This is a genomic window from Ruegeria sp. CL7, assembly GCF_056536445.1.
Map to the genome: position 1 here is coordinate 840,256 of NZ_JBQFPQ010000001.1, position 55,659 is coordinate 895,914.

Annotated in this window: 58 protein-coding genes (2 of these 58 cut by a window edge); 30 read left to right on the forward strand and 28 right to left on the reverse strand. The window is 59.6% G+C overall.

The features are described 5' to 3' along the window. Together ACR0LI_RS04255 and ACR0LI_RS04260 are read left to right on the forward strand one after the other, a co-directional pair. Nucleotides 1–694 carry the 3' portion of a fatty acid desaturase gene (locus ACR0LI_RS04255; protein ID WP_480718059.1) on the forward strand. 209 nt of this gene lie to the left of the window's left edge, so only the last 694 of its 903 coding nucleotides appear in the window; its start codon lies off the left edge, out of view; it ends in the stop codon at nt 692–694. A gap of 21 nt (nt 695–715) precedes the next feature. Continuing rightward, nucleotides 716–1,618, forward strand: a complete 903-nt coding sequence (locus ACR0LI_RS04260) for an EamA family transporter (protein WP_171328171.1) — start codon at nt 716–718, stop codon at nt 1,616–1,618. On the opposite strand, the gene ACR0LI_RS04265 is transcribed toward ACR0LI_RS04260, so the two are convergent. The 4 genes from ACR0LI_RS04265 to ACR0LI_RS04280 form a co-directional block, all read right to left on the reverse strand. Continuing rightward, nucleotides 1,615–2,961, reverse strand: a complete 1,347-nt coding sequence (locus ACR0LI_RS04265; RefSeq protein WP_171632019.1) for a DEAD/DEAH box helicase — start codon at nt 2,959–2,961, stop codon at nt 1,615–1,617. The two genes, ACR0LI_RS04260 and ACR0LI_RS04265, sit on opposite strands and share 4 nt — an antisense overlap. 185 nt (nt 2,962–3,146) lie before the next feature. Continuing rightward, nucleotides 3,147–4,076 carry a glycosyltransferase family 2 protein gene (locus ACR0LI_RS04270; RefSeq protein WP_245223405.1) on the reverse strand — a complete coding sequence of 310 codons (930 nt, stop codon included), beginning with the start codon at nt 4,074–4,076 and terminating at the stop codon, nt 3,147–3,149. Continuing rightward, the gene (locus tag ACR0LI_RS04275) at nt 4,073–4,816 is read right to left on the reverse strand and encodes a hypothetical protein (protein ID WP_480718060.1); all 744 of its coding nucleotides are present in this window, start codon (nt 4,814–4,816) and stop codon (nt 4,073–4,075) included. The genes ACR0LI_RS04270 and ACR0LI_RS04275 overlap by 4 nt, the downstream gene beginning before the upstream one ends. Nucleotides 4,817–4,865: 49 nt before the next feature. After that, entirely contained in the window at nt 4,866–6,470 is a 1,605-nt protein-coding gene (locus ACR0LI_RS04280; RefSeq protein ID WP_210092799.1) for a peptide chain release factor 3, read from the reverse strand. Between the two features lie 109 nt (nt 6,471–6,579). Here ACR0LI_RS04280 and ACR0LI_RS04285 point away from each other — a divergent pair, with 109 nt between their 5' ends. The 8 genes from ACR0LI_RS04285 (at nt 6,580) to ACR0LI_RS04320 (ending at nt 14,015) form a co-directional block, all read left to right on the forward strand. Further along, on the forward strand, nt 6,580–6,942 hold the full coding sequence (locus ACR0LI_RS04285; RefSeq protein ID WP_171362741.1) for a nuclear transport factor 2 family protein: 363 nt from the start codon (nt 6,580–6,582) through the stop codon (nt 6,940–6,942). A gap of 73 nt (nt 6,943–7,015) precedes the next feature. Continuing rightward, nucleotides 7,016–7,795 carry an SDR family oxidoreductase gene (locus ACR0LI_RS04290; protein ID WP_171723639.1) on the forward strand — a complete coding sequence of 260 codons (780 nt, stop codon included), beginning with the start codon at nt 7,016–7,018 and terminating at the stop codon, nt 7,793–7,795. 2 nt (nt 7,796–7,797) lie between these two features. After that, complete coding sequence (locus tag ACR0LI_RS04295; RefSeq protein WP_480718061.1) at nt 7,798–8,910, forward strand: hypothetical protein; 1,113 nt, start codon at nt 7,798–7,800, stop codon at nt 8,908–8,910. Nucleotides 8,911–9,016: 106 nt separating this feature from the next. Continuing rightward, a complete protein-coding gene (locus ACR0LI_RS04300) occupies nt 9,017–10,066 on the forward strand; it encodes a methyltransferase domain-containing protein (RefSeq protein ID WP_480487756.1) in 1,050 nt (349 codons plus the stop codon). 80 nt (nt 10,067–10,146) lie between these two features. Continuing rightward, nucleotides 10,147–11,241 carry an ABC transporter ATP-binding protein gene (locus ACR0LI_RS04305; RefSeq protein ID WP_480718062.1) on the forward strand — a complete coding sequence of 365 codons (1,095 nt, stop codon included), beginning with the start codon at nt 10,147–10,149 and terminating at the stop codon, nt 11,239–11,241. Nucleotides 11,242–11,355: 114 nt separating this feature from the next. Beyond that, complete coding sequence (gene surE, locus ACR0LI_RS04310; RefSeq protein ID WP_480718063.1) at nt 11,356–12,138, forward strand: 5'/3'-nucleotidase SurE; 783 nt, start codon at nt 11,356–11,358, stop codon at nt 12,136–12,138. Beyond that, nucleotides 12,135–12,785: a protein-L-isoaspartate(D-aspartate) O-methyltransferase gene (locus ACR0LI_RS04315; protein WP_152458180.1), complete on the forward strand. Its 651-nt coding sequence runs from the start codon at nt 12,135–12,137 to the stop codon at nt 12,783–12,785. Before surE ends, ACR0LI_RS04315 begins: the two co-directional genes overlap by 4 nt. Before the next feature lie 63 nt (nt 12,786–12,848). Next, nucleotides 12,849–14,015 (forward strand): LysM peptidoglycan-binding domain-containing protein, encoded by a 1,167-nt coding sequence (locus ACR0LI_RS04320; protein ID WP_480718064.1) that lies wholly within the window; start codon nt 12,849–12,851, stop codon nt 14,013–14,015. Between the two features lie 104 nt (nt 14,016–14,119). Here ACR0LI_RS04320 and ACR0LI_RS04325 read toward each other — a convergent pair whose 3' ends face one another. Then, complete coding sequence (locus ACR0LI_RS04325) at nt 14,120–14,791, reverse strand: helix-turn-helix transcriptional regulator (protein ID WP_480490336.1); 672 nt, start codon at nt 14,789–14,791, stop codon at nt 14,120–14,122. Nucleotides 14,792–14,812: 21 nt separating this feature from the next. Continuing rightward, a complete protein-coding gene (locus tag ACR0LI_RS04330) occupies nt 14,813–15,118 on the reverse strand; it encodes a hypothetical protein (protein WP_171231525.1) in 306 nt (101 codons plus the stop codon). Nucleotides 15,119–15,340: 222 nt separating this feature from the next. Between ACR0LI_RS04330 and ACR0LI_RS04335 the strand changes: the two genes are divergently transcribed. From ACR0LI_RS04335 to ACR0LI_RS04350, 4 genes are all read left to right on the forward strand, one after another. Further along, nucleotides 15,341–15,556 carry a twin-arginine translocase TatA/TatE family subunit gene (locus ACR0LI_RS04335; protein ID WP_152458176.1) on the forward strand — a complete coding sequence of 72 codons (216 nt, stop codon included), beginning with the start codon at nt 15,341–15,343 and terminating at the stop codon, nt 15,554–15,556. Nucleotides 15,557–15,562: 6 nt separating this feature from the next. Beyond that, complete coding sequence (gene tatB / locus ACR0LI_RS04340) at nt 15,563–16,021, forward strand: Sec-independent protein translocase protein TatB (protein ID WP_152458175.1); 459 nt, start codon at nt 15,563–15,565, stop codon at nt 16,019–16,021. After that, the gene (tatC, locus tag ACR0LI_RS04345) at nt 16,018–16,899 is read left to right on the forward strand and encodes a twin-arginine translocase subunit TatC (RefSeq protein WP_209832913.1); all 882 of its coding nucleotides are present in this window, start codon (nt 16,018–16,020) and stop codon (nt 16,897–16,899) included. Before tatB ends, tatC begins: the two co-directional genes overlap by 4 nt. A gap of 116 nt (nt 16,900–17,015) precedes the next feature. Continuing rightward, nucleotides 17,016–17,858, forward strand: coding sequence for an ATP-binding protein (locus tag ACR0LI_RS04350; protein WP_480718065.1), 843 nt, complete (start codon nt 17,016–17,018; stop codon nt 17,856–17,858). A gap of 60 nt (nt 17,859–17,918) precedes the next feature. Here the strand turns inward: ACR0LI_RS04350 and ACR0LI_RS04355 are convergent, their stop codons facing one another. After that, entirely contained in the window at nt 17,919–18,563 is a 645-nt protein-coding gene (locus ACR0LI_RS04355) for an SDR family NAD(P)-dependent oxidoreductase (RefSeq protein WP_171632046.1), read from the reverse strand. A 42-nt stretch (nt 18,564–18,605) separates the two neighbouring features. Then, nucleotides 18,606–18,854: a hypothetical protein gene (locus tag ACR0LI_RS04360; protein ID WP_152458171.1), complete on the reverse strand. Its 249-nt coding sequence runs from the start codon at nt 18,852–18,854 to the stop codon at nt 18,606–18,608. Between ACR0LI_RS04360 and ACR0LI_RS04365 the strand changes: the two genes are divergently transcribed. Further along, a complete protein-coding gene (locus tag ACR0LI_RS04365) occupies nt 18,853–19,128 on the forward strand; it encodes a hypothetical protein (protein ID WP_209832917.1) in 276 nt (91 codons plus the stop codon). The two genes, ACR0LI_RS04360 and ACR0LI_RS04365, sit on opposite strands and share 2 nt — an antisense overlap. Before the next feature lie 24 nt (nt 19,129–19,152). On the opposite strand, the gene purF is transcribed toward ACR0LI_RS04365, so the two are convergent. The 5 genes from purF to ACR0LI_RS04390 all read right to left on the reverse strand — a co-directional run bounded on the left by purF (nt 19,153) and on the right by ACR0LI_RS04390 (nt 24,824). Further along, nucleotides 19,153–20,676 carry an amidophosphoribosyltransferase gene (gene purF / locus ACR0LI_RS04370; RefSeq protein WP_171723152.1) on the reverse strand — a complete coding sequence of 508 codons (1,524 nt, stop codon included), beginning with the start codon at nt 20,674–20,676 and terminating at the stop codon, nt 19,153–19,155. Nucleotides 20,677–21,318: 642 nt separating this feature from the next. Beyond that, nucleotides 21,319–21,912, reverse strand: coding sequence for a CvpA family protein (locus tag ACR0LI_RS04375; RefSeq protein ID WP_171632054.1), 594 nt, complete (start codon nt 21,910–21,912; stop codon nt 21,319–21,321). Between the two features lie 40 nt (nt 21,913–21,952). Then, on the reverse strand, nt 21,953–23,317 hold the full coding sequence (gene radA, locus ACR0LI_RS04380; RefSeq protein ID WP_480490332.1) for a DNA repair protein RadA: 1,365 nt from the start codon (nt 23,315–23,317) through the stop codon (nt 21,953–21,955). Nucleotides 23,318–23,438: 121 nt separating this feature from the next. Then, nucleotides 23,439–24,221, reverse strand: a complete 783-nt coding sequence (locus ACR0LI_RS04385) for a DNA repair protein (protein ID WP_480718066.1) — start codon at nt 24,219–24,221, stop codon at nt 23,439–23,441. A 150-nt stretch (nt 24,222–24,371) separates the two neighbouring features. Further along, a complete protein-coding gene (locus ACR0LI_RS04390) occupies nt 24,372–24,824 on the reverse strand; it encodes a paraquat-inducible protein A (protein WP_209832921.1) in 453 nt (150 codons plus the stop codon). Between the two features lie 102 nt (nt 24,825–24,926). Between ACR0LI_RS04390 and ACR0LI_RS04395 the strand changes: the two genes are divergently transcribed. Beyond that, nucleotides 24,927–25,355: an acyl-CoA thioesterase gene (locus ACR0LI_RS04395; protein ID WP_480718067.1), complete on the forward strand. Its 429-nt coding sequence runs from the start codon at nt 24,927–24,929 to the stop codon at nt 25,353–25,355. Here ACR0LI_RS04395 and ACR0LI_RS04400 read toward each other — a convergent pair. From ACR0LI_RS04400 to alr, 3 genes are read right to left on the reverse strand one after another with little or no spacing between them, the layout of a single operon-like run. Further along, nucleotides 25,352–26,098, reverse strand: coding sequence for an ABC transporter ATP-binding protein (locus ACR0LI_RS04400; RefSeq protein WP_480490326.1), 747 nt, complete (start codon nt 26,096–26,098; stop codon nt 25,352–25,354). The genes ACR0LI_RS04395 and ACR0LI_RS04400 overlap by 4 nt on opposite strands. Next, entirely contained in the window at nt 26,095–26,877 is a 783-nt protein-coding gene (locus tag ACR0LI_RS04405; protein ID WP_152458163.1) for an MlaE family ABC transporter permease, read from the reverse strand. Before ACR0LI_RS04405 ends, ACR0LI_RS04400 begins: the two co-directional genes overlap by 4 nt. After that, entirely contained in the window at nt 26,874–27,908 is a 1,035-nt protein-coding gene (alr, locus tag ACR0LI_RS04410; RefSeq protein ID WP_480718068.1) for an alanine racemase, read from the reverse strand. The genes ACR0LI_RS04405 and alr overlap by 4 nt, the downstream gene beginning before the upstream one ends. On the opposite strand from alr, the gene ACR0LI_RS04415 reads away from it, so the two are divergent. Both ACR0LI_RS04415 and ACR0LI_RS04420 read left to right on the forward strand, forming a co-directional pair. Beyond that, nucleotides 27,907–28,170 carry a hypothetical protein gene (locus ACR0LI_RS04415; protein WP_209832927.1) on the forward strand — a complete coding sequence of 88 codons (264 nt, stop codon included), beginning with the start codon at nt 27,907–27,909 and terminating at the stop codon, nt 28,168–28,170. The two genes, alr and ACR0LI_RS04415, sit on opposite strands and share 2 nt — an antisense overlap. Continuing rightward, nucleotides 28,149–28,688 carry a GNAT family N-acetyltransferase gene (locus tag ACR0LI_RS04420; RefSeq protein ID WP_210092440.1) on the forward strand — a complete coding sequence of 180 codons (540 nt, stop codon included), beginning with the start codon at nt 28,149–28,151 and terminating at the stop codon, nt 28,686–28,688. The genes ACR0LI_RS04415 and ACR0LI_RS04420 overlap by 22 nt, the downstream gene beginning before the upstream one ends. A gap of 46 nt (nt 28,689–28,734) precedes the next feature. Here the strand turns inward: ACR0LI_RS04420 and ACR0LI_RS04425 are convergent, their stop codons facing one another. The 7 genes from ACR0LI_RS04425 to ACR0LI_RS04455 form a co-directional block, all read right to left on the reverse strand. After that, entirely contained in the window at nt 28,735–29,781 is a 1,047-nt protein-coding gene (locus ACR0LI_RS04425) for a Hint domain-containing protein (protein ID WP_480718069.1), read from the reverse strand. A 122-nt stretch (nt 29,782–29,903) separates the two neighbouring features. Further along, on the reverse strand, nt 29,904–31,394 hold the full coding sequence (locus tag ACR0LI_RS04430) for a replicative DNA helicase (protein WP_152458159.1): 1,491 nt from the start codon (nt 31,392–31,394) through the stop codon (nt 29,904–29,906). A 225-nt stretch (nt 31,395–31,619) separates the two neighbouring features. Further along, the gene (locus ACR0LI_RS04435) at nt 31,620–32,300 is read right to left on the reverse strand and encodes an orotate phosphoribosyltransferase (protein WP_209832930.1); all 681 of its coding nucleotides are present in this window, start codon (nt 32,298–32,300) and stop codon (nt 31,620–31,622) included. A gap of 142 nt (nt 32,301–32,442) precedes the next feature. Further along, entirely contained in the window at nt 32,443–33,624 is a 1,182-nt protein-coding gene (locus ACR0LI_RS04440; protein ID WP_171632079.1) for an ammonium transporter, read from the reverse strand. Between the two features lie 197 nt (nt 33,625–33,821). Then, a complete protein-coding gene (locus ACR0LI_RS04445; RefSeq protein ID WP_171723161.1) occupies nt 33,822–34,298 on the reverse strand; it encodes a CinA family protein in 477 nt (158 codons plus the stop codon). Beyond that, nucleotides 34,295–34,792: a phosphatidylglycerophosphatase A family protein gene (locus ACR0LI_RS04450; RefSeq protein WP_171205028.1), complete on the reverse strand. Its 498-nt coding sequence runs from the start codon at nt 34,790–34,792 to the stop codon at nt 34,295–34,297. Before ACR0LI_RS04450 ends, ACR0LI_RS04445 begins: the two co-directional genes overlap by 4 nt. Beyond that, nucleotides 34,789–35,919, reverse strand: coding sequence for a bifunctional 2-C-methyl-D-erythritol 4-phosphate cytidylyltransferase/2-C-methyl-D-erythritol 2,4-cyclodiphosphate synthase (locus ACR0LI_RS04455; RefSeq protein ID WP_480718070.1), 1,131 nt, complete (start codon nt 35,917–35,919; stop codon nt 34,789–34,791). The genes ACR0LI_RS04450 and ACR0LI_RS04455 overlap by 4 nt, the downstream gene beginning before the upstream one ends. A 182-nt stretch (nt 35,920–36,101) precedes the next feature. Here ACR0LI_RS04455 and dusB point away from each other — a divergent pair, with 182 nt between their 5' ends. The 5 genes from dusB (at nt 36,102) to ntrX (ending at nt 43,331) form a co-directional block, all read left to right on the forward strand. Then, on the forward strand, nt 36,102–37,085 hold the full coding sequence (dusB, locus tag ACR0LI_RS04460) for a tRNA dihydrouridine synthase DusB (RefSeq protein WP_480718071.1): 984 nt from the start codon (nt 36,102–36,104) through the stop codon (nt 37,083–37,085). Then, on the forward strand, nt 37,082–38,170 hold the full coding sequence (locus ACR0LI_RS04465; protein WP_171723165.1) for a two-component system sensor histidine kinase NtrB: 1,089 nt from the start codon (nt 37,082–37,084) through the stop codon (nt 38,168–38,170). The genes dusB and ACR0LI_RS04465 overlap by 4 nt, the downstream gene beginning before the upstream one ends. Next, nucleotides 38,170–39,537 (forward strand): response regulator, encoded by a 1,368-nt coding sequence (locus ACR0LI_RS04470; RefSeq protein WP_171723166.1) that lies wholly within the window; start codon nt 38,170–38,172, stop codon nt 39,535–39,537. Before ACR0LI_RS04465 ends, ACR0LI_RS04470 begins: the two co-directional genes overlap by 1 nt. 123 nt (nt 39,538–39,660) lie before the next feature. Continuing rightward, on the forward strand, nt 39,661–41,925 hold the full coding sequence (locus ACR0LI_RS04475) for a sensor histidine kinase NtrY-like (RefSeq protein WP_480718341.1): 2,265 nt from the start codon (nt 39,661–39,663) through the stop codon (nt 41,923–41,925). Continuing rightward, the gene (ntrX, locus tag ACR0LI_RS04480) at nt 41,922–43,331 is read left to right on the forward strand and encodes a nitrogen assimilation response regulator NtrX (protein WP_171632094.1); all 1,410 of its coding nucleotides are present in this window, start codon (nt 41,922–41,924) and stop codon (nt 43,329–43,331) included. The genes ACR0LI_RS04475 and ntrX overlap by 4 nt, the downstream gene beginning before the upstream one ends. Nucleotides 43,332–43,349: 18 nt before the next feature. On the opposite strand, the gene ACR0LI_RS04485 is transcribed toward ntrX, so the two are convergent. Then, entirely contained in the window at nt 43,350–43,829 is a 480-nt protein-coding gene (locus ACR0LI_RS04485; RefSeq protein WP_171632096.1) for a hypothetical protein, read from the reverse strand. A gap of 96 nt (nt 43,830–43,925) precedes the next feature. On the opposite strand from ACR0LI_RS04485, the gene trkA reads away from it, so the two are divergent. The 5 genes from trkA (at nt 43,926) to ACR0LI_RS04510 (ending at nt 48,809) form a co-directional block, all read left to right on the forward strand. After that, the gene (trkA, locus tag ACR0LI_RS04490; RefSeq protein WP_152458149.1) at nt 43,926–45,302 is read left to right on the forward strand and encodes a Trk system potassium transporter TrkA; all 1,377 of its coding nucleotides are present in this window, start codon (nt 43,926–43,928) and stop codon (nt 45,300–45,302) included. After that, nucleotides 45,302–46,840: a TrkH family potassium uptake protein gene (locus ACR0LI_RS04495; RefSeq protein WP_480718072.1), complete on the forward strand. Its 1,539-nt coding sequence runs from the start codon at nt 45,302–45,304 to the stop codon at nt 46,838–46,840. The genes trkA and ACR0LI_RS04495 overlap by 1 nt, the downstream gene beginning before the upstream one ends. Before the next feature lie 132 nt (nt 46,841–46,972). Beyond that, nucleotides 46,973–47,212, forward strand: a complete 240-nt coding sequence (gene hfq, locus ACR0LI_RS04500) for an RNA chaperone Hfq (RefSeq protein WP_005982826.1) — start codon at nt 46,973–46,975, stop codon at nt 47,210–47,212. Continuing rightward, nucleotides 47,212–48,489 (forward strand): GTPase HflX, encoded by a 1,278-nt coding sequence (gene hflX / locus ACR0LI_RS04505; protein ID WP_480718073.1) that lies wholly within the window; start codon nt 47,212–47,214, stop codon nt 48,487–48,489. The genes hfq and hflX overlap by 1 nt, the downstream gene beginning before the upstream one ends. A gap of 14 nt (nt 48,490–48,503) precedes the next feature. Next, a complete protein-coding gene (locus ACR0LI_RS04510) occupies nt 48,504–48,809 on the forward strand; it encodes a putative quinol monooxygenase (RefSeq protein ID WP_480718074.1) in 306 nt (101 codons plus the stop codon). A gap of 1 nt (nt 48,810) precedes the next feature. Here ACR0LI_RS04510 and ACR0LI_RS04515 read toward each other — a convergent pair whose 3' ends face one another. The 4 genes from ACR0LI_RS04515 to hemB form a co-directional block, all read right to left on the reverse strand. Beyond that, the gene (locus tag ACR0LI_RS04515; protein WP_171632108.1) at nt 48,811–49,206 is read right to left on the reverse strand and encodes a nuclear transport factor 2 family protein; all 396 of its coding nucleotides are present in this window, start codon (nt 49,204–49,206) and stop codon (nt 48,811–48,813) included. Nucleotides 49,207–49,315: 109 nt separating this feature from the next. Beyond that, nucleotides 49,316–51,778 (reverse strand): penicillin acylase family protein, encoded by a 2,463-nt coding sequence (locus ACR0LI_RS04520; protein ID WP_480718075.1) that lies wholly within the window; start codon nt 51,776–51,778, stop codon nt 49,316–49,318. Nucleotides 51,779–51,947: 169 nt separating this feature from the next. After that, entirely contained in the window at nt 51,948–52,523 is a 576-nt protein-coding gene (locus ACR0LI_RS04525) for a lipid-binding SYLF domain-containing protein (protein WP_209832950.1), read from the reverse strand. A gap of 142 nt (nt 52,524–52,665) precedes the next feature. After that, nucleotides 52,666–53,664, reverse strand: a complete 999-nt coding sequence (hemB, locus tag ACR0LI_RS04530) for a porphobilinogen synthase (protein ID WP_171723173.1) — start codon at nt 53,662–53,664, stop codon at nt 52,666–52,668. 120 nt (nt 53,665–53,784) lie between these two features. Between hemB and ACR0LI_RS04535 the strand changes: the two genes are divergently transcribed. Together ACR0LI_RS04535 and mfd are read left to right on the forward strand one after the other, a co-directional pair. After that, nucleotides 53,785–54,309: a component of SufBCD complex gene (locus tag ACR0LI_RS04535; RefSeq protein ID WP_152458141.1), complete on the forward strand. Its 525-nt coding sequence runs from the start codon at nt 53,785–53,787 to the stop codon at nt 54,307–54,309. 21 nt (nt 54,310–54,330) lie between these two features. After that, nucleotides 54,331–55,659: the 5' end (the start) of a transcription-repair coupling factor gene (gene mfd / locus ACR0LI_RS04540; protein WP_480718076.1), read on the forward strand. The gene runs 2,130 nt beyond the window's last position; 1,329 of the gene's 3,459 nt are visible here — the first part of the coding sequence; its start codon is at nt 54,331–54,333; its stop codon lies beyond the right edge, outside the window.

The window sequence follows — 55,659 nt, forward strand, 5'->3', positions numbered from 1 at the left end:
TGAGGCGCTGATGGCGCTGCCGCTGACCTTGGCCATTCCGTATAACCGTTTTCGCGATCTGCATTTGGCGCATCATCAGGATGCCACTTTGACCGACCCGTATGACGACCCCGAATCCAACTATCTGGATCCCAAGGTTTGGGCGGACCTGCCGCGCGGCGTGCAGGCTGTGCTGGCCCTGAACAACACGCTTCTGGGGCGGATGGTTCTGGGTCCGGCCATTGGGCAGGTGCTGTTTCTGCGCGATGAATGGCGGGGGCTGCGGCGCGGCGACAGGGCGATCCTGCTGGCCTGGGCTTTGCATATCCCCGGCGCGGTTGCGGTGCTGTGGATCGTTGCACAATCGGCCATGCCGATCTGGGCCTATCTGATTTCGGCCTATATCGGGTTGGCGTTGCTGAAGATCCGCACGTTTCTGGAACACCGCGCGCACGAGAAGTCCCGCGCGCGGACCGTTATTATCGAAGACAGCGGGCCGTTGGCGTTTCTGTTTCTGAACAACAACCTGCATGTTGTACATCATATGAATCCCGCCGCGCCATGGTATCGGCTGCCGTCGTTGTATCGGGATGGCAAAAACAGGTATCTGGCCTGCAATGAGGCGTATGTTTACCGCTCTTATGCACAGATCTTCCGGCAGTACCTTCTACGCGCCAAGGACCCGGTGCCGCATCCGCTCTGGCCAAAGTCTTGATTTGACGACACAACAGGTGACATGAGTCTCTGGATCCCTGTCACCATCGCCGCCGCCAGTTTTCAGACTGTGCGGTTCATGCTGCAAAAATCCTTGAGCAGCGTGAAACTGTCCGCCGCCGGCGCGACTTTTGCGCGATTTGCGTATTCCATGCCGCTGGCCGTTGCCGGGCTGTTTGTGGCGATGCTGACAACGGGCGCCAGCTTGCCTCCGATTGGCGGAGTGTTCTGGCTGTACGCTGTCATCGGAGGCACGGCGCAAATCCTGGCGACGATCTGTGTTGTGGCGTTGTTCAAACAACGAAACTTTGCGGTCGGGATCACCTTCAAGAAAACCGAAGTCATTCAGACCGCGATCGTCGGATTTCTGGTTTTGGGCGACAGCGTTTCCAGCGGCGCGCTGGTTGCGATCTTGTTGGGGTTGATGGCGGTGCTTTTGCTGTCGAAAACCCCCGGAGGAGGCGGCGCCTGGTGGCGGCATCTGACCAACCGCGCGTCCCAATTGGGGCTTGGATCAGGGGTTTTGTTTGCGTTCTCCGCCGTCAGCTATCGCGGGGCCTCGTTGCAATTGGGTGACGTCGACGCCTGGTTCCGGGCATTGATCACCCTGGCCGCCGTCGTGACGTTTCAGTTCGTCAGCATGGGCCTGTGGCTGTTGTGGCGCGACCGGGCCGAACTGCGCGCGGTGTGGCAGACCCGATCCACCGGCGTGTTTGTCGGCCTGACCAGTCTGGGCGGTTCGTTTTGTTGGTTCTGGGCCTTCACCCTGCAAAACGCAGCCTATGTCAAAGCGCTGGGGCAGGTAGAGCTGATCTTCAGCCTGATGGCCTCGATCCTGTTTTTCCGCGAGACGATCACCCGGCGAGAAATCGCCGGGATGTTGCTGTTGGGTGTCTCTATACTGGCCTTGGTGCTGGCGATTTAGCCGGCACGACGCTCGTCAAAGCTCAGGGCAATAAAGCTGGGCAGGTGATCGCCCATACCCACCACGGCCCGGCCATTGTCTTCCTTGCGCCCACGGCCACGCCCTTTGGGCTCTCGCTCTTTCCGGGTGTCTTTCCTGGCTTCGGAGTCCCGGGCTTTTTTCTCGGGCTTCGGCTTTTCAGGCTTGGGCTCTTCCTTGACCGGATTGTCGATGCGCGGGATGTCCTTCTGGATCAGCTTTTCGATCGCAGCCAGGGCTTTTTCATCGCGGACCGAGCAGATCGTGATGGCCTTGCCTTCGCGCCCGGCGCGACCGGTGCGGCCGATACGGTGCACGTAATCTTCGGGGTGGCCGGGGACGTCGAAATTGAACACGTGGCTGACGGCTGGAACATCCAGACCGCGCGCAGCGACGTCGGACGCAACCAGCAGACGCAATGATCCGTCGCGGAACCCGTCCAGCGTCTTCATCCGCTGCGATTGGTCCAGATCGCCATGGATCGCCGCAGCGTCATAGCCGTATTTCTTCAGCGATTTCGCGCAGATATCAACATCTGTCTTGCGGTTGCAGAAGATGATTGCATTGGTGCACTTTTCGCCCTCTGCGTCGATCAAGGCGCGCAGCACGTTGCGTTTCTGGCTTGCTTCACGGTCCCGACGGCCGCCTTTGAACATGACAACGCCCTGTTCGATCGTCTCGGATGCGGTCGCTTGCCGGGCGACTTCAACCCGGGCAGGGGCGGACAGGAAAGTATCCGTGATGCGCTCGATCTCGGAAGCCATGGTCGCCGAGAAGAACAATGTCTGCCGCGTGAACGGCGTCAGCGAGAAGATGCGTTCGATATCAGGAATAAAGCCCATATCCAGCATCCGGTCGGCTTCGTCCACCACCATGATCTGAACACCGGTCAGCAGCAGCTTGCCACGTTCGAAATGGTCCAGCAGGCGGCCCGGAGTTGCGATCAGAACGTCGACGCCGCGGTCGATCAGCGCCTCTTGCTCTTTGAAGCTGACACCGCCGATCAACAACGCCTTGGTCAGTTTCAGGTGCTTTGTATAGGTGTCGAAATTCTCGGCCACCTGAGCAGCCAGTTCCCGCGTCGGACACAGGACCAGCGAGCGCGGCATGCGCGCGCGGGCGCGGCCACGGGCCAGCAGGGTGATCATCGGCAGTGTGAAGCTGGCGGTCTTGCCAGTGCCGGTCTGGGCAATCCCCAAGACATCACGGCCTTCCAGAGCGGGCGGAATCGCGCCTTCCTGGATCGGAGTGGGGGATTCGTATCCGGCCTCTTCAATGGCTTTGAGGACCTTCGGGTTTAGGTTCAGTTCGTTGAATTTTGTCATGTATGTCCGGTTTTTGCGGACACTTGACCAGGCCCGCGCGTCAAAGATGTGCCGGGCCCGGATGGCCATGCGCGTAATGCGACATTTCGGCTTGTACGCGGACATAACAAAAACGTTGATCGGGGTCAAATGAAGAGAATTTCACCTGTCCCTGCCTGTTGTCTGCGGTGAATTTCAGCAACAATTCAGCAACTTCCGGGAAAGTGTTTCTGTAGTTTTTCGTCCAGGTTCAAAGGGCGGTGGCGCAGCAGGCCGTGGCGTTCCAGGTTGGCGCGCACCTCTGCGTCCGCGCCGCTCATTTCATTGTAGAACGCGCGCAGCCCGTCCATGCCCTGTTCGGCCTCGATCCAGTTGAGCAGTTCATTCTTGTTCAGCCCGCCCTGTTCGCGCGGAACATTCGGAGCCATGCCGGCCTGATACGAGCCACGATCCATGCGGAACTGGTAATGTGCTATCCAGTGGTTCCAGTCCGGCGCATGACGATGGCACAGATCGATCTGGGCAAGCTCGAATTTGCAGGGCAGCAGCACCTTGTTCTGAAACAGGTTGTGGATGCGGATGCTTAGGTTTTTCAAGCCGGTGCGCACGAACAGCTTTCCCTGAACGTGACTCAGGAAACCGCCCATGACGAAGGCGCCGTAATTCGGGTAAATGGTCTCGACCAGCGCTTCGCGGTTCGGGCCACGCGGGATATGAGCTTTGTACAGGTCATCGCCCCCGGCCAAGGCCTCCAACGGGCGGACACGCACCGCGGGAACCGTGTCTGGAACATCGCGCAGAACATCAGAAATGGGGGCCGCCGGCCAAAGAAACTCATCCACATCGATATGTGTCAACCAATCCAGCCGGGTGTTTCGATAGGCAAAAGTGGCGTGAACCGACTGGCGCACCTGATGCTTTTCCGGTCGTGCGCGTCCGCGTTTTTCCCAAAAGGCGTCATCACAGTTACGGACCCGGACCTTGGGATGCATTCTCAGAGCCCTGAACGTGCGGCGGTTGGGTTCGTCCATGTAGATATACATGAAATCCGCCCCCAGTTCGAGGTGATGGGCCACGAACCGAAGGACGTCTTCGGTTGGTCCCCGGACCATGGACACAATGCCCCAGGTGGTCATTTGTGCGGTGCGCGGGCGTCGCGCATGCGTTTCAGGCGTCGAAAAAGTCCACCTGGGTCCTTGTTCAATTGGATCATCAGGTGATCCACCAGCGGCGCAATCGTGGGATCATTCATCGCCTTGGTCCAGATCGGAGCGATGAGATTGACGTCAAGCCCGCCTTTTTCAAAGGAAAAGCCTTTCATCTGATAGGGCAGCGGGACGTGGTTCCTGTCCTTGAACTGAAACGGCGTTTCCGGGGCCAGCCCCGAGAAGAGCCGCTCGAACTCATACAGCTTCATCATGCTGAAGAACACGCGCAAGGCATGTCCGACCTCGCGCTGTGTCGGCGTTTGACCGTGATCCGCAAAAGTCTGAACAGACGACACCAGCCAACGCAGGTCGAGGGCGGAAAGAAGATGGTCGGATTGTTCGTCCCACAACCGGCAGAACAGCGCAGGGGCCTGACGCGGAAAGGAGCGTTTTCTGAGGTTCGAGATCAGCTGGGCGTTCAGGAAGGCAAGCTCTGACTTTCCGACGAATTCCCGCGCGATCTGAACGCGTTTGCGATCCCAGGTGGTGCTGCGCCCGGGCGGCAATTCGGTGGCGGTGTTGGGCACGGTGAGCTTGGCCAGTTCTTCCAGATTGACGTCAAGCTCGGGCAGGGTCAGGGTGCCGAACTGAAACGGGCTGCGCCGGTTCTCATAGCTGTCCAGCATGTCGGGCAGGCCACCGGAATAGGTCAGTTGGTCGTCACTCATGCGCGCAGGATTGCACAGCCAAACCTGCCTGTGCAATCAGACAGTTGCCTCAGGTCATCATCTCTTTTGTCGCGGTCAGGTTCAGCGCGGGATAGTCACGGACCACCCGATCGATATCCCATTGCAGGCGGGTCAGATAGACGATGTCGCCGTCATGATCATGCGCGATGTGCTGCTTGTTGGCGTTGACGAACTTTTCGACCTCGGCCTTGTCACCACTTACCCAGCGGGCCGAGGTGAACTGCGATGCTTCGAACCGTACCGGCAGGCCATATTCCATCTCGATCCGGCTGGCGAGCACTTCGAACTGCAACGCGCCCACGACCCCCACTATAAAGCCCGAGCCGATCGAAGGCTTGAACACCTTGGCCGCACCTTCCTCGGCGAATTGCATCAGGGCTTTTTCCAGATGCTTGGCTTTCATCGGGTCGCCCGCGCGGACGCCTTGCAGAAGCTCCGGCGCGAACGACGGAATGCCGGTCACCCGCAGCGCTTCGCCTTCGGTCAGCGTGTCACCGATGCGCAGCTGCCCGTGGTTGGGAATGCCGATGATGTCACCGGCCCAGGCCTCTTCCGCCAACTCGCGGTCAGAGGCCAGGAACAATACGGGGTTCGAGATCGCCATCGGTTTCTTGCTGCGCACATGGGTCAGCTTCATGCCGCGCTTGAAGTGGCCGCTGGCCATGCGGACAAAGGCCACCCGGTCGCGGTGCTTGGGGTCCATGTTGGCCTGAACCTTGAAGACAAAGCCTGCAACTTTCTTTTCATCTGGGGAAATCTGGCGGGGTTCAGCGGATTGAACCTGTGGCTGCGGGCCATAGGCGCCGATGCCTTCCATCAGTTCCTTGACGCCGAACGAGTTGATGGCTGAGCCGAACCAGATCGGGGTCATGTGGCCTTCCAGAACGGCCTGCGGGTCAAGCGCGGGCAGCAGTTCGCGCGCCATCTCGACCTCTTCCAGCAGTTTGTCCAGCAGATGCTCGGGGACGTGTTCGGCCAGTTTGGGGTCGTCCAGCCCGTTGATCTCGATGCTTTCGGCCACCTTGTTGCGGTCGGCGCGGTCCATCAGTTCCAGCCGGTCGCGCAGCATGTCATAGCAGCCGATGAAGTCGCGCCCCACGCCGATGGGCCAGGCGGCGGGCGTGACGTCGATGGCCAACATTTCCTGAATTTCGTCGATGATCTCGAACGTGTCGCGGCTTTCGCGGTCCATCTTGTTACAGAAGGTCAGGATCGGCAGATCGCGCAGGCGGCAGACCTCGAACAGTTTCTGCGTCTGGCTTTCCACACCTTTCGCGCCGTCGATCACCATGACGGCCGCGTCCACGGCTGTCAGCGTGCGATAGGTGTCTTCCGAGAAATCGCTGTGGCCGGGTGTATCCACCAGGTTGAACCGGAAGTTCCCATAGTCGAACGACATCGCTGAGGCCGAGACCGAGATGCCGCGATCCTTTTCCATCTGCATGAAGTCCGACCGGGTCCGCCGCGCCTCGCCCTTGGCACGCACCTGACCGGCCATCTGAATCGCGCCCCCGTACAGCAGGAACTTTTCCGTCAGCGTAGTCTTTCCCGCATCAGGGTGCGAGATGATGGCGAATGTCCGGCGCCGGGCGATCTCGGGCGGCAGGGTGGGTTGGTTCGAGGTATCAAGCATGAGCGCGCGTATATGCGGGGAATCCTGCCGAAGCAAGACAAAGGGTCTGGTACGAATCATGGGTCTGTGGCAAAAAGAACATATAGTGAACAAATGATGGAGTGGATCAATGAATTTGAAAGAGATTGCCGATGAACTCGTGGCTGGTTGCCGGGAAGACCGGGCCAAAGAAAACCTGTCCAAGCTGTATGCGCCGGATGCGGTGTCGGTCGAAGGGCAGGATTTTCAGGGAATGGGTCGGGAAACCAAAGGAATCGACGCCATCCGTGGCAAGCATGAGTGGTGGGAAAGCGCGCATGAAGTGTCTGGTGCGTCCGTCAGCGATCCGCTTCCTCATGGCGACGACCGTTTTGCCGTGATTTTCGAAGTGCAGGGCACCGTGAAGGAAACCGGCGAAGCGTTCGATATGCGCGAAGTGGGTGTTTATCACGTCGCCGACGGCAAGATCATCCGGGAAGAGTTCTTCTATTGATCGATGATCCGTTTCTGGTCTTCCCTGTCTGGCCGGTGCTAGACATGCGGCGATGACTGACAGGGAGGATCCGATGGATCTGGGAATTCAAGGAAAACGCGCGCTGGTCTGTGCCAGCAGCAAAGGATTGGGTCTTGGCTGCGCCGAGGCGCTTGCCGCGGCTGGCGTGAATCTGGTGATGAACGCACGCGGCCCCGAGGTGTTGGAGGCTGAAGCCGCACGCCTGCGGTCAGAGCACGGCGTTGAGGTGCAGACCGTGGCCTGCGACGTGACCACGCCCGACGGTCAGGCGCAGGTGATCGAGGCCGCGCAGGGCGTTGATATACTTGTGACAAATGCCGGCGGACCGCCGCCCGGATCGTGGTCGGACTGGGAGCGTGATGATTTCATCAAGGCGCTGGATGCCAACATGTTGACGCCGATTGCATTTATGAAGGCCCTGCTTCCCGGAATGATGGAAAAGGGTTGGGGCCGGGTGGTGAATATCACCTCGCAATCCGTGCGTGCGCCAATTGCGGTTCTGGGTCTGTCAAACGCGGCGCGTACAGGTCTGACGGGCTATGTGGCCGGAACCTCGCGTCAGGTGGCGCCACACGGGGTGACCATCAACAACCTGCTTCCGGGCATCCATGCCACGGACCGGGCGGATTCTCTGGACAGCGGTGTGGCGGCGCAACAGGGTATTTCAATTGACGAAGCGCGTTCCAACCGAGCGGCGACGATCCCGGTCAGGCGCTATGGTTCGCGGCAGGAGTTTGGTGCGACCTGCGCGTTTCTGTGTTCGCAACATGCGGGCTTCATCGTTGGCCAGAATATCCTGCTGGACGGCGGTGCGACCAACCTGACGATGTGATCATGGCGCAGGGGTTTTCGTTGAAAGATCAGTTGTTCAACGCTGAGAAAGTCCGCTTTCTCAGCGACTTGTTCTTGGATGCTGAACCGGGCTTCGACGCCTCTGCGTTTCAGGCACAGGTCATGTCGCGCCTGCCTGAACTGGAACTGAAACAGCGTATGAGCTGGATCGCGACATGCCTGCAACAGGCCGTGCCGGGCGACTTGCCGACAGTCGCCCCGGTGATTTTACGGTCTTTGCCGCCTCCGCTGGACCCTGCCAGATCGGATGATGATTTCGGCGATTTCATTTTCGCGCCGCTGGGCGAATGGGTCGCGGCCATCGGGCTGGATCACGTCGATCTGTCTCTGGATGTGTTGGAGGAGCTGACGCAGCGGTTTTCGATGGAATGGGCCATTCGGCCTTTCCTGAACCATGCCCCAGACAGGGTGCTTGGGCGGATGCAGGACTGGTGTACCCACGGCAGCTATCACGTGCGCCGATTGGTCAGCGAGGGAACGCGGCCCCGTCTGCCATGGGGGCAGGGCATCGGTTTGGGTCTGACGGACCCGTTGCCGCTGTTGGACAGGTTGCACGGCGATCCAACCCGGTATGTGACGCGGTCGGTGGCCAACCATTTGAATGATATCACCAAGAAAGACCCGAGCCTGGTGCTGGGGCGTCTGGACAAGTGGCGCACCGAGGCGCGACAGACCGCGGCAGAGCTGGAGTGGATGACCTCTCATACGCTGCGCGGATTGGTCAAGGCCGGGCACCCTGAGGCGATGAAGATGCTGGGATATGACCCTGATGCGGATATCGCCGTGACAATTGATCTGAGTTCCGAGGCCCGTATCGGCGAAGCGCTGGAGTTTTCCGTTGATCTGACCGGGGCAGGGAAACAACCGGTTCTGGTGGATTATATTATTTATTTTCAGCGCCCTGCGGGAAAAACATCACCCAAGGTGTACAAGCTGAAACAGGCGGCTTTGAACAACGGCAGGCTCACGTTGGCCAAGCGTCACAGGCTGAAGGGTGATGCCTCTACCTTCAGGTTGATCCCCGGCGCGCATCGGCTTGAGGTTCAGGTGAACGGCGTAGTCCGTGCCGGTGTGGACTTTGAGTTGCTGGAGTAGTTGGGTGCAGGAAAACTCACGCTTTCGTCAGAACGACCGTGGCCGGATTGCGAATGCAAGGCCACTTCACTAGCTGCGTACAGACACGCATGACGGGGAAGCAGCGATGAAACACGATTCGGTACGGAATTATTATGGTGAAGTTCTGCAAAGCAGTGCGGACTTGCAGACCAACGCCTGTTGCACGCCGGACGACATGCCGGATCATCTCAAGCGGATTTTGTCCAGGATTCATGACGATGTGCTGACCCGATATTACGGGTGCGGTCTGATCGCGCCTCTGGATCTCGAGGGCATGTCGATCCTCGATCTTGGCTGTGGGGCGGGGCGCGACGTCTATGCGCTGTCTGCCATGGTTGGTGAAAAGGGCCGGGTCGTCGGTGTGGACATGACGCCCGAACAACTGGACGTTGCCCGCGCGCATCAGGACTATCACGTCCAAGCCTTTGGGCACGCCAAAAGCAATGTGGAATTCCATCACGGCTATATCGAGACGCTGGAGGAACTGGATCTGGAACCCGGATCGTTCGACATCATCGTCTCGAACTGCGTCATCAACCTGGCGACCGACAAGGATGCCGTGCTGCGCGGCGCGCATCGGTTGCTGAAAGAAGGCGGCGAGATGTATTTCTCGGACGTCTATGCCGACCGCCGTGTCCCGCAGGCGATGGCCGCGGATGAGGTTCTGTATGGCGAATGTCTGTCGGGTGCATTGTACTGGAATGATTTCCTGTCGATGGCGCGCAAGGCAGGTTTCGGTGATCCGCGCCGGGTGACGCACCGCCCGCTGACCATCGAGAATCCTGCGCTGGAGGATCGTGTTGCCCCGCTCAGATTCCTGTCGGCGACCTACCGTCTGTTCAAGCTGCCGGAGCTGGAACCGGCCTGCGAGGATTACGGCCAGGCGGTGGTCTACAAAGGCACCGTTCCCAACGCGCCGCATGCGTTTGTTCTGGACGATCACCATGTCATCGAAGCCGGCAAGGTCTTTCCGGTCTGCGGCAATACCTGGATGATGCTGCGGGACACGCGGTTTGCCCGCCATTTCGACTTTATCGGCGATTTTTCCACCCATTTCGGCATTTTCGAAGGCTGCGGCGGCGAAAGCCCGTTCGAGGCAACAGGCGAAACCGCATCATCCGGCGGTTGCTGCTGATCTCTTGCACCTGAAGAGCGGGGTTGCTATCCCCGCCCAAGCCCGATGGATTTGATCGGGAAAGGCAATGGGGTCCATCGGTGACAGGTAACGCAACTCCTCCGCGTCTGGAAATTCGCAACATTGTTCGCCGGTTCGAAGGGCGGGTCGTTGTGGATGACGTGTCATTGACGGTGCAGGCCGGCAAGGTGACCTGTTTGCTGGGGCCGTCAGGTTGCGGGAAATCCACCACCCTGCGCATGATTGCCGGGGTCGAGATGCAGGACACGGGCGAGATTTACGTCGATGGCAAACTGATCTGCGACACCGTGTTTCGGGTGCCCCCGGAACGGCGCGAGATCGGGTTGATGTTTCAGGACTTTGCGCTGTTTCCTCATCTGAGCGTGGCCAACAACGTGGCCTTTGGCCTGAAAGGCAGCAAGGACGAAAAACGAGCCCGGGTCGAAGAGCTTTTGCGCAAAGTGGACCTGATGCGGTTCATCGACGGGTTCCCACATCAGCTGTCTGGCGGCGAGCAACAACGTGTGGCCCTGGCCCGCGCTTTGGCGCCACGGCCTCGGATCATGCTGATGGACGAGCCCTTTTCGGGTCTCGACAACCGTCTGCGCGACGGTATTCGGGATGAGACGCTGTCCATTCTCAAGGAAGAGGATGCGGCCGTTCTGCTGGTCACGCATGAACCGGAAGAGGCGATGCGGATGGCGGATGAGATCGCGCTGATGCGGCGCGGCAAGATCGTCCAGCAGGGCGCGCCATACAATGTCTATACCCGGCCGGCGGACAAGGCTGCCGTGGCCTTTTTCAGTGATGTCAACGTGTTGCGGGCGCAGGTGAACGGAGCGCTGGCAGACACGCCGTTCGGCCAGTTTCTGGCACCGGGTATTCCGGATGGAACGGATGTCGAGATCGTATTTCGCCCCCAGCATGTCAAACTGGATTTCGACCGTAACGGCAAGGGCCCGCTGCCGACCGCAACTGATGGCGTTGCCGCGCGGGGCGTGGTCGAGCGCGCGCGTTTTCTGGGAAACGAAAGCCTGGTCGAGTTTCGCATGGACTACGACGGCTCGATTCTCAGGGCGACGGTCCCCAATGTCTTTGTGCCCAATCCGGGCCGTGTCATGTGGCTGACCATTCGTCGCGACAAATGTTTCGTTTTCCCCGAGGCGCAGAGTTAACCTCTCGATTTCCGTGCAAGTGGTGCGCGAAAGCCTCAGATTGCAGGGTCGCGTCGCTTGCCGCATCGCGGGGCTGGGTCTATCAAGGGCCAAACGCGGGGGTAAATCGGGCACATGCGTATTCTTCTGACCAATGATGACGGGATCAACGCTCCGGGCTTGATCACGCTGGAGGCGATCGCTGCCGAACTGGCAGGTCCGGATGGTGAGGTCTGGGTGGTCGCGCCCGCCTTTGAACAATCGGGTGTTGGGCATTGCATCAGCTATACCCATCCCACGATGATCGCCAAGTTGGGCGAACGGCGTTATGCGGCGGAAGGGTCGCCTGCGGATTGTGTGTTGGCGGGGCTGCATGACGTGATGTCAGACTGCCCGCCGGATCTGGTCCTGTCCGGCGTGAACCGGGGCAACAACTCGGCCGAGAACACGCTTTATTCGGGCACTATCGGCGGCGCGATGGAAGCGGCGCTGCAGGGGGTTCCTGCGATTGCTCTGTCACAGTATTTCGGCCCGCAAAATCTGGGGCTGGACGACCCGTTCGAGGCTGCCGCGCGGTTCGGGGCCCATCTGGTCCGGCGTATTCTGGATGCAACCCCGGTCGAGCAGGGCGATTACCGCCTGTTTTACAACGTGAACTTCCCCCCTGTTCCGGCAGATGAGGTGCGCGGTACGCGCGTTGCCGCGCAGGGGTTCCGGCGCGACACGCATTTTACGGTCGAGCCGCACAGCTCGCCCTCGGGGCGGCGGTTCCTGTGGATCAAGGGTGGCTATCAGCATAACCCGACTGCGCCGGGAACGGATGCTGCGGTCAATCTCGAAGGCTATATCTCGGTTACACCGATGCGCGCCGACTTGACCGCATATGACATGCTGGAGGCATTGAAGGCGGTCGAATGAGCGGACTGGACCCGGAAACCGTGATGCAGTTCCTGTTTGCCCTGCGCAAACGGGGGGTCACGGATGCGCGCGTTCTGGAGGCAATGGAACAGGTTGATCGGGGCCGCTTTGTCACCGGCCTGTTCGCAGATCGCGCTTACGAGGACATGCCATTGCCGATCTCCTGCGGTCAGACGATCAGTCAGCCGTCGGTCGTTGGTCTCATGACGCAGGCACTGGACGTTCGGCCGCGCGATACCGTGCTCGAGATCGGAACCGGGTCAGGTTACCAGGCCGCAATCCTGTCGAAACTGGCGCGCAGGGTCTATACGGTCGAACGCCATCGGCGGCTGGTCAGCGAGACAGGGAAGCTTTTTGCCGATCTGGGGCTTACGAATATCACGGCCATGTTGTCGGATGGATCCTTTGGCTTGCCGGAACAGGCTCCGTTTGATCGGATCATCGTGACGGCCGCAGCCGAAGACCCTCCGGGACCGCTCTTGGCGCAGCTGAAAATCGGGGGTATTATGGTATTACCCGTGGGTCAGTCGGACACGGTGCAGCAGTTGATCAAAGTAACGCGCACCGAGGCCGGCCTGGACTATGAAGAATTGACGTCGGTCCGTTTCGTGCCTCTGCTTGAGGGGCTTGGCAAGGACGAGGCGTAACAGGCTTGATAAATTTGGTCGCCGGAACCCCGGACAACAGGGGCGGGCGTTGAGGACAGTATTATGAGTGCAGTATCCAAATCAGCTATGCGTCGCTGCGCGACCGGAGTGGCCGCTCTGGCCATTCTGGCCGGGTGTGAGGGGCCACTGGATTACGACCTGCGCGGTCAGGTCGGCGGATTTTCGACCACTGATGCAGTGCAGTCGGCAACAACGTCGCGCCCGTCGCCCGACAGCCGGGGGGTGATAACCTATCCGAACTACCAGGTTGTCGTGGCCCGACGCGGCGACACGGTGCGCGATGTTGCCGCGCGTGTCGGCCTGCCCGAGGGTGAGCTGTCGCGGTTCAACGGCCTTCAGACAAGCGATACCCTGCGAGAGGGCGAAGTTCTGGCCTTGCCGCGTTCGGTAGGTGCAGGCAGTGGCGTAGATATCGCATCAGTTGCCGGAGCCGCCATTGATCAGGCCCCTGAAACGGGGGGCGTCCGGACGACGACGCTGGAGCCCGCCAAGCCAGCCCCGGCGCCCGTCGCAAGCGGGCCGGAACCTGTCCGCCACAAGGTCAAGCGCGGCGAAACGGCGTACACAATTTCGCGCCTCTATCAGGTTCCGGTGGAATCGCTGGCGGAATGGAACGGCCTGGGGTCCGACTTCACCGTGCGTGAAGGTCAGTTTCTGTTGATCCCGGTCAAGAACCAATCCGCGCCACGTCAAAGCGCTGCTGCAACGGCACCGGTTGCGGCCACCGAGGTAACGGAGCCGGGGCAGGGGTCGCCGACGCCGACGCCTCCAAGTGCCACGCAGCCCTTGCCCGACGAAAAGGTCGCGCCGCGCGCTGAAGCCCCTGATGTGACGGCCGAAGCCCCGACAAACACGCGATCTACGGCCCTGTCCCTGCCGGTCAGCGGCACCATCATCCGCGGCTATAAAAAGGGCAAGAACGAAGGTATCGACATCGCTGCGGCCCCCGGCACAGCCGTCACCGCGGCTGAGGCCGGAACCGTAGCGGCGATTACCGCGGACGCGGATCAGGTTCCGATCATCGTGGTCAAACACAAAAACGATCTGCTGACGGTCTATGCCAATGTTGATGGCATCACCGTCAAAAAAGGGAATCGTGTACGCCGTGGACAAAAGCTGGCGCAGTTGAGGGGCGGAGACGATGCCTATGTGCATTTCGAGGTGCGCAAAGGGTTTGAATCAGTGGATCCAGATCCCTACCTGAAATGATACATCGCTCGTTTCGGGCTGTGCCTCTGCCCGAAACACTTCTGAATACGGCTGCCTGTCAGGCGTTTGGGTCGTAGTCGCTCAGGCGTTTGGGTCGTAGTCGCTCAGGCGTTTGGGTCGTAGTCGCTCAGGCGTTTTCCTGGCTCGTCTGCGAAGATCTCTGGCAGCGGCGAGACGGATTCGATCAGGTCGATACGGAAGACACGGAAACCGTTTCGCAATTCGCACCATGCGGTAAGTGTCCAGATCCGTCCCCAGTATTCCATATGCAAGGGACGGATTGTGCGTTCAGTCAGAACGCCGTCAATGCGGCGGTAGGACAGCCGAAGCTTTTGGCGTGATTTGATGGCCGCGCGGATCGGAGCCATATGTGCAAGCCCGCGGGCTGCATCTGCAAAAGGGTAGACCGCGAATTTCCAGCTATCGGCTTCGGCCACAACCTGTGTGGGCAGGACGGCATCGATCTTGTCTGCCAGAGAGTTCGCGGCGGCTTTCAGGTCTGGATCTGCGGCTTCGGCCACGATCGCCATGCCGAGGTTCAGGGCCTCAAGCTCGGCCGGGGTCAGATTCAGCGGCGGCAGGGTGATCTGCTCGCGCACCATGTAACCCACACCCCGCTCTCCTTCGACAGGAACACCCGAGGCGACCAGCGTGTCCATGTCGCGATAGATGGTACGGACCGACACCTCGAGCCGGTCCGCGATGTCCTGCGCGCGGTGCAGTTTTCCGTCGCGCAGGATCTGGATGATATCGAACAGGCGGTCAGTTCGGCGCATGACACGCCGTCCGGACCGCGCCTAGGCAGTCATGTTCCATAATACAGCCTCATGGCGCATCTGAACGCTTTCAGGGTTGATGGCCGCCATCATGCCTGCTGCACATTCCTGTTGCGGGAACTGTGCCGCAGCGTCCTGCGCGGCCTTCATGTCCGTCCAGACGACATAGTCAGTCCAGCGGCCGTCTGCGCCCTGGCTGAGCTGTCGATGGGCAAAGCCAGGTGCGCTGCGAACAAAGGCTTCGGATGCCTTGCTGAGCTTTACGAACTCTTCAGGGGTGGTGCCGTTGGCAAGAGTGAAGGTGACGATTTCAGCAACATGGGTCATGTGAGTCTCCGTTGACCAGGTTTCGATGCCATCGTTCTAGCCACTTCCAACTGACATAAACCTGTCAGTTGGAAAATGCGAGCCCATAGTTTTTTGCAGATGAGGTCAATTTTCGCCCTCAATCTGTGCCGGATCCCTTTTGGGACAGGGCCTGGCGGCGTAAACACGGATCCAGTTCATATTCCCGGCGCACAAGGGCGCCGATGAAAAAGGAGAAATGAGATGCTGAACAATATTGGCCTTCCCGGTCTTCTGCTGATCGCCGTTGTGGTTCTGGTTCTGTTTGGTCGCGGCAAGATCAGCTCGCTGATGGGCGAAGTCGGCAAAGGCATCACCGCGTTCAAGAAGGGTGTGAAGGACGGTTCGGAAGAACTGGAACAGGACGCGTCGGAACTGGCCAAGGACGTGACGCCTGAAACCGAGAAAGACAAGGCGTAAGCGCAGATGTTTGATCTGGGCTGGACCGAACTTCTGGTCATCGGCATTGTCGCCTTGATCGTTGTCGGGCCGAAGGACCTGCCGGTTTTGTTCCGCAATGTCGGGCGGTTTGTCGGCAAGGCCCGTGGCATGGCACGCGAATTCAGCAGCGCCATGAACGAGGCTGCCGATCAGGCCGGTGTGAACGAGATCAAGAAAGGTCTCAACGCCGCCGCGAATCCGGTTGGTTCGGCCATGGACGGCGTGAAACAAGCCGCGCAGGATATGGCAAAAAGCATGGATCCCACCAAGTTCGATCCTGACAGCGAAACCGGTAAACTGGCAGCCGAGCGAGCCGAACAGGCCAAGAAAATTCAGGCCTCAACGGCCCGCGCTGCCGCCGAGCGCAAGGCCAAGGAAGCTGCCGAGGCCCTGGCCAAGGCCGAAGAAGCCGAAGCGGCGCTGAAGACTGAAGGCGAAACATGACCAAGACCGACGAGATCGAAGATACCTCGGCCCCATTGATCGAGCACCTGGCCGAGCTGCGTACGCGGTTGATCCACTGCGTCGTGGCTTTTCTGGTCGGGATGATCATCTGCTTTACGGTGGCCACGCCGATCTTCAATTTTCTGACCAACCCTTTGTGTGAGGTCCTGACCGAGCGCGGACAGGATTGCGGCCTGATCTTCATCTCGCCGCAGGAAGGGTTCTTTGTCGCGATCAAGGTTTCGCTTTTGGGGGGCTTCATTCTGGCGTTTCCCTATATCGGGATGCAGATGTGGCGCTTTGTGGCTCCGGGCCTCTACAAGTCAGAGAAGAATGCGTTTCTGCCCTTCATGCTGGCTTCGCCCTTCATGTTCCTTCTGGGCGCCAGCTTTGCTTTCTATGTCGTCACGCCCCTGGCCTATGACTTCTTCCTTGGGTTCCAGCAATTCGGCGCTGAAGGCGAAGCCGTGGCCGATGGCGCAACGGCTGCACCGCTGAGCGTGGTGTTTCAGGGTTCGGCACAGGAATACCTGAACCTGACGATCAAGTTCATCGTGGCCTTTGGGCTGTGCTTCCAATTGCCGGTTCTTCTGACCCTCATGGGCAAGGCAGGTCTGGTCAGCTCTGAGGGTCTGGGGGCCGTGCGCAAATATGCGGTGGTCGGCATTCTGGTGCTGGCGGCGATCGTGACGCCTCCTGACGTGATCACGCAGATTATCCTTTTTGTGGTGGTCTATGGCCTTTATGAGATTTCGATCTTCCTGGTGGCCCGGGTTGAAAGGAAGCGGGAAGAGCAGTTGCGGGCTGAAGGTTACTACGACGATGAAGAAGCCGAAGCGGACGAAGATCTGATGCGGGAATTCGAAGACGACAAGTAACCTGCTGAAACAACAGCCGAGGCGCGCCCCGTTCGGGCGCGCCTTTTTCGTTCGCGGGCCTTGTTGCGCCAATCAGAACATGCTTTGAACCGATCCGTATCTGACCGGAGAAGCCGATGGACGACCAAGCCCTGAACCGTATTGCTGCCGCGTTGGAGCGCATGGCGCCGGCGCCTTTGGCCACACCGGATTTCAATGCGGCCCCTGCCTTTGTCTGGCATGTGGAACCGGAACGCCTGGAACCGGTCGAACAGATCAATCGCGTCGATCTGGATCTGCTGGTCGGCATAAATCGGTCGCGCGACACGTTACTTGACAACACCCGCCGCTTCGCGGCCGGCTACAAGGCAAACAATGCACTGTTGTGGGGCGCGCGCGGGATGGGCAAATCCAGCCTCGTAAAGGCCGTCCACGGCACGTTGAGCGCAGATCATCCTGACCTGAAGCTTGTGGAACTACAGCGCGAGGATATGGCCTCGGTCGCGCGTCTGCTGAACCACCTGCGCACGGCGCCTTATCGGTTCATCCTGTTTTGCGACGACCTCTCGTTCAGTCACGATGACCAGCATTACAAATCGCTCAAGGCCGTTCTGGATGGCGGTATTGAAGGTCGCCCGGAAAACGTGGTGTTCTACGCGACCTCGAACCGCCGCCACCTGATGCCGCGGGACATGATTGAAAACGAACGCTCCAGCGCCATCAACCCGTCAGAGGCGGTCGAGGAAAAGGTATCACTGTCCGACCGCTTCGGTCTGTGGCTGGGATTCCACCCCTGCGATCAGGACGAATATCTTGCCATGATCGACCGCTATTGTGCCGCCTATGGCGTTTCGGTCGATGCCGAAATCCTGCGCGCCGAAGCAATTGAATGGCAGGCCACGCGCGGATCGCGTTCAGGCCGTGTCGCGTGGCAGTTCTTCGTCGATCTGGCCGGGCGGAACGGCGTTCATATCGCCTGATTCCAGCTTCATCTGGCTAAAAATATCCCCGCCGGAGGCATGGCCCGTCAGGGCCATTTCCTAAAGCAGCGCCAGGATCCGCGCAGCTTCATCTGCGGTGCTCGTCAGTGCATCGCGATCTTCGCCCGGGTGGAACCGGGCACGCACGGCGGTCGGCATCGGTGCTGGTTCCACGATCGAAACGCGCGGACCGGTGCGTTCGGTCTCGGCCGCCCAACTGCGGGCCAGCGCCATTTGCGCGGCCTTGGTGGCACCATAGATGCCATAGAACTTGTGACCGGCTTTCGGGTCATCGAAAAACACCGCGTGGCCGTTTTCACCCAGCAGCGGCGCGACATATGGGATCAGGACCGAGGTTGCGTTTGCATTCGTGTTGACTGCCTTGGTCCATTCCTTGGGGTCAACGAAATGTACCGGTGTCAGCGCCGAAGTGTGAATGGCCGTATGCAGCCACAAATCCACCTTGCCCCAACGGTCATGAATCCCGCGGCACAGGGTTGCCATCGCGTTCGGATCAGTGATGTCCATCGGTGCCAGCGTGGCAGAGCCACCCTTGGCCTTGATGCGATCGTCCAGTTCTTCCAGCCCGCCAGTGGTCCGGGCGACGGCGACAATGTGGTATTCGGGCGCCAGCGCTTCGGCCAGGGCAGCGCCCAGCCCGCGCGATGCCCCGGTTATCAGGGCGATTTTGGTCGTATCGGTCATGCCTGCGGTTTGAACCCCCGCGCGCGGGGCGTCAAGATGTGATCAGCCGCCGGGGATGGCGATACGCCGGGTCTGGCCGCTTTGTCGCAGCATTATGCCATGCTCATCAATCGCGATAACTGTGCCCGAGGCAACGCGGCTTCCGGGTTTTACTTCTTTCACGCGGCCTGATGACAGGCGCATCAGGGCGCGCATATCCGCTTTCGGCCCGAATACGCCCAGAACCGAGACGGAATTCTTCTTCAGCGCGCCCCGCTGTGTGGCCGCGCTTTGGACTTTGGCGTTTGACATGATCCGCGGACCGGGCTGTGGCCCGGACCCCTTTTTGAGTGAGTGGTCGCGGCCAGATAGCAAAACGCTCAAGCGAACAAAAGCGCTGCACGGACAGGTGTCATCACGATTTGGCGCCCTTGAAAAAAGCCCTTGTGATTGCGTGGAATTCGCCGACTGGTTGTGGCAGATTTCCACTCATTCACATCCCATGACAGCAATCAAGCCGGTCGACAGCTATCGGTTGGCCGGGATGTTCCGCCGTTTTGATTCGCTTTTCAGAATGGAAAACTGACTGTGTCAGTCCCGTTTCGTCCGCTCAGCCCGAGGCCAGTTTCGCCGCGTTCCAAGACTCGCCCGGAACCTGCATGTCGGCGCGCTTCTGGCTGACACGGCTGCTGTTCTCCAGATTGTCCAGATAACCTTCGCTGACGCTGCCCGTGATGTACTTGCCGTCAAAACAGGAACAGTCGAAGGCTTCGATCTCGGGATTGCCCTCCTTGGCGGCCCAGATCAGATCTTCCAGGTGCTGATAGAACAGGGCGTCGGCACCCAGTTCTTCGCGGATCTCTTCGATTTCCTTGCCGTTCGCGATCAGTTCGGCCTTGGTTGGCATGTCTATACCGTAGACATTGGGGTATTTCACCGGCGGCGAGGCGCTGGCGACATAGACCTTCTTGGCCCCGGCATCGCGGCACATCTGAACGATCTTCTTGATGGTGTTGCCCCGTACGATGGAATCGTCGATCAGCAGAACACTATGGCCGTCGAATTCCAGCGGCACGGCATTCAGCTTGCGGCGAACGGATTTCTGCCGTTCCGCCTGACCCGGCATGATGAACGTACGCCCGACATAGCGGTTTTTCACCAGCCCTTCGCGATAGGGGATGCCGGTGATCTTTGCGGCTTCCAGGGCCACGGGGCGGGCGCTGTCGGGCACCGGGATGATCCGATCGATTTCCAGCCCCGAGTCCTGAATCTGTTTCGCCAGCGTCTGGCCCATGCGCATCTGCGTCTTGTAAACCGAAACACCGTCCAGCAAAGAATCCGGGCGCGCCAGGTAGACATACTCGAATATGCAGGGTGTCAGCTTGCCTTCGACCGCCTGAAACTCGTGCATATTGCCGTCCAGATCGATCAGGATCGCCTCACCCGGGCGAAGATCACGCAGCTTTTCAAAGCCGTTGATGCCAAAGGCCACGTCTTCCGAGGCAAAGGCGTAATCATCACCGTCTCCGTCCACTTCGCGTTTGGCGACCGAAAGTGGGCGAATACCAAACGGATCGCGGAAGGCCAACATACCGACACCCGCGACCAGACAGATCACGGAATAGGCGCCCTGAACGCGTTCCATCGTCATCTTCACACCGGCAAACAGATTGCGGATGGGTTCGCCGTTGCCATTCACCTTGATCGCGTCCGCCACTTTGTCGGCCAGCACGTTCAGAAGGATTTCAGAGTCTGACGTGGTGCGCAGGTGACGGCTGTATTTGCCGGTAACCTTTTCGCGCTGTTCGGCGGTGTTGGTGATGTTGCCGTTGTGAACCAGATAGATGCCGTAAGGGGCGTTCACGAAAAAGGGCTGCGCCTCGGCCGCGCTGAGGGACCCCGCCGTCGGATAGCGCACATGCCCCATGCCCACACGACCCAACAGGGTTTCTGCATCCTGGGCGTTGAACACATCCTTTACCAGACCGTTGGCCTTCTTTTCCCGGAAGAATTCGCCGTTGTAGGTCACGATCCCTGAGGCATCCTGACCCCGGTGCTGCAACATCAGCAGCCCGTCATAGATTTCGGCAAACACATCATGTGTCCGGCTTGCGATTCCCAAAATCCCACACATTTAAGGGGCTCCAACTTCTATGACGATTTGACCTGAGGGTTGACCGCCGTTCGGCATCGGATCCTCTGCAAGGCGCGTGCGGTCGGTTTGGTGGCAGGCGACAACGACGCCAATAGGGCGACCATCACAACGACCAGCGCGCATTCGAACAGAAAGAACAAGATCGGTGGCTCCGATTCCGTGGCGGGTTGGCCTCCACATAATGCCTAATGGCGTGGCTGTCATCAAAGGATCACACTCACCTATTGCCGCAGGTCGGGATTTCGCGGATCGGGGCAGGGTCAGGAAGAAGATGACATGTGCAATCAAATGTGCTGTCATGCCAATTAATATGTGCAAAACAGGATGGGTGAAGCACGCAAAGGGCCGGAATGTGGCAACATAAACCTCAAAAGAAGCAGGACCGGATCAAACAACGGTGCCACAGGTGCCGGGGAATGGGCCGGGCGCCCTGTCAGATCTGCAACGGGGCGGGCGAAGTTGTCAAAAGCCGGGATATTCTTGGCAAACCGATCTCCAGCCGATGCGACGGGTGTTTTGGGCTGAAAACGATCCGCTGCACGGTCTGTGGCGGGGAAGGGTATGTTTGAATCGAAAAAGCCCGGACAGTGCCGGGCTTTCATTACGCAATGCACCCCATGATTACCCGTCAGTTGGTGCTGTGGTTTCGGGTTGTTCGTTTCCTGCCGTGCAGCTGGCGACCAGTTCTTCGTATTGTGCAGTCACCCAACCCAGAGCGGCTTCGGGGTTTTGCTCTTCAATCTGGCTGCTGAACTGCTCGAACACTTTGGCCGAGCGGCTTTCGTCCACGATTGTATAGGACTGGCCGGTCATGACCGTATCATAGACAAAGAAGGCGATTGCAACCAGCAGAATGCCGCGCGCGATGCCGAAGAACAGCCCCAGCGCCTGATCCAGACCGCCCAATGCCGAGCGCTGCACCAGCGATGAAAACAGCGGTGTGAAGATACTGACCACAATCAAAGCCACGGCAAAGACGGCTGCAAAGCCGGTGATCACCGACAGTTCACAACTGTCGCGCAGGAAATCTCCGACCACAGGGATTTCTTTGACCAGCGGCACAGCCTGTGGGGCAAAGATGAATGCCAGAACGGCCGCCGCGACCCAGCCTGCAATGGCCAGAACTTCGCGCATGAAGCCACGTGAGTAGGCCAGCAAGCCCGACAGCACGATGATCAGGGCGACGACCCCGTCAATTATTGTAAAACCTTCCATGGCCCTCGCCTGTTCTTTTTCTGCCCCTCGGGGCGCGACTTTAACCTGCTCCGAAGGTTTCGCCAACAAACCCCACCAAATCAGAGGGTCGGGTGAGTGTCAGACCTGCCACAGTGCCGGTTTTGCCACCAGCCGGAGCAATTGCCGCCGTGAAACCAAGTTTTTGCGCTTCTTTCAACCTGTTTTCGGTCTGTGGGGCCGGTCTAAGTGCCCCGGACAGCGAGATTTCTCCGAATACGACCGTGTCGGCGGGCAATGCTGTGTCTTCTCGGGCACTGAGAAGGGCGGCAGCCACAGCCAGATCGGCGGCGGGTTCGCTCACTTTCAAACCTCCGGCAACGTTGAGATAGACGTCGAGCCCGGCAAAGGGAATGCCGCAGCGGGCCTCGAGCACCGCAAGGATCATTGCCAACCGCCCGCTGTCCCACCCAACAACGGTGCGGCGGGGCTGTGAGTGGGGCGAGGGTGCGACCAGAGCCTGCAATTCGACCAGCACGGGTCGGGTGCCTTCAATGCCCGCAAAAACTGCAGAGCCGGGGCTTGGCCTGCCACGTTCGGACAGGAACAGGGCCGAGGGGTTGGTCACTTGCGCCAGACCCTTGCCGGTCATTTCGAACACGCCGATTTCGTCCGCTGGCCCAAAGCGGTTCTTAACCGCGCGCAGGATGCGGAACTGATGGCCGCGCTCGCCCTCGAAATATAGGACGGTATCAACCATGTGTTCGACCACGCGAGGGCCCGCGATCTGGCCTTCCTTGGTGACGTGGCCAACCATGATGATCGAAACACCGTGCCGTTTCGCAAACGTGGTCAGTTCATGGGCCGCGGCCCGGACTTGTGATACGGAACCGGGTGCGCTGTCGACATTGTCTGCCCACATCGTCTGAATCGAATCGATGATGGCCAGGCCTGGTTTTTCGGCTTCCAGCGTCGTGAGGATGTCGCGCAGGTTGGTTTCGGCGGCAAGTTGAACGGGGGCGTCCTCAAGCCCAAGACGGCGGGCGCGCATACGCACCTGTGCGCTGGCTTCTTCGCCCGAGACATAGATGGTTTTCACGCCCGCACGCGCGAAACGCGCTGCGGCTTGCAGCAGCAGGGTCGATTTCCCGATGCCGGGGTCTCCTCCCACCAACAGGGCGGAGGCCGGGACCAGCCCGCCGCCCAGAACACGGTCCAGCTCCTCGACCCCGCAGAGGGTGCGGGGCGGCGGTGTTTCCTCGGTGGACAGATCCGCGAGTGCGATGGACTGGCCGCGTTTGCCGCCGAGGGATTTTCTGGCCGGGCCAGTCGATATGGGCGCGTCCTGAACGATGGTGTTCCATTCGCCGCAACCGTCGCAGCGTCCGGACCATCGTGTATGCGTCGCACCGCAGGCCGAGCAGGAGAAGGATGTCGTCTTTGCCATGACGCACTTGGTGCCCGAGCTTGGGCGGTTCTTCAAGCCCTTGCGGGCGTTCCTCACCGCCGATGGCGCGCTGCGGCCTCAGGCCCGGTTGGGCCATCGTCCGCAGCGGGCGCTGGCGCGCCTATTCCGCCGGTCGAAGGGGCGACATTGCAACCACGCTGGATGCCTTTGAGGTGCCATTTTTGCGCGGTGTGTGCAGTTGGGTCGACAATTCGGGCAGAAGCTCGAACAGTTCATCCCGCAAGCGGGTAAGTTGCGACCTGGCGATCGTCTCTTCCATTTCCACATCCCGCGTCCATTGACGCAATTCGTTCTGGATGACCTGCGCCTCTTCCAGACGCTGTTGAAACAGTTCGATCTCTTCCTGCCGTTGTTGCAGGAACATCCGCGCGCGTTCGACCTGCGCATCGCCATAGGTCCGGGCCAGTTCCTGACTGATCTGGCTCATCTGCGCGGCCAGTTCCAGGATCTCGGGCTCGAGTGATTGCAGGTCGGGGTGCTGGCGCAGAAACCCCATGCGTTCCTTGACGGCGTCAAACTCGGACGACATCATGAATAGCCCGCCGCGATCGGCGGCATGGGCCATTTGATACGCGTCCGCGATGTCATGCATATTGAGCGCAAATTTGCGGTGGTTGTTTTCCAGCGCCATCATTCGGGCATTGGCCGGCAGGTAAAACGCCAGCATGAGAATCAGCGCTGCCAAGCCAATCTGGATGAACATGCCGGCATCCTTTGCCGGTGCCTCGCCAAATCCGGCCTGCATCGAGAGCCAGGGCAATACGCCCAAAGCGGATAACAATGTGGCTGAAACGGCCAACAAGGCCGCCAAACAGATCAGGAAAAAAGTCAGTCTTAAAAAGGCATTCTGAAATTGCAATGTAATACTGTGGAGGGCGGCCATGATCGTCGTACTCCTTCTTCAAACCGGAACACACCGGGCCAAAGCGGAAGGTGATCAAACGATTGCGTACGATCCGCTGCGGACCCGAAAACTACAAAACACTGCTGCTCGAAATATAAAGATGATACTTAGATTTGTGTTTTCAATCAATTAGGTCTGAGCTTTTCGTGAAGTGGATGTCATCTCTGTAATATGACCCAGTGCGATCGAAGCCAAAATGCAGGCCGTGAACAGGTAGAGACCCCATGCCGTCTCGATGGTGGCGTATGAGATGCCCTTGGCCAAAGTGATGTAAAGCGCGATCAGGAAAATGTCGGCCATGGCCAGCTTGCCAAGGATATTGAGCGCAGGTTGGACGCGGGCATCCAGCAGGTTCCATTGGATCAGCGCGGTGCCGATGGTTTTGATATACGGGGCGAAGAGCGCGAATATGGTGACGATCAGCGCGAGGAAGACGTCGGATTTCCACAAGGATTGCAGCCCGGTGATGACACTGATTTCGCTGAGGCCGAAGATCGGCAGGAACCCCGCGCGCATCAGCGGGGCGAACCATGCGATGGGGTAGAGGATCAGAAGGGAGAGGGTGGCGAGGCGGAGGGGCATGACTGGGCGTCTAGGTAAGATTTCGAAATTTGCGGCGATGATTTGATATGGTTACCTTAAACCAGCACTCGCCACTGAGTTATTTTTAGACGGGGAGGAATGATGTCGGGTTTTGTGGCCTTCAAGTCAATTGTCGATCCGTCGGACTGTGATTTTCTGGGGCATATGAACGTGTCCAAGTATTTTGCGGCATGTTCGGATTCCGTTTTTGCGTTGCAGGCAGAGTTGGGGCTGACGTCCGAAGACATGCGGTCAGGAAGAAAGCTATCCTTTGCGGTGGTCCATGCAGAAAGCAATTTCCTTGCGGAATTGAGTGCTGGCGAGGCGATCCAAATGGAAAGCGAAATCCTGAAAGTAGGAACGAAGTCCATGACTTTCAGCCACAAATTAGTTCGAGTGATGGACGGTGAAACGACATTTTCGACGGTTTTTAAATGCGTCTTGCTCAACCTGCAGACAAGGCGCGCCGAAGCTATTCCTCAGGACGTTCTCGAACGCTCGGCAAAGTGGCTGGCAAAGAGCGAAGGTTAACGCACCGCCTCAATCGGCCCCTCTGCGCTCCCGCTGATGAACTGCTCTACATAAGGATCACCCGATGCATCCATCTGCCCAACGGGGCCGGTCCACTGGATTACGCCTCCGTGCAGCATGGCGACGTTGTCGGCAATCGCGCGGACGGAACTCATGTCGTGGGTGATGGTCATCGCGGTGGCGCCCATCTCGGTCACGATTTCGCGGATCAGATCGTTGATGACGCCGGACATGATCGGGTCGAGGCCGGTGGTGGGTTCGTCGAAAAAGATGATCTCGGGCTCGGCGGCGATGGCGCGGGCAAGGCCCACGCGTTTTTGCATGCCGCCTGACAGTTCCGCCGGAAAGCGGTCGGCCACGTCGGATTTCAGGCCCACGCGGCGCAGTTTGTCGATGGCGATTTCGCGGGCTTCGTCGGTTGGACGTTTCAGAGAACCACGCAGCAGGCGGAAGGCGACGTTCTGCCAGACGGTCAGTGAATCAAACAGGGCCGCGCCCTGAAACAGCATACCGAACCGGGCCAGAAAGGCATCACGGTCGCCCTTGCTGGCGTCTTTGCCGTCCACATAGATCATGCCGCTGTCGGGCTTGATCAGGCCCAGAATGCATTTCAGCGCCACGGACTTACCAGTGCCCGAACCGCCGATGATGACCATCGAGGTGCCCTTGGGGATCTCAAGGTTCATGCCTTGCAGCACGTGGTTGTCGCCAAAGGCCTTATGTACGTTCTCCATCCGGATCATAGCGAGAAGAATACCCCTGTGAGAACGAAGTTTGCGGCCAGGATCAGCACCGCCGCGGCCTCGACGGAGCCTTTGGTTGCGCGGCCCACGCCTTGTGCGCCACGGCCGGAATTCATGCCGTAGTAACAGCCCATAATCGCCGCGATCAGGCCAAAGGCCGCGCCTTTGACTAGCGACGAGACGATGTCGCGGGTTTCAAGGAAATCGACCGTGTTTTTTAGATAGGCGGCCGGGTTGAAGCCCAGATTTTGCGTGGCGACGGTGTAGCCGCCGGCAATTCCGATGATGTCACCCACTGCCACCAAAGCCGGCACAGTGATCAGGGCGGCCAGAACGCGCGGGGCGGTGAGGTATTTCATCGGGTGGGTCGACAGCGTAACCAGCGCGTCGATCTGTTCGGTCACTTTCATCGTGGCGATTTCGGCCGCGATGGATGAGGTCACGCGCGCAGCAATCATCAGGCCGACCAGAACCGGGCCAAGCTCTCGCACCATGCCGATGGCGACGATCTGGGGCACCACGGCTTCGGCGTTGAAACGCGCGCCGCCGGCGTAGATCTGCAACGCCAGCGCACCGCCGGTGAAAATCGCGGTCAGGCCGACGACCGGCAGGGACAGCCAGCCGATGTTCAGCAGGGCCATGCCAAATTCGCGCGGATAGAAGGGGGGGCGCAGAATATGCGAAATCGCATCAAGCGCGAACAGTGCCACCCGGCCAAAGGCCGCAAGCAGGCTCAGAACCGTGCGGCCCAGACCTCCGAGCGCGGTGAGAGGGTTCATTCCACATAGCCCCGCGAATAGCGATTGCCCATTGATGTGAGGATTTCATAGCCAATTGTACCTGCAGCTTCGGCCAGGTCATCGACGGTCTGATGGCCATTCAGGATACGCAGGCGTTCCGGGTCTTTGGGCAGGTCCGTGACATCCACCGTGATCAGGTCCATCGAGATACGGCCAACAACCGGGCAGGGCTGATTGCCGGCGAAGGCGTCGATGCCGCCCCCGATGGCGCGATGCAGGCCGTCTGCATACCCGGCCGCGACGGTGGCGACACGGGACGGCCGGCGCGCAACCCAGCTGTTGCCGTAACCAACAGTTTCGCCCACGGCCACCTTGCGCAACTGGATGACAGGCAGATCGACCGTGACAACGGGTTTGGCATCCGCAAAGGGCAGGCCGCCATACAGGCCGATGCCCGGGCGGCAGAAATCGAAATGGAACTCGGGCCCCAAAAGCAAACCGCCGGTCGCAGCCAGAGAACGCGGCGCGGCGATACCGTCGGTCATCTCGCGGAAGGTTTTCAGCTGCTGCCGGTTCATCGGGTGGTCTGGCTCGTCCGAGCAGGCCAGATGAGACATGACAACGGCTGGGTTCAGGGCCTCGGCCCTTGGGCGCAGTTCGGCCCAGTCGGCGGGTTCCAGCCCCAGCCGGTTCATGCCACTGTCCAGCTGAATGCCAAAGGGATGGTCGGGCAGGGCCTCCATATGGCGCTGATACTGCTCGCCCGAATTGATCAGCGGCGTCAGATCATTGGCGCGCAGAAGGTCTGTGTCGCCCTCCATATGGCCGGAAAAGACAAAGATCATCGGGCCGGGGCCAACCGCATTGCGGACAGCGGCGCCTTCTTCTGCGGCCGCCACAAAAAACTTGCGAACGCCTTCCTCGGCCAGCGTATCGCTGACGGGCCCGGCACCCAGCCCATAGGCATCGGCCTTGACCACGGCGCCGGTTTCGACCCCGGTTTTCGCGTCGAGCGCCCGCCAATTCCTGGCGAGCGCCTGAAGATTGATCGTCAAACGTGCAGTACTCATGGCACTGTTCATGACATTGCGCCGCTTAAGGTCAAGAGGGAATGGCGCATTTACCTGTCGGTTTATGTTGGTGTTTGGTCTGTTGTTACGGAAAACACCAAAAAACCAGAAGAAATGGCAGCATTCCGCCATGGTTGCAGGTTTTTGGGATTGTCTTCACGTCAAGGTTAAAGCGATCCTGAGAGCCGGATCGTTCGGTTCCGGTAAAGACCGGGCGCAACGTCAACTCATGAGGGAGCCATGGATTTTTCTACCGGTTTGACCCGGGACCCGTCAGAGATCATCCGTCTTTTTGCCGACGTTTTTTCCGCATCGGAAGGGCCAGAGGAAGGGGCGGCAATAGGTGCATTCGTACGTGAATTGCTCAACACCACGCCGCCTGAAGATATCCTTGTGTGCACGGCTCTACAGGATCACGAGCTGCTTGGCTGTGCCATCTTTTCCCGGATGACGTTTTCGCAGGATACGCGCAATGTGTTCATCCTGTCGCCGATGGCCGTGCAAACGGGCAAGCAAAAAACAGGTATTGGACAGGCGCTGATTACCTATGGTCTGGATCGCTTGCGGGCGGCAGGTGTGGACGTGGCACTGACCTATGGCGACCCGGCCTATTATTGCAAAACGGGTTTTGTGCAGATCACCGAGGATACTGCTCAGCCACCGCTGAAACTCAGCCATCCGCACGGCTGGTTGGGACAGGCGCTAGACGGTTTTGACCTGAAACCGCTGAAAGGCCCGTCGGGATGCGTTTCCGCGCTGAACAATCCATTGCTGTGGTAGGCGGGATCGGTTTATTCGCTTTGGTCGATGGCCTTGGTTCCACAGCCTAGAACAAGGCCTGATCTATGATCGCCTTGCTGTTCCGGACATGTCGGGCCACCAGCTTTTTCTGTCGCCTGCCGCTGGGGATATAAAAGGCAGGGTCCATATCCTTATTGCAGTCGAGACCCGGAAAAAACTGCAACAGCTCTTGCAACGCTTCGGGCGGAAGGGATTTGAGGGCTTCGGGGCCGGTGAACAGGCTTTCACTTGGCGCGCCTTCGGCAAGAAGAACCACGTGACGGTCACAGACAACGTGATGATAAACCACCTGCGTCGCATCGTAATCCACGTAAACGCCCGGCAGGTCTGTTAGTCGGATGGCCGAGACCAAAACGTCTCTTGTGTCGAACATGCGCTGCGCGATGTCCGATCGGACCAGCATTCTGTGCTGTCGCGAAACCGTCAGGTCTCGGCGGGGCAGGCCGTGCCCCAAGGCGCCGGCCGTAATGCGGACTGGGCGCAGTTCGGGTGATTTCAACAGATCGGCCTGGCGCAGGGACCGGGATAGAACAAGCCGAACGGTTGCCGAGCTGCGTTCGGTCGTCATCACCTTGTCACCGGGGCGGATATCCTGAACGCTGATTTCGCCACGGTCCGTCAGGATCAGGGTGTCCGAAACGAAACAGGGGGCGCCGGGGCTGGGATTGGGATCCTCAACAAAGTTGACCCCGTCCTTCGATGACAGAGACGCGGTATCGTCCGTGCCGTTGCTGCCGATCTGGGTCGAAGTCTGGCCACTGGCCGGCCCCTGTGTCGCAGTTACCTGCGAGTCGAAGGATACAAAGCTGAGAACCGAACCATTGTCCGAAAGAGAAACCGCCCCAAACCGGTTGATGCGCGCCGAAATCACGTAATAGTCGAACCCGCCCACGGTGGTCATCGTTCCGTTGTCGACATCCGTCGAACTGCGCACCGAGCCATTGGGGTTGTAAACATCGACCTGCAAGCCGGTGACGTCGGTTCCGGTCGGAACCCGGATTTCAATGAAATCTCCGTCCGGAGCAAAGTTCGGGCCGTTGCGATATCTTATTTCCGATATGATCGCGGGCAAATCAGTGGGTCTCCGGGCGGGTTTGGCGCGTTGGGTTGAACGTCACCGTCACGTTAACACCGGGCAGGAAAAACACCAAAGGACTTGGCGTTCAATATCTGGGGCAGGTGTTCTGCCCGCGATCAATAACCCTCGATTTCACCACCCTGTTGCCAAGGCTTGACCAGATTGCCAAAGCGGGTGAATTGGGCCTCGAACGACAACTCGACCGTGCCGATTGGGCCATGACGTTGCTTGCCGACGATGACCTCGGCTTTGCCGTGCAGACGTTCCATCGCCTGCTTCCACTCTTCCATCTTTTCCAGTTCGTGATCACCGGGCTTTTCGCGCTCTTTGTAGTATTCCTCGCGGAACACAAACATCACAACGTCGGCGTCCTGCTCGATCGAGCCGGATTCACGTAGGTCGGACAGCTGCGGGCGCTTGTCGTCGCGGTTTTCCACCTGGCGCGACAGCTGTGAAAGAGCAATGACCGGGATGTTCAGTTCCTTGGCGATAGCTTTCATGCCCATCGAAATCTCGGCGATTTCGTTCACCCGGTTGTCGGCCATGCCCCGGCAGAGCTGTAGATAGTCGATGACCAGCAAGTCCAGCCCGTGGGTCCGTTTCAACCGTCGTGCACGGGCGGCAAGTTGCGAGATCGGCAAGGCAGGAGTGTCGTCAATAAACAGGGGACAGGCCTCAAGCTCTTTGGCCGCATCCACAAATCGACGGAACTCGGCCTCGGTCATGTCGCCCTGACGGATTTTGTGGCTGGAAATCTCCGAGGCTTCCGCCAGAACCCGGCCCGCAAGCTGTTCCGCGCTCATTTCGAGTGAGAAGAAGCCTACAACACCGCCATCGATCGCGCCTTCGCTGCCATCGGGCTTTGTGCCACGCTTGTAGGCCTTGGCAACGTTGAAGGCGATGTTGGTCGCCAGCGAGGTTTTACCCATGGATGGACGGCCGGCCAGAATGATCAGGTCGGACGGGTGCAACCCACCCAATTGCTTGTCCAGATCGGCCAGACCGGTGGAAATCCCGGCCATGCCGCCGCCGCGCTGGTAGGCCTCGTTGGTGACGTTGACGGCTTCGGTGACGGCCTTGAGGAAGGACTGAAAGCCTTGCTCGGTCTGGCCCTGCTCGGACAGCTGATAAAGCTGCTGCTCGGCCTCGACGATCTGTTCTTTCGGCTCGCTCGAAACATCGACCCGCGCCGCCTTGTCCGAGATGTCGCGACCCAGCCGGATCAGCTCGCGCCGGATGGCAAGGTCATAGATCATCTGGGCATAGTCGTGCACCGCGAATGCGCTGATCGAAGCGCCCGCCAGTTTGACCAGATAAGCGGGACCGCCCAGTTCTTTCAGGCCCTCATCCTCGGCCATGAATGATTTGAGCGTCACGGGCGAGGCAAGCGCGTTCTTTGCAATACGGGCCGAGGCCACCTCGTAAATCCGGGCATGGACCGGATCATAGAAATGTTCAGCCCCGATGATCGAGGCGACCCGGTCGTACAGGTCGTTATTGGTCAGAATCGCGCCCAGCAATTGCTGCTCGGCCTCGATGGAATGCGGCATGGTTTCGGCATTCTGAATCTGTGCCGCTGCCTGCTCGATACTGCTGATCTCGTTCATTTTATCCCCGCTGCCCGTTCCGAGGTTCTACACGCGAAACGTCACCGCAAGCTATCTGGAAATACCTGTGGCTAACTTGGGGTAAAGCCTAGGGATAACTTTCCAGACCGCTTGGATGCCTGCATATGCATCGCTTATTATGTAGGAATTGTCGGAAAAGTCACCATATATCGTGGCGAACTGCCCGATTCTTCCGGGTTTATCCCCAATCCTTCCACAAGAGGTTTACGCTGGTTTATTGGCCTCTTGCCATCCGCGCGGGTCGTTCAGGAAAGCTTCGACAGCCTCAAGTGTTTCCTGATCAAAGGCTTTCTGTGCCTTGGCCTCGGCCAGAACATCCCACCACGTGCAGAGCGAGTGCAGCTTGACGCCATGATCACCCAGCGTTTTCTCGGTCTCGGGGAAGATGCCGTAGTAGAAGATGACGGCGGTGTGCCCGCAGGTAGCACCGGTTTCGCGGATCGCATCGACAAAGGACAGTTTCGAGCCACCATCAGTGGTCAGGTCTTCAACCAGCAACACACGCTCGCCTTCGCTCATCGCCCCCTCGATTCGGGCGTTGCGGCCATAGCCCTTGGGTTTCTTGCGCACGTAGGTCATGGGCAGAGCCATACGCTCGGCGACCATGGCGGCAAAGGGGATGCCTGCCGTTTCCCCGCCTGCGATGTTGTCGAATGCCTCAAAGCCAGCATCACGCATCACCGTGACGGTCAGGAAATCCATAAGTGTCGAGCGGATACGCGGATACGAGATCAGTTTGCGGCAGTCGATATAGGTCGGGCTAGGCAACCCGCTGGCCAGCGTGAACGGTTCCCGCGAGTTGAAATGCACGGCCTTGATCTCCAGCAGCATCCGTGCAGTCAGGCGGGCGATTTCGGTGCTGTCGGGAAAAGAACTGGGGATCATGGCGCAAACCTCGGGGCTGAAAACACGTTGCGGGCTGATAGCCCGACCCTTGGGCTGGAGTCGAGAGGGATTGGGCAAAAGAAAAGCGGACCCCCAAGAGGTCCGCTTTTGCCCTTACGGGCGATGGGCAGCCAAGGTGGGCTTAACTGCTCATGTCATAGGCCCGCTCGCCATGTACCGAGAGGTCGAGGCCATTTGTCTCGGTCTCGGCGTCTACGCGAAGTGGCGTGATCTGTGCAACCAGTTTGACCAACACAAACGTGACAACTGCCGTAAAGGCACCCACGACAATCAGCCCGCCCAACTGAGCGGTCCAGGTTCCAAGGCCAAAAAGGGCGATCATGAGCGTGCCAAAGATACCGCCGACACCATGCACGGCGAAGACATCCAGCGTGTCGTCGATATTCAGTTTGTTACGCACGACGCTGACGGCTTCCTGACACAGAACACCGGCCACCGCGCCAATGATCAGGGCCTGAACCGGACCGACGAAACCCGATGCAGGCGTGATCGAGGCCAGACCCGCGATTGTGCCGGTGACCAGACCGACCATCGAGGCCTTGCCAAAGCGGATACGCTCCCACAGGGCCCAGCTTAGCGATGCCGTAGCCGCGGACAGGTGCGTGACGGTCAGGGCCATCGCCGCTCCGCCATCGGCGGCCAGTTGCGAACCACCGTTGAAACCGAACCAGCCGACCCACAGCATTGCTGCGCCGACCATGACGTAACCGGGGTTGTGCGGCGGAGTGGTGCGGTTGCGACGCGGCCCGAGGATGACCGCGACAATCAGCGCTGCCAGACCAGCGGTTTCATGCACCACGATGCCACCCGCAAAGTCGCGCACGCCGATCTCGCCCAGAATGCCGCCATCAGCCAGCATCCCGCCGCCCCAGATCCAATGCACCACGGGCGCATAGCACAGCAGCATCCACAGCGCCGAAAAGGTCAGGACAAAGCCAAAGCCCACACGTTCGACATACGCACCAACGATCAACGCAGGGGTTATGATGGCAAAGGTCATCTGGAAAGCAAAGAACAGGATCTCGGGCAGGGTTCCGGCAAGGCTGTCAACATCGACGCCGTTGAGGAAGGCCTTGCCCAAACCACCCCAAAGCCCGCTTTCACCGGGTCCGAACGCGATGGAATACCCTGCGACCAGCCACAGGACGCTCATCAAACAGGCAATGGCAAAGCAATGCATGAAAACGCTGAGGACATTTCGGGCACGCACGAGGCCGCCATAGAACAGGGCGAGGCCCGGCACTGTCATGAAAAGGACCAACGCGGTTGCAACGATGATCCAGGCTGTATCGGCTCCGTTCATGGGCCATTCTCCCTTCCGAATGAATGCGCGGATCCGTGGAAACTGGGCGCGGATCGGCGCTGCGTGAGCGGTGTGGGCTGTTTCAAGCCACCGTCGGTTGGAGAAAAAAGAGGCATGGCAAAAAAAAGCGCCTGTTTTGGCGGCCTTTTTTCAACTGACTTAAAAAGCAGCGGTTCTATTGGTCAGGTGCTGAAAGATTAGGCACCTGCGGAAAGGGCCGTATACAGCAGGGCCAAGGCGTGGTCACGCGCCGCGCGACGCACGGCATCGCGACCGGGTGCGCCGAATTCGACGGTTTCCACATGCGTCGGCCGCCCCTCGGCGGCCAACCCGAAACACACACGCCCTTCAGGTTTGAATTCGGACCCGCCCGGCCCGGCAATACCGGTGATCGCGACGGCAAGTTGCGCCAGTGAATTGCGCAGCGCACCTTCTGCCATTTCGCGGGCCACCTGTTCGGAAACCGCACCGTGCGCGTTCAGCGTTTCGGCCTGAACGCCCAGCATGTCCTGTTTGGCCTCGTTGGTGTAGGTGACGAAACCCCGATCCACGACGGCAGAGCTGCCGGGAATATCGGTCAGGGCCGCAGCGACCATGCCGCCGGTGCAGCTTTCGGCGGTGGCGATCATCACGCCCTGCGCCTTGGCGCAGTCCAGCAGGTCTGTCACGTTCATAGCCCCAGAACTCCGTGTGCGATACCTGCCAGAACCATCACTCCGATGGCTGCAAATATACCTGCAATCACGTCATCCAGCATCACGCCCATCGGATCGCCACGCCGATCGGCCCAGCCGACAGGGCCGGGTTTGGTGATGTCGAACAGACGAAAAAGGATGAACCCGGCAACCCAGCCGGGCCAGAGCGCGGTAATGTCGATTCCATGCGCCCAGGACGGATAGGAAATTGCCCAAAGCGCGATGAACTGGCCTGCGACCTCATCAATGACGATTTCGGATGGGTCGTGGTCATCCTGACCTTCGGTCATCACGCGTGTGGCCCAGAGGCCGCCGACAAAAACCGCAACCGTTGCGAGGGCCAGCAACGGGAAACCACCCAGCATGTGCAATACCCAGGCCATCGGCAGGGCCACCAGCGATCCCCAGGTGCCCGGGGCAGGGCGCAAATAGCCAACGCCGCCGACAGTCCCGATCATCTGTGCCGCGTTCATGCTTTCACCAGACATGCCGTGGCGAGCGAGGCGATGCCTTCGCTGCGGCCGGTGAAGCCCAGACGCTCGGACGTTGTCGCCTTGACTGAAACCTTATCTGCACGCAGACCCATGATTTCAGACATCCTTTCTCGCATGGCCACTGCGTGCGGGCCAATCTTTGGATATTCGCAGACCAGCGTGCAATCGACATTCGAGATGCGGTATCCCATCTGCCCTGCCAGCTCGACCGCGTGGCGCAGGAAAATCTCGCTGGCGGCGCCTTTCCATTGCGGGTCCGAAGGCGGGAAATGCTGCCCGATATCGCCCTGTGCCAGAGCGCCATAGATCGCATCGGTGACCGCGTGCATTCCGACATCGGCATCCGAATGGCCTTGCAGTCCGCGGTCATGCGGCACTTTCACACCGCAAAGGATCACATGATCCCCATCGCCAAAACGGTGCACATCGTACCCGTTGCCCAGCCTTACATCCATTTCCGTTCCCATTATGCGTTCCGCCCGGGCAAAATCCTCGGGTCGGGTGATTTTCAGATTGTCCGCATCGCCCGGTACGATGCAGACATCAAGGCCGGCGGCGCGGGCCACTTCGACATCGTCCGCAGCTTCGCCCGGATGGGCGGCGTGGGCGGCGGTGATGGCGTCATAGTGAAACCCCTGCGGAGTTTGCGCAGCGAACAGGTTGCTGCGATCCTGCGTACCGGTCACGGCCTGTTCATGCCCAACCCACAGCGCATCCGTCACCGCCAGCCCGGGCGCCGCCGCCGGACATGTTTCCAGGGCATTCAGAACGTCGGTGATGATGCGGGGTGTGACGCAAGGCCTTGCAACGTCATGGATCAAAACGCGCTGTACGTTCCGGCCGGCCAGTGCAGCCAATCCATTGCGCACCGATCCCGCGCGATCCGTTCCGCCCGAAGCCAGGATCAGGTCGGTTTCACGGAATTCTTCCCATGCGACGCTGTCTTCGTCGGACAACACCAGGACAATGTGATCCACCTGTCCGCGAAAGCGCTCGATCGTCCAATCGGCCACCCGCCGGCCCGCAAGGCTGCGCCATTGTTTTGGCACGCCACCCCCGGCGCGCGACCCGCGACCGGCGGCAACTATGATGGCGGCAGTTGTCATATGTGCGCGCTCTCCTCGTGATGGGCATTGTTTAGGCGGCGGTGAATGCAGAGGCAATAACCCATGGTCATGTGATTAATAATTAGGCAAATGATGATTTTGCGGGCTTGCTGCATGCCGATTTGTTGTTCATATGCGCAGAAAACGATATCAAAACCACAACTGCCCAAGGATTAAGCACGTTGACACTGCACCTTGCCGACAAGGAAATAACACCGCCTGTTTTGCTGGCCCCCATGGCCGGAATCACCGACCGCCCGTTTCGCGATCTGGTGATGCGTTTCGGTGCGGGTATGGTCGTCAGTGAAATGGTCGCCAGTCAAGAGATGGTGCAGGCCAAGCCCGGTGTGCGGGAACGGGCGGAACTGTCCGCAGATGTGGAAAACACCGCCGTGCAACTGGCCGGGCGTGAGGCCCATTGGATGGCCGAGGCGGCCCGTCAGGTGGCCGACCGTGGCGCGCGGGTGATCGACATCAACATGGGGTGCCCCGCCAAGAAGGTAACAAACGGTTATTCCGGCTCGGCCCTTCTGAAAACACCGGATCACGCGCTGGCATTGATCGAGGCCGTGGTGGGCGCGGTCGATCTGCCGGTGACGCTGAAAACCCGGCTGGGATGGGACGACACTCTGTTGAACGCGCCCGACGTGGCACGCCGCGCTCAGGACGCGGGTATTCAGATGGTCACGATCCATGGCCGCACACGCTGTCAGTTCTACAAGGGTCACGCCGATTGGCGGGCAATCCGGGCGGTGAAAGAGGCCGTATCGATCCCGGTCATCGCGAACGGAGACATCGTGGACACTGACGCCGCCCGATCCGCGTTGCGCCAATCCGGCGCGGATGGGGTGATGGTCGGTCGTGGCGCCCAGGGCAAGCCTTGGGTGTTGGCGCAAATCTGTCACGACCTGTACGGCGCCGAGGCGCCCGAGATTCCGACCGGTCATGATCTGGTTGATATGGTTTGCGCGCATTATCAGTCGATGCTGGATTTCTACGGCGCCGATCTGGGTCTGCGTGTCGCCCGCAAGCATCTGGGATGGTACATGGACGAAGCCGCAACGCCCGCGCCCTTGCGCCGAGCGGTGCTGACGTCGCGCGATCCGGCGGAAGTTCTGCGCCTGTTGGCGGTTGCACTCAGCGACACGGACGAGGTGGCGGCATGAATTCCGATGCCAGCATCTGGAACTCGCTGCCGGTTCCGGCGTTCATTATTGATGAACAGGATCGGATATCCGATGTGAATGCTGCGGGTGAGGGGTTTCTGAACGCGTCGCGCAAATCGGTGATCGGCCATCCGGTGTGGGATCAGATCGCCGTGGACGCGCCGTTGGAAGAGGCGTTCGAGCGCGCCCGCTGGCAGGGCACGCCATTGTTCGTGAATGATGTGGATGTGGGGTCGGGTAGCCGGGCGCCGCTGCAATGCGCGTTGCAGATTGCGCCTTTGGTCGGGCATCCGGGCTCCATGATCATGATCATCTCGCCTCGTGAACTGGCAGGTCGGATGACGCGGGGGAATACGGTCAAATCCGCGGCACAATCCGCCATCGGCATGGCGGAAATGCTGGCGCACGAGATCAAGAACCCGCTGGCCGGGATCACTGGTGCGGCGCAGTTGCTCAGCATGAATATACCGCCGCAAGATCTTGAACTAACGGATCTTATTGTTGCCGAAAGCCGCCGGATCGTGAAGTTGCTGGAACAGGTCGAGCAATTCGGGAACCTTCAGAAACCTGACTTCAAGCCAGTCAACATCCACGATGTGCTGGATCGCGCAAGACGGTCGGCATTGTTGGGATTTGGCGCTGACATGATGATCGTCGAAGACTATGACCCGTCGCTGCCGCTGGCTTACGGAGACCCGGATCAGATTCTGCAGGTGATCCTGAATCTGCTCAGGAATGCGTCCGAAGCGGCAGGACCGCAGGGCGGAACGATCCGCCTGCGGACCTATTTCGAACATTCCTTCCGGTTGCGTCGCAGTGACGGGTCAGGGCATTCGCTGCCCTTGCAGATCGAGATAATCGATGATGGTCCGGGCCTGCCAGAAGACATCCGCGGCGATATTTTTGATCCCTTCGTATCCGGCAAGGAAAACGGCACCGGCCTGGGGCTGGCGCTGGTCAGCAAGATAATCTCGGACCATGACGGCTGGATTTCGGCCGAATCCGTGCCCGGGCGAACGGTATTCAAACTGTCGCTGCGCCGCGCGCCGCGAGACGCAATCGAGGACAAGAAGGAGAGCACCTGATGGATGGCACCGTACTGGTCGCGGACGACGATCGCACGATCCGCACTGTTCTGACACAGGCCCTGACGCGTGCCGGGTGCAAGGTGCATGCGACCTCATCACTGACCACGTTGATGCGCTGGGTCGGCGAGGGAAAAGGCGACGTGGTGATTTCCGACGTGGTCATGCCCGATGGAAACGGTCTTGAGATGCTGCCGAAGATTGCCGAAGACCGCCCCGGTTTGCCGGTGATCGTGATTTCCGCACAAAACACCATCATGACGGCGATTCAGGCGACAGAGGCGGATGCGTACGACTATCTGCCAAAACCCTTCGACCTGCCGGATCTGATGAAACGGACGGCGCGGGCGCTGGATCAGAAGCAACGCGCCCAGCCAGAGCCGGCCGTGGGCACAAGCGAGCGCCCCGAAGAACTGCCACTGGTCGGGCGAACACCAGTGATGCAGGCTCTGTACCGGTTGGTCGCCCGGGTGATGAACACGGACCTCTCGGTCATGATTTCCGGTGAAAGCGGCACGGGCAAGTCACTGATAGCGCGGGCCATTCACGATTTTTCCGACCGTCGAACCTTGCCCTTTGTCACTGTCACCGCTGCCGAACTGCGCGATCTGGAAGGCCCGGCCCGTGTGATGGCGCGGGTTCGCGGCGGCACGCTGTTGATAGACGAAATCGCAGATATCGAAGATGAGGTTCAGGCGCGCATCGTCCGCATGATGGATACTCCGGGCGATCACGTTCCCCGTTTCATGGCCACCAGCCAATCAGACCTGACCGAAGGGATGGAGAACGGGCGCATCCGTCAGGACCTTTATTATCGTTTGTGCGGGGCGACGATCCACGTTCCATCACTGCGTGAAAGGGTGGATGACATTCCGCTGCTGGCCGAGCACTTTCTGGCTCGGGAAGAGCGGGAAAACGGCACCAAACGCTGGCTCAGCCCCGAGGCGGTGGAACTGGTGCGGCGCTATTCCTGGCCCGGGAACGTGCGGCAACTGGAAAATGCCGTGCGCCGGTTGGGTCTGACCAGCCGGGCCGATGAAATCACCAAAGCCGAAGTGGAAATGGTGCTGGGCAGCCAGCCAGAGGCGGAACCGGTCCTGAGCGGCGGCGAACGCGAAAAGCTTTCGACTTCGGTCGAGCGGCATTTACGAAGGTATTTTGACCTGCACGGCAACATTTTGCCGCCCCCGGGCCTGTATCAGCGCATTTTACGGGAAGTTGAGGCCCCGCTGATCGAAATCGCGCTGGATGCAACTGGCGGAAATCAGGCGAAATGTGCCGATTTGCTGGGAATCAACCGAAATACGTTGCGAAAAAAGATTACGGATCTCGATATTCAGGTGACACGTCGACGCAAACTGATGTAATATCGCCACACAAACCGTGGCATCCCGGCATCTGTTGGGAAAAGATCACGATATATGGCGGTAAGCCGCGCAAGCGGCACATCAGGATGAGGGCAGACAGTGGCAACCCGAGCACAGAGCGGGATGATCCCATCGATCAGTCGATGGCGTAAATCACGGAAACTGCGCAATTTTGGCACGTTTGGCCTGGTTCTCATGGGGCCTGTTCTGGCGCTGGCCACTTACCTTGTTATCGGTCCTTTCGATCTTGGCGCCACGGCACCGACTTTGCGGCTGATTCTGTTGGCCGATCTCGTATACGTTCTGGTTGTTGCTGCACTTGTGCTTGGGCAGGTTGGCAGCTTGATTGCCGCACGTCGGGCCAAGTCGGCGGGTTCGCGCCTGCATTTGCGCCTGATCGGGGCGTTTACTCTGCTGGCGCTGGTTCCAACCGTGACCGTGGCGATTTTTGCCGGATTGACCGTCAATATCGGCCTTGAGGGCTGGTTTTCCGACCGCGTACGTCAGGTTGTGGGATCTTCGCTGACAGCAGCAGAAGCGTATGAACAGGAACACCGTCGGGGGTTGACGCAAGACGCGTCTGTTCTTGCGCGATATCTGGATAATGCGCGATCGCTGGACTTCTATATCTCGGACGCTGAACTGCGCGAAGTTCTGGCGCAGGGGCAGGCTCAGATTCAACGGGGGCTGCGCGAAGCCTATGTCATCGACGGTGGTGGCGAAATCAAATCGCGCGGGGACCGGTCCTACCTGTTCAACTACGAAGCCCCAACCCCCGAGCAGATTGCAGAAGCCACCGACAAGGGCCTGCTGATCATCGCCGACTGGCCCAACAATGAGTTCCGGGCGCTGGTCCCTCTGAAGGCTTATCTGGATCGCTATCTCTATGTCAGCCGCGAGGTGGATGGGCAGTTGTTGACGCTGCTGGACGATACCAAGGAAACGGCACAGTTCTATCAGCAACTGGAAAGCGAACGGGGCAGGGTGCTGTTCGAGTTCGGCCTGTTGTATCTGGGCTTTGCGTTGATCCTGATCCTTGCGGCTATGTCCCTGGGGATGTGGTTTGCCGAGCGGTTGTCGCGTCCCGTGGGGCGGTTGACCACCGCGGCGCAGCGGGTTGGGGCCGGTGATCTGAGCGTCCAGGTGATTGAAGAGGCCAGCGACGACGAAATCGCGATGCTGGGCCGGTATTTCAACCAGATGACCCGGCAGTTGAAAGGACAGCGCGATACGCTGTTGGAGAACACGCGGCAAATTGAAAGCCGGCGCCGTCTGTTCGATTCGGTGCTCAGTTCGGTCACTTCGGGTGTCGTTGGAGTGGACCCGGAAGGATGCATTACATTCGTGAACCGTTCGGCCGAGCGGTTGCTGGATTGGACCGGGGGCGAGCAGCATCTGGCCATCGGCATTGCGGTGCCGGAATTTCTGCCCCTGTTCGAAAGTTTGAAAGACAGCGGGCAAGAGGCCGTTCAGGGCGAAATCAAAGTGACCCGCAAGGGACGGCTTGAGAACCTGTTGGTCCGCATGGCCATCCGTCGCGGAGAAGATGGCGGCCTGGAAGGTTATGTGGTTGCCTTCGATGACGTCACCGATCTGGTCAGCGCCCAACGGATGGCGGCCTGGGGTGACGTGGCCCGCCGCATCGCGCATGAGATCAAGAACCCTCTGACCCCGATCCAGCTGAGCGCGGAACGGATCAAGCGCAAGTTCTCGCGCAAACTGGACGAGGAAGACAGCAGCAGCCTGGATTCGATGACGAACGTGATTGTGCGGCAGACCAACGACCTGCGTCGCATCGTGGATGAATTCTCGAAATTTGCACGGATGCCTGAACCTGAACGCAGGGAAGAAAACCTTGTTGATCTGGTGCACGAGGCTGTCCTGCTGCAACAGGCCGGGCAGCCGGATGTGCAGATTGATGCCGATCTGCCGCAACAGCCCATCATGGCCGATGTGGATGCAACCATGCTGAACCAGGCGCTTACCAACCTCATCAAGAATGCCGGGGAAGCCATTGCAACCCTTAAGGAAAAAGGGGCGCCCGACAACCTTCAGCCCCAGATCAAAGTGGCGGTCACCAGTGATGATGCGGGTACGGTCATAACCATTGCAGACAACGGGATCGGCCTGCCCGAAGATCGGGCACGGCTGTTTGAGCCCTATGTAACGACACGTGACGAAGGGACCGGGCTGGGCCTGCCCATCGTCAAGAAGATCATTGAAGAGCATGGCGGCGCGCTGACCCTCGAGGATGCGCCCGTATTTGACGGACAGGACCATTTTGGCGCGATGGCCGTGATCCGATTGCCGGGGATTACTGGGTCCCAAGCGGCAGCGCCACAGAAGCAGGCAATTAGAACCAACAAACTGAAAGCAGGCCAAAGATGAGTGACATTCTGATCGTAGATGATGAGCGCGATATTCGCGAGCTGGTGTCCGACATTCTGGAGGACGAAGGCTATTCAACCCGGCTGGCGGCCAACTCGGACGAGTGCATGGCGTCGATCAACTCTGAACCGCCGGGATTGTTGATCCTGGATATCTGGCTGAAAGACAGCCGAATGGATGGAATCGATATCCTGAAAGCGGTGAAACGCGACAACCCGGATGTGCCGGTGGTGATCATTTCCGGCCACGGCAACATTGAAATTGCCGTCGCCGCAATCAAGCAGGGCGCCTATGATTTTATCGAAAAGCCGTTCAACATAGACCAGTTGATGGTGGTGATCCGCCGCGCGATGGAGACCTCTCGCCTGCGTCGCGAGAATGCGTCTCTGAAGCGGAAAGAAGTCAACAATTCCGACATGATTGGCAAATCCGCGGCGTTCCGCGCCATGCAGGGGCAGTTGGACAAGGTGACCAAGTCGAATGGCCGCGTGATGCTCAGCGGCCCTGCGGGGTCCGGCAAAGAAATTGCAGCACGGTATATCCATGCCCATTCAAATCGCGCCAACGCGCCATTTGTCACGGTAAACTGTGCCGGGATCGAACCCGAACGTGTGGAAGAGGTGCTGTTTGGCCGGGAATCGGCGGAACGCGGCGTGGAATCGGGTTTGCTGGAAGAGGCGCATGGAGGCGTGATCTATTTTGACGAAGTCGCCGACATGCCCCTTGGGACACAGTCAAAAATCCTGCGGGTGCTGGTGGATCAGCAGTTCCAGCGTGTCGGTGGCAGTGACAAGGTGCGCGTGGACCTTCGCGTGATCTCGTCAACAAGCAAGGATCTTGACGAAGAAATCGCGGCTGAACGGTTCCGGGAAGAGCTGTACCACCGTCTGAACGTCGTCCCGATTGCCGTGCCGTCACTGGAAGATCGGCGCGAAGATATCCCGGTTCTGGCGCAGCACTTTATTGAGATGTGCAACGAAACCCAGGGTTTGCCGATCAGGGAATTGTCGGAAGAGGCTGTTGCCCTGTTGCAGACGATGACATGGCCCGGCAACGTGCGCCAGCTCAAAAACCTGATCGAGCGGGTTCTGATCCTTGGCGATGGCTCCGGCCCGATTGAGGCGCGTGAGTTGCCCAACGAAGAAGAAAAGGCAGAAGATTCAGGTCGTGTCGTGTTGTCTGGCGCACTGGCCACCTTGCCGTTGCGCGAAGCCCGCGAGGCGTTCGAGCGAGAGTATCTGCTGACACAGATTAACCGGTTTGGCGGCAATATCAGCCGTACGGCCAGCTTTGTGGGCATGGAACGCAGCGCCCTGCATCGGAAATTGAAATCGCTGGGCGTAGTGACTTCGAACAAATCCGGCGCGCGCGTGGCGCAAATCGATGAACCCGAACCGGCAGAATAATCTGCCGGTCGCACGGCCTCAGCCGGCCTGACCGGGCGTTATGATCTGAAATGAGCCGTCATCGAATTTCACAAAGCACGACGCGCTGTTGAGCGGTGGCAAAGTGGTTGTTCGCGTTGCGGGCACGCGTGATTTCACGTTCTGTTTGCACGGCGGCAGGCTTACGGGTCGAAACCCTTTCTGTGCCATGCATTGCGCTTCGACCGTGTTGCGCAGGCCCTGATTCACATCCACGGTATAAACACGGCCGGGCTGCCACCAGCCGGGTGATTGATAGCAACGACCCCTGCCATCGCAATATGTGCGCCCCGGCCAATAGGTTGGCGGGCTTTGGCGGATCTGATTGGCTACCGGCACTTCCTTGACCGCCTTCAGCTGGCACTGAGTGGTCTCTTTTTGCAGGCGCGATACGGTTTCACCTTCGCGGTAGTACAGCGAAAGTGGTCCGCAAGAAGACAGCACCATCAAAGGTAACAGCATAGGAAACAGCGTTTTCATATGCTTATCATGCCGCAGCCGGGCTGCGATGACAATTCAATTGACCGCTCTGGGGGCATCTGTCATTCAATCCTTTCAGGCAGAAGGGCCAGAAGCATGAAGGTCATTATTTGCGGTGCGGGTCAGGTCGGCTGGCAGATCGCGCGGCATCTTTCGGGCGAGCTGAACGATGTTACCGTCGTGGACAACAATCCCGACCTTGTAAGGCGGGCGACTGAAACGCTTGATGTGCAGGGGATCGCCGGGTTTGCAAGTTATCCGGACGTGCTGGAACGGGCAGGGGCCCGTGACGCTGACATGATCATTGCCGCCACCCATTCGGATGAGGTGAACATGGTCACCTGCCAGATGGCGCACTCGGTCTTTTCGATCCAGCGCAAGATCGCGCGCCTGCGGTCGAAATCCTATCTCGAGGCGATCCACTCGGATCTGTACCGTCGTGATCATCTGCCGATTGATGTGGTGATCAGCCCCGAACGCGAAGTTGCCGCCGCCGCCATGCGCCGCCTGTCTGCCCCATCCGCCTTTGACACCGAGATTTTCATGGACGGCAAGGCGCAGCTGCTTGGAGTGCGGGTGGAAGAGGATTGCCCGATCGTCAATACGCCGTTGCGGCAGCTGACGGATCTGTTCTCGACCCTCAGTTCCATTGTGGTTGGGGTGCGGCGCGAAGGCACGCTGTTTGCGCCCGAGTCCGAGGATCAGCTGTTCGTGGGCGATGAATGCTATGTCTTCACCAACGTCAAGGACGTGGATCGCACCATGGAGGTGTTCGGCAAAGCGCAAAAACGGCAGGATCGCGTGGTGATCGTGGGCGGCGGAAATGTCGGGCTGGAAGTGGCCAGAACGCTGGAAGAACGCGAAAGCCGCGTGCGGGCCAAGATCATCGAGCGCGACCGCCATTGCGCTGAACTCGCCGCCGAAGCTCTGGAACGGACGATCGTGCTGCATGGCGACGGGCTGGATGCCGGGTTGCTGAGCGAGGCGGGGATCGAACGGGCCGATGCGATGCTGGCAGTTACGGATGACGACCGTACGAACATGCTGGCTGCGGTGCGTGCCAAGGCCGAAGGGTGCGCTCTGGCGATTGCATTGATCAACGATCCCAGCATGGTGGCCCTGATGGGGCCTTTGGGGATCGATGCTTATATCAACCCGCGGGCCACGACCGTCAGCTCGATCCTGCGGCACATCCGGCATGGACGGGTGCGTCAGGTCTATTCAATCGGGGACGCCGAGGCCGAAGTGATCGAGGCCGAGGTTCTTTCGACCTCGCCTATGGCCGGGCAACGTCTGCGCGATATCGATTTTCCCGAGGGGGTGCTTGTGGGCGCGGTCCGCAAGGGAGACGAGGTTCTGCGACCGACAGGCAGCCTGCGGATCGATGAAAAAGATGTGGTCGCAATCTTTGCCATGGCCAAGGACGTGCCAGAGGTTGAACGCCTGATGCAGGTTTCAATCGATTTCTTCTGATGGCGCATGCAGGGACACAACAGGTTGGATTGTTGCGGCGGTTGCCGTTGTTCCTGCTGATCTGGGGCATTGCATCCCTGACCATGTGGATTCCGGCGATCTATGCGTTGGCTCTGGACGATCACGACACGTCACGATCCTTTCTGTATTCCGGGATTCTCGGCTTGTTTCTGGTAGCCACCATCGCGATGGCGTCCTCCAACCGCATACCCCGGCGCGGCACGTTGGGGCAGCTGGCGGTGATGCTGGCCTGTTTCACGCTGCTGCCCATATTTCTTGCGATCCCATTTCACGACGCGCTTGGTACGACCACCTTTCTGAACGCCTATTTCGATATGGTCAGCTCTCTGACGACCACGGGGGCGGACCTGTTTCCGGATCCGGCCCGCCTGACGGCCCCGTTGCATTTGTGGCGCGCCATGGTCGGTTGGATGGGCGGCCTGCTGATGTGGATCGCCGCTGCGGCTATCCTTGCGCCGCTGTCGCTTGGCGGGTTCGAGGTCACTGCCAAAGGCCAGCCGGGGCGCCCGGTGTCAGGGGTGGCGCAGAGCGAACGCGTGGACCCGCGTGGCCGTCTGATCCGTGTCGCCAGGACCCTGACGCCAGTCTATGTCGGGCTGACGACCGTGATCTGGGTTCTTCTGTTGATCGCCGGTGAAGTCGGTCTGACGGCGGTGTGCCATGCGATGGCAGTGATGGCCACGTCCGGCATCTCTCCGGTCGGGGGCATGGAAGGGGCGCAGGCCGGGTTTACGGGCGAAGCCATCCTGTTTCTGTTCCTGTTCTTTGCTCTCTCGCGTCTGACTTTTTCGAAGGATACCGCGACAACAGGCTATTCCCGTCTGGATACGGACCCCGAGTTTCGTATTGGTCTGATGATTGTCCTGGGCGTCGCAATCCTGTTGTTCTTCCGGGTTGTTGCGGGCGTGACGGAAATCGGTGGTCGAATGGAACCATTGCAGGCCTTGCAGGTCATCTGGGGGATGCTGTTCACCGTTCTGGCTTTCCTGACGACGGCCGGTTTTGAAAGCGCGAACTGGAACGACGCACAGCAACTGTCGGGTTTGGGAACGCCCGGTTTGCTGTTGATGGGGCTAGCATTGATCGGCGGCGGGGTCGCGACGACAGCCGGAGGGGTCAAGCTGTTGCGGGTCTTCGCGCTGTATCTGAATGGCGCACGAGAGATCGACCGCCTGATCTATCCCTCATCCGTCAGCGGTGCAGGGGGGGGCAATCGCCGCATTCAAAGCGATGGTGCGTTCATCGCGTGGATCTTTCTGATGCTCTTTGCGCTGACCCTTGCGGTGTTCAACCTTCTGCTTGCGGCGATGGGGTCCGGATTCGAACAGGCCATGGTGCTCAGCGTGGCCACGCTCAGCACGACGGGGCCGTTGATCGAGTTGGCCACCGACGTACCAATTCGCCTGATCGATCTTTCTGCCAGCGCCAAGCTGACGCTGTGCGCGGCCATGGTCATCGGGCGTCTGGAAACGCTGGCGATCATCGCCCTGATCACCCCGTCGCTTTGGCGGGATTGAGCCGGGCACATCGTGCGGCGGCTAACGCCTGATTTTTCATCTGGAATATCTGTGCGTAGCACTCCATACTCTGCCGGAGGGAGCGCGTTGGTCCGCAGCGCGTAGCAAGAACAATGGCGAGATTATAAAAATATGGCTTCGGACAGACAGAATCTTCAGGATGCCTTCCTGAACAATGTACGGAAAGCTAAGGTTCCGGTCACGATTTTCCTGATCAACGGTGTGAAATTGCAGGGTGTCATCACCTGGTTCGACAATTTCTGCGTATTGTTGCGCCGCGACGGACAGTCGCAGCTGGTCTACAAACACGCGATTTCGACCATCATGCCGTCACAGCCGATCAACCTGTATGAGGGCGAAGACGCCTCTTGATGGAACATGAGCGGGCGCGCACCCGGGCCTGGGTGCTGCATCCCGAAATCAAATCAGATGAACAGCGCCGTGTCCCCGAACCGGCGCTGGAAGAGGCGGTGGCACTGGCCGCCGCATTGCCAGATCTGGACGTGATCGGATCAGAAATCGTGCGACTTCAACGCGCGCAGGCCGGGTATTTGTTCGGCAGCGGAAAGATTGAAGAACTTGGTGCGCGTTTTCGCGACAACGAGGTTGAGCTGGTTCTGATCGACGGGCCGGTGACCCCGGTGCAGCAGCGCAATCTGGAAAAGGCGTGGAAGGTCAAGATCCTCGATCGGACCGGGTTGATCCTTGAGATTTTCAGCGATCGCGCCCGCACGCGGGAAGGGGTATTGCAGGTCGAGATGGCCGCGCTCAGCTATCAGCGGACGCGACTGGTACGGGCGTGGACTCACCTTGAACGTCAGCGCGGTGGTTTGGGATTTGTCGGCGGACCCGGCGAAACCCAGATCGAAGCCGACCGCCGCGCCATTGACGAGCAACTGGTGCGCTTGCGGCGGCAGTTGCAGAAGGTGGTCAAGACCCGGACACTGCACCGGGCCGCCCGGGCCAAGGTGCCTTATCCAATCGTCGCACTCGTCGGGTATACGAACGCAGGGAAATCGACGCTGTTCAATCACCTGACCGGGGCCGAAGTGATGGCCAAGGACATGCTGTTCGCCACACTGGATCCGACCATGCGCCGCGTACAGTTGCCCGACGGCCCCGAAGTGATCCTGTCGGACACGGTGGGCTTTATCTCGAACCTCCCGACCGAGCTTGTGGCGGCTTTCCGGGCGACGCTGGAAGAAGTCCTGGGGGCCGACCTGATCGTCCATGTGCGTGATATCAGCCACGAGGAAACCGAGGCGCAGGCGCAGGATGTCGAGGCGATCCTGACCTCGCTGGGCGTCGACGAAGAGAGGCCCCGGCTTGAGGTCTGGAACAAGATAGATCTGCTGAGCGCTGATGAACGCGAGGCGACATTAGCGCGGGCGGACCGAGATCCTGAGATATTTGCGATTTCGGCTGTAACCGGGGAAGGCATCGCACCTTTGCTGTCCGAGATCGCGATGCATCTGCAAGGTGCACGGCGTGAGGCGGTGTTGGATCTGTCTTTCTCGGACGGGGACAAGCGGGCCTGGTTGTTCCGGCAGGATGTGGTGCGCACAGAAGAACAGACCGATGACGGTTTCCGCATCACGGTATCGTGGACCGATAAACAGGCGGCTCAGTTCGAGGCGCTGAAGAATTAGCGATGGGGTCGGATATGTCTCACAAGCCGGACCAAAGAGTGTTCCTGACCGGCCATATCGATGTGCCTGTGGACCGGCTGGAAGAGGTGCGCGCGGCGTTGCCGGACCATGTGAAACTGACCCGTGCGGAACAGGGCTGCGTATCCTTTGACGTGATCGAGGATCAGACCTGTCCGGGTCGGTTCAACGTGTCAGAAGTATTTGCAGATCAGCAGGCTTTCGATGCACATCAGGCCCGGACACTGGCGTCTGACTGGTCGCGGGTCACTCAGGGGATACCGCGGGACTACAGGATAGAACGCGCATCCAGTGGACGTTGAGTCAGGCCCCGTCAATCTGCCGTTGATGGTCATCGGCGTCGAACCAGCCCGATGATGATTGTACAAGGTAATCTGACGTCAGTTCCCACTCTTCCCAGCCGCGCGCTATGACGTGATTGCCGGTTACGGAATGGTGCCCTTCGCGGGTCCAGACAAATATGGCATGAGATCCGGCCCATCGCATCATGTCGCAACGCAGCTCGAGATCCGGAAAATCCGCGTAAAAACTCCGGGCCATGTCGGCGATCGCCACGCGCCCCTCGATCGGGTCGCCCCGGTTGATGGTGACCTGCCCGTTTGACGCGAAGAAGCCGGCAACCGCGTCGGGGTCACCCGAGCTCCAGGCTATTGCGTAGTCTCGCGCGAGGTTATTCAGAGTATCCCGAATGCTGGCCATACTCGCCCCCTTTTGGTCCCACATGATCGGTGCCGTTATGTTAGGCGAATAAAGCTGTCGGTGCCACGATGCCCCCGCGCACAGGGCGGGGACTTGCCGAATAGGCGGATTATCGCGGGATCAGATTGGTAACCCCGACAGCCGCAGCGCGGGCCAGATCAAGATCCAGTGACATGGGTATGTATTCGCCACGCCGCCACAGCTGCGCCTGATCGTCATAGTAACGCGACAGGAAATGACCCGATTGCCCGGTCGCCGTAATGAAGACCGAGCTGTTGGGGTCGGCAAAGTCATAAACCCCGCGATACCCGGCGCCGTGCACATTCTGGAACGGATCAGGCCCTTCGCCCGATGTTCGGCCACGCAGCAATGTGTTGTCGCCGCCGCTGGTCGATTGGCGAATGTTCACAAAAAAACGCAATATCGGGACAGAGCCCAGCACGGGGTGATCATGCGTTGCCTGATGCGCGTCGCCCCAACGCAGGGATTCAAGTGCGCTGCCATATCGTTCAGAGATCCAGATCAGCGCGTCGTCCAGCGCAAGCCGTGCCATCTCGGTGCATGTCTCGACCGGTGCGCTTTGGATCACGTCGCACCAGACACCCGCGCCGTCAATGTCGCGGTAGACCCGTTCGATGAACAGCGGTTCGACATGTTTGTATTCACTTGCCAAAGGCCCAAGCTCGTCCGAGATCAGCCGGATTTGCAGCGCACGCAGCCAGGCCGCATAGATCAACGGCTCGGGCAGGTGTTCGTTCATCTCACCGTTCCAGTCCGCCAGCAGCGACAGCGCGATCTGGCGTTGGCGTTCCGGCGTTCCTTCGGGGGCCGAAGCCCCGGTGAACCACAGATCGGCACCGATCAGCGGCAGCAGGGACCGCGCGGTAAAGCTGACCGTGTCCAGCTGTGCCTCGATAAAGCTGTCGCGGGTATGCACCTCGCGCGATTGCATCAGGCGTTCCCAGCGATGCACGCGCTGCGTATCGCCCCATTCATACGAGACGTGATCCGGGAAGGGGCGGTCTATGATCTTGTTGTTCGTGTTGCCCAGAACACCGCCGACGGGGGCCACGAATTCCGGGTTGTCGGCATAGGGCAGGCGGCCTTGCCAGCGATTGGCCTCGATCCAGCCGGGCGAGGGGATGCGCCCCCGGCTTTGGTTTAGCGGATCACGCCGAGGCATGGCGCCGATCAGCTTCATCCCGATGGTCGTCTTGTCGACCAGCGACAGGTTCTGAGAAGGCGCGATGAACTGCTCACCGACCGCGATGGCCTGCTCCACGTTGTCGGCGTTCATCAGCGCCATGGACGCCGACATCGACGTGTCCCGCGGGCTGAGCGCCGTCCAGGACAGCGACGCCACATGGCCCGGCGGCGTGATCGTTTCCAGCTTGTAATCCGTGCCCGGCAGCACTGGCCCATTGTCTGTCCAGCGCAGGGTCAGCGTAACCGGAGCTTCCCCCTTGATCTCGATGATCGAAGGGCGGGTCTGGAATTCCTTGAAGCCGGTCGGGGTCAGGTATTCCTCGGGGTTGTCAGGATTCAGCTGCTCGATATGTACGTCCTGATCGTCAAGATACGAGGATGTAAGCCCCCATCCCAGCCGGTCGCTGCGTCCGGTCATGATGGCGGGCACACCGGGGATCGAGGCCCCGATGACACCGCCTTTTTCCAATCCGAGATGTGCCAGGTACCAAATCCCGGGCGCAGTGAAACCCAAATGAGGGTCGTTGGCCAACAGGGTTCCGCCACTTGCAGAACGTGACGGCGCGGCGGTCCAGGCGTTTGAAGCTCCGGCCAGACCACGTTTGGGAAGGGGCGAAAGAGGTGTGTCGGGAATGTCCGTTCCCGCCGCATACCGCGGAAGATTTGGGAACAGGGTGGCATATTCCGGCAACGCCGCGATCCCGGGCCCGGGAACGTCGGGCAGGATATCGGCCAGACGTTCGGGGTTGTTCAGCATCAGGGACGTGCGCGCACGCAGAACTTCATCGGTCAGGTGGCCTGACAGTTGCAGCGCCATCAGCTTGATCATCGCGATACTGTCACCCGGTTGCCAGGGTGAGACCGGGGCGTTGAACAGGAACATCTCGGGTGCGCCGCGACCCAGCGCCTCTTCGTTGACCTCGGTCAGGCGGGCATTGACCCCGGCGGAATAGGCGCGCAAGGCGGCCTTGGTATAATCGTCCTGCACCTCGACCGAGCGGTGGGCCAGCCCGTAAAGGTCCAGTCTGCGCAGCAGCTTGTCGATGTGAAGCGTGCGCGGGCCAAAGACCTCGGACAGTCGGCCTTGCGCGGTACGGCGCATGACCGTCATCTGCCACAGTCGATCCTGTGCGTGGGCATATCCCAATCCAAAGAACACATCGGGATCGGTCTGGCCCAGAATATGCGGCACGTTGGCGGTGTCGCGTACGATTTCAACCGGGGCGGTCAGACCGTCGACCTCAAGCGTTTGGTCATAGTCCGGCAGGGATTGGCTGGCCAGAAAATAGACAAGGCCCATGGCGGCGAGGATCAGAATGATCAGACCCGACGCGATGCGCACTAGCCAGCGGAAAACAAGACCCATTACTGCCCCAGATTCTTATTCAGATGAAGGTTGGGCAAAGACTAGAGGATGGTCGGTCCGACCGAAAGAGGAACGCGGCAAGAACCTGCGTGGAAAGGGTTGAAATCAAATGCCCCGCCGCAGTGTTACGCTGCGACGGGGCCGTGTGTGGGGGAAGTGGTAATCCGGGTTATGGGATGATGCGGGTGTATTTCGTACCTTCGACGGTCGCGCCGAATTTAAGACCGGCCTGGCCAAAGACCACCGCCAGCACCGGTGAACGCAGTGTTGTCGTGTCCGTGGACAAGGAATTCCCGGTTGCGTCAACCACATATCCAATATCGGCGCCGGCTGTCCATCCGCTGGAACGGCGGAAATCGTTCAGCGCATCTTCGGTCATGAAGAACAGGATATGTGCATATTGCTGCGCACCGATTTGCAGACCAGCGGTTCCGGAAATTGCAGAATAGTAATCGACCGTGGCGCCGTTGATGCGCAGCGCGCCTTGGCCATAGGCACCGCCAAAGAAGATCAATCCGGCGTCGGTGATCAGGGGCATAACCAACATGCCGTTGGCTTTATTCGCGATTTCCACGGTGTTGGGGTACCGGCTGTACATTTCGGTCAGCGTGGCATCGACGCGGGCGTCGATGTTGGCCGAATTTGAATTGCCGACGCCGTTGCCACAGGCAGCGGTCAGGGTCAGGCCTGCCATGCCCAAGGCAAAGCCGCGACGGTTCAGTCGGGGGGAGTTGGAACTGCTCATGGTTGTTTTCTCTGTAACTGTGCCTGATATGTCGGGTGATCCCGATCTTGACGGCAAGGATACGCCGATTAGGGCGTTGTGTCACGGGAAAGCTGCCCGCTCAAGGGGGCTTGTCGGCGAAAAGTTGCGACTCTTCGGGGTTTTAGCCCTGCAGGATCCGGGCAACCTGAGGCGAGAAATAGGTCAGGATACCGTCGCACCCGGCGCGCTTGAAGGCCAGCAGGCTTTCCAGCATCGCCTTTTCTCCGTCGATCCAGCCATTCTGGGCGGCCGCCTGGATCATCGCGTATTCCCCCGATACCTGATAGGCATAGGTGGGCGCACCAAAGCAGTCTTTCACACGACGGCAGATATCCAGATAGGGCATTCCGGGTTTGATCATCACCATGTCCGCGCCTTCGGTCAGATCGCGTTCGATCAGGCGCAGGGCTTCGTTCGAGTTGGCCGGGTCCATCTGATAGGTTTTCTTGTCGCCGGTCAGCGCGCCCGAGGCGCCGACGGCGTCGCGGAAGGGGCCGTAAAAAGCGCTGGCGTATTTCGCGGCATAGCTGAGGATCATCACGTTGTGATGCCCGGCGCCTTCCAATGCGCGGCGCATTTCCCCGATCCGGCCGTCCATCATATCCGACGGTCCGATGATGTCGGCACCGGCATCGGCCTGGGCAAGGGTCATCTTGACCAACGCTTCGATGGTCTGATCATTCACGATCTCGCCGTCGACGACATAACCGTCATGACCATTGATATTGTACGGGTCCAGCGCCACGTCCGTCATCACCGCGATGTCGGGGGCTGCCGCCTTGATCGCCCGGATGGCCCGGTTCGACAGGTTGTCGGGGTTCCAGGCTTCGGCGCAGTCTTCGGTCTTGAGCGCGGAATCCGTGTAGGGAAAGATGCATATCGCCGGGATTCCAAGCGCTTGCGCTTCGACGGCCGCTTTTGCAATCAGATCCACCGACCGGCGAACCACGCCCGGCATCGAGGGAACGGGTTCTTCAACCCCTTCGCCGTCGCGGACGAAAACGGGCCAGATCAGGTCGTCCGTGGTCAAGACATTCTCGCGCACAAGTCCGCGGATTGCCCGGGATTGACGGGCACGCCGAAAGCGGGTCATGGGATAGGGGGCAACGGTCGGTTTCATGGCGCGTTCTCCTTGAACATTCGTGCATTGGGTGGCATGAATTCACAAAGGTCTCAAGGGTATCAATGGACGCGGCAGCGTGGCCGAACCTCCCTGAGTGGTTTGAATAAAGGGTTGGGTTTGGACTGGTACTCTTCGATCTTTGAAGTCATCGACATGCGCAGCTTTTCGAATCTCTGGTTCTGGATCGTGCTGGCGGTTGTCTGGTCTTCGGCGAGTCACTGGGTAATGGGCATTCCCTACGATCTGGTGGTACGTGCCCGACGCATTGGCGGGCAGGTCGAGATCGACCTTCTGGACATCGTTCGCATACACACCAACCGGATCCTGTTGATCGTCGACATGTCAGGCACCATCCTGTTGGCATTCGGGTGTTTTCTGTTCACCGGGCTGGCCACGCTTGGATTCTATTACGGTGTCGAGTTCGCGCAGGCCGTGTTCCTTCTTCTGTTTCCACTGACGCTTGTTCTGGTGGTTAACATCGTGCACGCGCGACGATTGCGGCGGCAGGAACTGACGCTCGAGTCTGTTTCGAAAACCATTGCGCGCTGCCGGCTCTATACCCAGATCATAGGCATGATCTCGATACTGGTCACTTCGTTCTGGGGCATGTATCAGAACATCTCGATTGGCGTTCTGGGATAGCAAAATCTGAAAGGCGAGGCGATGAAGGCTCCGAACCACGTGACAGTTGGCGGCGCCCCCGAAGGGTTTGACGCGCAGCTTGTGCTGAACGAAATCGCCCGCAGCAACGGGCCGGTGGCCCATGTCGCACGTGACGACAAGCGGATGGAGGCGATGCGCGCGGCACTGGCCTTCTTTGCCCCCGACATGCCGGTCTTCGTGTTTCCGGGCTGGGATTGTCTGCCCTATGACCGGGTGTCACCCAACGCCGACATTTCAGCGGCCCGCGTTGCCACGCTGGCGGCTCTGGTTCACCAGATGCCGCAGAAATTCGTGTTGTTGACGACATTGAATGCGGCAACCCAACGCGTCCCGGCGCGAGACGTGCTGCGCGAGGCGGCGTTTACCGCCCGTGTCGATCAGCGCATTGATGAGGCCGCGCTGCGTAACTTCCTGGTGCGCATGGGCTTCACGCAAAGCCCCACCGTGATGGAGCCGGGTGATTATGCAATTCGCGGCGGTATCATCGACATCTTCCCGCCGGGTGAATCGGGCCCCGTCCGTCTGGACCTGTTCGGAGACGTACTGGACGGCGCGCGCCGTTTTGATCCCGTGTCTCAGCGCACGACCGAAAAACTGGACATGGTTGAACTTGCGCCGGTGTCCGAGGTCATTCTGGATGATGCGGCCATCACGCGGTTCCGCCAGAACTATCGCATCGAATTCGGCGCCGCGGGCACGGATGATCCGCTATACGAAGCGGTAAGCGCCGGTCGCAAGCATCAGGGTATCGAACATTGGCTGCCCTTCTTCCACGAGAAGCTTGAAATACTGTTTGATTATCTGCCGGATGCCACGATCACCGTCGATGATCAGGTTACACCGGCCAGATTGGCCCGATGGGAGACGATTGCCGATCAATACGAAACCCGGCGTCTGGCGCTGGAAAACCGATCCCGCATGGATACGGTCTATAAACCCACACCTCCGGGGTTGCTGTATCTGGATGATGCCGCGTGGGAGGCGGCTGTCGCGGATCGGCGTGTCATGCAGTTCAGCCACTTGCCGCAGGCCTCGGGTCCCGGTGTCATCGATGCGGGCGGGCGGATCGGGCGCAATTTTGCTCCGGAACGTCAGCAGGAAAGCATCAGCCTGTTCGGTGCTTTGGCCAGCCACATCAGCGCCAAGCTTGACAAAGGTCCGGTGCTGATCGCGTCCTATTCAGAAGGTGCGCGCGAACGTCTGACCGGCCTGATCGAGGATGAAGGTCTGGCAGAGGCGATTCCCATTGCCAATGGAACGCGCATCGGAAAGCGCGGCTTGCACCTTGCCGTCTGGGCGTTGGAGCACGGGTTCGAAACTCCTGATCTA

Coding starts and splice junctions, on each gene's coding strand:
- ACR0LI_RS04260 (WP_171328171.1), top strand. CDS start 716: ATGAGTCTCTGGATCCCTGTCACCATCGCCGCCGCCAGTTTTCAGACT.
- ACR0LI_RS04265 (WP_171632019.1), bottom strand. CDS start 2,961: ATGACAAAATTCAACGAACTGAACCTAAACCCGAAGGTCCTCAAAGCC.
- ACR0LI_RS04270 (WP_245223405.1), bottom strand. CDS start 4,076: ATGACCACCTGGGGCATTGTGTCCATGGTCCGGGGACCAACCGAAGAC.
- ACR0LI_RS04275 (WP_480718060.1), bottom strand. CDS start 4,816: ATGAGTGACGACCAACTGACCTATTCCGGTGGCCTGCCCGACATGCTG.
- ACR0LI_RS04280 (WP_210092799.1), bottom strand. CDS start 6,470: ATGCTTGATACCTCGAACCAACCCACCCTGCCGCCCGAGATCGCCCGG.
- ACR0LI_RS04285 (WP_171362741.1), top strand. CDS start 6,580: ATGAATTTGAAAGAGATTGCCGATGAACTCGTGGCTGGTTGCCGGGAA.
- ACR0LI_RS04290 (WP_171723639.1), top strand. CDS start 7,016: ATGGATCTGGGAATTCAAGGAAAACGCGCGCTGGTCTGTGCCAGCAGC.
- ACR0LI_RS04295 (WP_480718061.1), top strand. CDS start 7,798: ATGGCGCAGGGGTTTTCGTTGAAAGATCAGTTGTTCAACGCTGAGAAA.
- ACR0LI_RS04300 (WP_480487756.1), top strand. CDS start 9,017: ATGAAACACGATTCGGTACGGAATTATTATGGTGAAGTTCTGCAAAGC.
- surE (WP_480718063.1), top strand. CDS start 11,356: ATGCGTATTCTTCTGACCAATGATGACGGGATCAACGCTCCGGGCTTG.
- ACR0LI_RS04315 (WP_152458180.1), top strand. CDS start 12,135: ATGAGCGGACTGGACCCGGAAACCGTGATGCAGTTCCTGTTTGCCCTG.
- ACR0LI_RS04320 (WP_480718064.1), top strand. CDS start 12,849: ATGAGTGCAGTATCCAAATCAGCTATGCGTCGCTGCGCGACCGGAGTG.
- ACR0LI_RS04325 (WP_480490336.1), bottom strand. CDS start 14,791: ATGCGCCGAACTGACCGCCTGTTCGATATCATCCAGATCCTGCGCGAC.
- ACR0LI_RS04330 (WP_171231525.1), bottom strand. CDS start 15,118: ATGACCCATGTTGCTGAAATCGTCACCTTCACTCTTGCCAACGGCACC.
- ACR0LI_RS04335 (WP_152458176.1), top strand. CDS start 15,341: ATGCTGAACAATATTGGCCTTCCCGGTCTTCTGCTGATCGCCGTTGTG.
- tatB (WP_152458175.1), top strand. CDS start 15,563: ATGTTTGATCTGGGCTGGACCGAACTTCTGGTCATCGGCATTGTCGCC.
- tatC (WP_209832913.1), top strand. CDS start 16,018: ATGACCAAGACCGACGAGATCGAAGATACCTCGGCCCCATTGATCGAG.
- ACR0LI_RS04350 (WP_480718065.1), top strand. CDS start 17,016: ATGGACGACCAAGCCCTGAACCGTATTGCTGCCGCGTTGGAGCGCATG.
- ACR0LI_RS04355 (WP_171632046.1), bottom strand. CDS start 18,563: ATGACCGATACGACCAAAATCGCCCTGATAACCGGGGCATCGCGCGGG.
- ACR0LI_RS04365 (WP_209832917.1), top strand. CDS start 18,853: ATGATCCGCGGACCGGGCTGTGGCCCGGACCCCTTTTTGAGTGAGTGG.
- ACR0LI_RS04360 (WP_152458171.1), bottom strand. CDS start 18,854: ATGTCAAACGCCAAAGTCCAAAGCGCGGCCACACAGCGGGGCGCGCTG.
- purF (WP_171723152.1), bottom strand. CDS start 20,676: ATGTGTGGGATTTTGGGAATCGCAAGCCGGACACATGATGTGTTTGCC.
- ACR0LI_RS04375 (WP_171632054.1), bottom strand. CDS start 21,912: ATGGAAGGTTTTACAATAATTGACGGGGTCGTCGCCCTGATCATCGTG.
- radA (WP_480490332.1), bottom strand. CDS start 23,317: ATGGCAAAGACGACATCCTTCTCCTGCTCGGCCTGCGGTGCGACGCAT.
- ACR0LI_RS04385 (WP_480718066.1), bottom strand. CDS start 24,221: ATGGCCGCCCTCCACAGTATTACATTGCAATTTCAGAATGCCTTTTTA.
- ACR0LI_RS04390 (WP_209832921.1), bottom strand. CDS start 24,824: ATGCCCCTCCGCCTCGCCACCCTCTCCCTTCTGATCCTCTACCCCATC.
- ACR0LI_RS04395 (WP_480718067.1), top strand. CDS start 24,927: ATGTCGGGTTTTGTGGCCTTCAAGTCAATTGTCGATCCGTCGGACTGT.
- ACR0LI_RS04400 (WP_480490326.1), bottom strand. CDS start 26,098: ATGATCCGGATGGAGAACGTACATAAGGCCTTTGGCGACAACCACGTG.
- ACR0LI_RS04405 (WP_152458163.1), bottom strand. CDS start 26,877: ATGAACCCTCTCACCGCGCTCGGAGGTCTGGGCCGCACGGTTCTGAGC.
- ACR0LI_RS04415 (WP_209832927.1), top strand. CDS start 27,907: ATGGCACTGTTCATGACATTGCGCCGCTTAAGGTCAAGAGGGAATGGC.
- alr (WP_480718068.1), bottom strand. CDS start 27,908: ATGAGTACTGCACGTTTGACGATCAATCTTCAGGCGCTCGCCAGGAAT.
- ACR0LI_RS04420 (WP_210092440.1), top strand. CDS start 28,149: ATGGATTTTTCTACCGGTTTGACCCGGGACCCGTCAGAGATCATCCGT.
- ACR0LI_RS04430 (WP_152458159.1), bottom strand. CDS start 31,394: ATGAACGAGATCAGCAGTATCGAGCAGGCAGCGGCACAGATTCAGAAT.
- ACR0LI_RS04435 (WP_209832930.1), bottom strand. CDS start 32,300: ATGATCCCCAGTTCTTTTCCCGACAGCACCGAAATCGCCCGCCTGACT.
- ACR0LI_RS04440 (WP_171632079.1), bottom strand. CDS start 33,624: ATGAACGGAGCCGATACAGCCTGGATCATCGTTGCAACCGCGTTGGTC.
- ACR0LI_RS04445 (WP_171723161.1), bottom strand. CDS start 34,298: ATGAACGTGACAGACCTGCTGGACTGCGCCAAGGCGCAGGGCGTGATG.
- ACR0LI_RS04450 (WP_171205028.1), bottom strand. CDS start 34,792: ATGAACGCGGCACAGATGATCGGGACTGTCGGCGGCGTTGGCTATTTG.
- ACR0LI_RS04455 (WP_480718070.1), bottom strand. CDS start 35,919: ATGACAACTGCCGCCATCATAGTTGCCGCCGGTCGCGGGTCGCGCGCC.
- ACR0LI_RS04465 (WP_171723165.1), top strand. CDS start 37,082: ATGAATTCCGATGCCAGCATCTGGAACTCGCTGCCGGTTCCGGCGTTC.
- ACR0LI_RS04470 (WP_171723166.1), top strand. CDS start 38,170: ATGGATGGCACCGTACTGGTCGCGGACGACGATCGCACGATCCGCACT.
- ACR0LI_RS04475 (WP_480718341.1), top strand. CDS start 39,661: ATGATCCCATCGATCAGTCGATGGCGTAAATCACGGAAACTGCGCAAT.
- ntrX (WP_171632094.1), top strand. CDS start 41,922: ATGAGTGACATTCTGATCGTAGATGATGAGCGCGATATTCGCGAGCTG.
- ACR0LI_RS04485 (WP_171632096.1), bottom strand. CDS start 43,829: ATGAAAACGCTGTTTCCTATGCTGTTACCTTTGATGGTGCTGTCTTCT.
- trkA (WP_152458149.1), top strand. CDS start 43,926: ATGAAGGTCATTATTTGCGGTGCGGGTCAGGTCGGCTGGCAGATCGCG.
- ACR0LI_RS04495 (WP_480718072.1), top strand. CDS start 45,302: ATGGCGCATGCAGGGACACAACAGGTTGGATTGTTGCGGCGGTTGCCG.
- hfq (WP_005982826.1), top strand. CDS start 46,973: ATGGCTTCGGACAGACAGAATCTTCAGGATGCCTTCCTGAACAATGTA.
- hflX (WP_480718073.1), top strand. CDS start 47,212: ATGGAACATGAGCGGGCGCGCACCCGGGCCTGGGTGCTGCATCCCGAA.
- ACR0LI_RS04510 (WP_480718074.1), top strand. CDS start 48,504: ATGTCTCACAAGCCGGACCAAAGAGTGTTCCTGACCGGCCATATCGAT.
- ACR0LI_RS04515 (WP_171632108.1), bottom strand. CDS start 49,206: ATGGCCAGCATTCGGGATACTCTGAATAACCTCGCGCGAGACTACGCA.
- ACR0LI_RS04520 (WP_480718075.1), bottom strand. CDS start 51,778: ATGGGTCTTGTTTTCCGCTGGCTAGTGCGCATCGCGTCGGGTCTGATC.
- ACR0LI_RS04525 (WP_209832950.1), bottom strand. CDS start 52,523: ATGAGCAGTTCCAACTCCCCCCGACTGAACCGTCGCGGCTTTGCCTTG.
- hemB (WP_171723173.1), bottom strand. CDS start 53,664: ATGAAACCGACCGTTGCCCCCTATCCCATGACCCGCTTTCGGCGTGCC.